The organism is Klebsiella sp. M041 (assembly GCF_059759695.1).
The window spans coordinates 169,007-226,677 of the sequence record NZ_JCAXWU010000003.1; the positions used below are offsets into that span (position 1 = coordinate 169,007).

Consider the following 57,671-nt stretch of genomic DNA (forward strand, 5'->3'; position numbering starts at 1 on the left):
GCGTACACGCCTCGCTGGCGCTGCGCGAAGACGGTTACGAGACCATCATGGTCAACTGTAACCCGGAAACCGTCTCTACTGACTACGACACTTCCGACCGTCTGTACTTCGAGCCGGTCACCCTGGAAGACGTGCTGGAAATCGTGCGTATCGAGAAGCCAAAAGGCGTTATCGTGCAGTACGGCGGCCAGACGCCGCTGAAGCTGGCGCGCGCTCTGGAAGCCGCAGGCGTACCGGTTATCGGTACCAGCCCGGACGCTATCGACCGTGCGGAAGACCGTGAGCGCTTCCAGCACGCGGTTGACCGTCTGAAGCTGAAGCAGCCGGCGAACGCCACCGTCACCGCCATTGAACAGGCGGTAGAGAAAGCGAAAGAGATTGGCTACCCGCTGGTGGTGCGTCCGTCTTACGTGCTGGGCGGTCGGGCGATGGAGATCGTCTATGACGAGCAGGATCTGCGCCGCTACTTCCAGACTGCGGTCAGCGTCTCCAACGACGCGCCGGTGCTGCTGGACCGCTTCCTCGACGACGCGATTGAAGTGGATGTCGATGCTATCTGCGATGGTGAAATGGTGCTGATTGGCGGCATCATGGAGCATATCGAGCAGGCAGGCGTTCACTCTGGCGACTCCGCCTGTTCCCTGCCAGCCTACACCCTGAGCAAAGAGATTCAGGATGTGATGCGCGAGCAGGTGCAGAAGCTGGCCTTCGAGCTGCAGGTTCGCGGTCTGATGAACGTCCAGTTCGCGGTGAAAGATAACGAAGTCTATCTGATTGAAGTCAACCCGCGTGCGGCGCGTACCGTGCCGTTCGTCTCCAAAGCCACCGGCGTACCGCTGGCGAAAGTGGCGGCGCGCGTGATGGCCGGTAAGACGCTGGCGCAGCAGGGCGTGACCAAAGAGATCATCCCGCCGTACTACTCGGTGAAAGAGGTGGTTCTGCCGTTCAACAAATTCCCGGGCGTTGACCCGCTGTTAGGGCCAGAAATGCGCTCCACCGGGGAAGTTATGGGCGTCGGCCGCACCTTTGCCGAAGCGTTCGCCAAGGCGCAGCTGGGCAGCAACTCGACCATGAAGAAACAGGGGCGCGCGCTGCTCTCCGTCCGCGAAGGCGACAAAGAGCGCGTGGTCGACCTGGCGGCGAAGCTGCTGAAGTTTGGTTTCGAGCTGGATGCAACCCACGGTACCGCGATTGTGCTGGGCGAAGCGGGCATCAACCCGCGTCTGGTGAACAAGGTGCATGAAGGTCGTCCGCACATTCAGGACCGTATCAAGAATGGCGAATACACCTACATCATCAACACCACCGCAGGTCGTCAGGCGATTGAAGACTCCAAGCTGATTCGCCGCAGCGCCCTGCAGTACAAAGTGCACTATGACACCACCCTGAACGGCGGCTTTGCCACCGCGATGGCGCTGAACGCTGACGCCACCGACAAGGTGATTTCGGTTCAGGAAATGCACGCGCAAATCACCAAATAAGCGCTCCGGCCTGGCCGGATAGCAACAAACCTGGGCTGACGACATCGTCAGCCCATTTTTTTGGGCTGCGGCCATCTTCAGAGAGTTCTGCTTTTAACCCCCTGTCGGGTCAGGCTAACTATAGTTAGCACCATAACGATACCTATTGATGAAAAGACAGGAGGATACAATGCGGAACAATATTCTGGTGGCATCCGCGCTGGCAGCGACGGCAATCATGTTCGTGGCCGGTTGCTCATCGAATCAGTCGATCAAAACCACCGACGGCAAGACCATTGTCACCAGCGGTAAACCGCAGGTGGATGATGATACCGGTCTGGTCTCCTACAAAAATGCCGAAACCGGACGCGTGGAGCAGATTAACCGCGATCAGGTGAAATCCATGGATGAGCTGGATAATTAAGGCCTGACGTTTTCCATTCAGGCGCGCGTTACGTACACCACCGCGACATAAATCACAGTTATCATTGTAAGCGGTTCGCTTAACTGTCTACACTCTTGCTGATTACGACAAGAGCTAACGCAGGCCAATCAATGATTCTGATAATTTATGCGCATCCTTATCCGCAGCATTCTCATGCGAATAAGCGAATGCTTGAACAAGCAGGGACGCTTGAAGGCGTAGAGATACGCTCCCTTTATCAACTCTATCCCGACTTTAATATCGATGTCGCCGCCGAGCAGGCGGCGCTCGCCCGTGCCGATCTGGTTATCTGGCAGCACCCGATGCAGTGGTATAGCGTGCCGCCGCTGCTGAAGCTGTGGATGGACAAAGTGCTGTCGCACGGCTGGGCCTATGGCCATAACGGTATTGCGCTGCGCGGTAAATCGCTGATGTGGGCGGTGACCACCGGCGGCGGTGAAAGCCACTTTGATATCGGTTCGTTTCCCGGTTTTCCGGTGCTGGCGCAGCCGCTGCAGGCCACCGCGCTTTACTGCGGGATGAAATGGCTGCCGCCGTTCGCCATGCACTGCACCTTTATCTGCGATGACGAAACGCTGCAGGCGCAGGCCCGCCACTATCGTCAACGCTTAATCGACTGGCAGGAGGCACATCAGAATGGATAGCCATACGCTGATACAGGCGCTGATTTACCTTGGCGCCGCGGCGCTGATTGTGCCCATCGCCGTCCGCCTTGGGCTTGGGTCGGTGCTGGGCTATCTCATCGCCGGCTGTATTATCGGGCCGTGGGGGCTGCGGCTGGTGACCGACGCCGAGGCGATTCTGCACTTTGCCGAGATTGGCGTGGTGCTGATGCTGTTCGTCATTGGTCTGGAGCTGGATCCGCAGCGTCTGTGGAAGCTGCGCGCTTCGGTGTTTGGCGGCGGCGCGCTGCAGATGGTGGCCTGTGGGGTATTGATCGGCCTCTTTTGCATGCTGCTGGGCCTGCGCTGGCAGGTGGCCGAGCTGATCGGTATGACCCTGGCGCTCTCCTCAACCGCTATCGCCATGCAGGCGATGAATGAGCGCAATTTGACGATGTCGCAGATGGGGCGCAGCGCCTTCGCGGTGCTGCTGTTCCAGGATATCGCGGCGATCCCGCTGGTGGCGATGATCCCGCTGCTGGCGGCCAGCGGCGGCGCCACTTCGCTGATGGCTTTTGCCCTCTCCGCGCTGAAGGTGGCCGCGGCGCTGGCGCTGGTGGTGGTTCTGGGGCGCTATCTGACCCGCCCGCTGCTGCGCTTTGTCGCCCGTTCCGGTCTGCGCGAAGTGTTCAGCGCCGTGGCCCTGTTCCTGGTCTTCGGCTTTGGGCTGTTGCTGGAAGAGGTGGGGCTGTCGATGGCGATGGGGGCGTTTCTCGCCGGGGTGCTGCTGGCCAGCTCCGAGTATCGCCATGCGCTGGAGAGCGATATTGAGCCGTTTAAGGGCCTGCTGCTGGGGCTGTTCTTTATCGGCGTCGGGATGTCGATTGATTTCGGCACCCTGGTTACCCATCCGCTGCGTATTGTGATTTTGCTGGTGGGTTTCCTGGCGATAAAAATGCTGATGCTGTGGCTTATCGCCAGACCGCTTGGCGTGCCTCGCGCCCAGCGCCGCTGGTTTGCGGTGCTGCTGGGGCAGGGGAGTGAGTTCGCGTTTGTGGTCTTTGGCGCCGCGCGGATGGCGGAGGTGCTGGACGGCGAATGGGCAAAGGCGCTGACCCTGGCGGTGGCGCTGTCGATGGCGGCAACCCCCATCCTGCTGGTGCTGCTGACCCGTCTGGAGAAATCGTCCAGCGGCCAGGCGCGGGATGCGGACGAGATTGATGAAGAGCAGCCGCGGGTGATTGTCGCCGGCTTTGGCCGCTTCGGGCAGATCGCCGGGCGACTGCTGCTCTCCAGCGGGGTGAAGATGGTGATCCTCGATCACGACCCGGACCATGTCGATACCCTGCGCAAATTTGATATGAAGGTCTTCTACGGCGATGCCACCCGGGTCGATCTGCTGGAGTCGGCTGGCGCCGAAAAGGCGGAGGTGTTGATCAATGCCATTGACGATCCGCACGTCAGCCTGGAGCTGGTGGCGAGGGTAAAAGAGCATTTTCCGCATCTGCAGATTATCTCCCGCGCCCGCGATGTCGATCACTATATCCAGCTGCGTCAGGCTGGCGTCGAAGCCCCGGAGCGTGAAACCTTCGAGGCGGCGCTGAAATCCGGCCGGATGACGCTGGAGGCGCTGGGGCTCGGCGCGTATGAAGCGCGCGAGCGGGCCGATCTGTTCCGTCGCTTCAACCTGCAGATGGTCGAAGAGATGGTGGCGATGGCGGAAAACGATGCGGCGTCGCGGGTGGCGGTCTTCAAGCGGACCAGCGATATGCTGACCGGCATCATCAACGAAGATCGTCATCATCTGTCGCTGGTGCAGCGTCACGGCTGGCAGGGGACGGAAGAGGGCAGGCACACCGGCGATATCGCCGATGAGCCGGAAAATAAGCCCTCCGCCTGACGTTAATCAGTAACATTTTGTTTTCGTTTGGATCCTTTTCTGGCGGCCCACGGCACGAACGTGGGCTTGCCAGCAAATCAGAAAATTTTCTTATTCTTTACCCTCCGGCCAGTCGACGAAGTTGTACGCTTTCCGTATAGTGGCGACAATTTTTTGTACTCAGGAATGAATGAATGATCAGTCTGATTGCGGCGTTAGCGGTAGATCGCGTCATTGGTATGGAAAACGCCATGCCATGGAACCTGCCTGCCGATCTCGCCTGGTTCAAACGCAACACATTAAATAAGCCAGTAGTGATGGGGCGTCTGACCTGGGAATCCATTGGGCGCCCGTTGCCGGGGCGTAAAAATATCGTGATCAGCAGCAAGCCAGGCAGCGACGATCGCGTGCAGTGGGTCTCCTCCGTTGACGAAGCGATTGCCGCCTGCGGCGATGTGGAAGAGATCATGGTGATCGGCGGCGGTCGGGTTTATGAGCAGTTCCTGCCGAAGGCGCAGAAGCTCTATCTGACCCATATCGATGCGGAAGTGGAAGGCGATACCCATTTCCCGGATTACGATCCGGACCAGTGGGAATCGGTGTTCAGCGAGTTTCATGACGCCGACGCGCAGAACTCCCACAGCTACTGCTTTGAGATCCTCGAACGCCGTTAAGCGGGAAGGATAGCAATGAAAAAACCCCGGTCGCGTCTGGCGTGACCGGGGTTTTCTTTGGCGTGAATTCAGCGCGGATGCCGCTGCCACTATTTTTTCTACGCCAGGTTTCCCGTCGCGGGGTGCGTTTTTCCGGAGCGCTGCCCGGGGTGACAAATGGCACGTAAACGTAGGTCGGGTAAGGCGTTAGCCGCCACCCGACACAAACGAGGCTCCGCGCCCGCAGTTCTTGCCCGGCGGCGCTGCGCTTGCGCGGGCCTGGGGGACGGCGCCTGTTTCTTCAGGACGCGACGGCTTCGCCTTCGTCGAGGCTTTTCTGCCGGTTCGACGGCTGGGTAAAGTACTGCTTATCCTCCCAGCGCAGGCAGGTGAGTTCCCCCCCCCAGCAGCAGCCGGTATCCAGCGCGTAAATGCCCTCCGGCGTACCGCGTCCCTCCAGCGATGCCCAGTGACCAAAGGCAATGCTGTAGGCACTGCTGACCGGTCCCGGAATGGCAAACCACGGCTTCAGCGGCGCCGGGGCGTCCTCGGGCGCTTCTTTCGAGTACATATCCAGCTGGCCGTTCGGGAAGCAGTAGCGCATGCGGGTGAAGGCGTTAGAGATAAAGCGCAGGCGCGCCAGGCCGCTCAGCTCGTTGCTCCAGTGATTCGGCATGTCGCCGTACATGGCATCGAGGAAGAAAGGATAGGAGTCGCTGGAGAGCACCGCTTCTACATCGCGCGCGCACTGCTGGGCAGTCTCCAGATCCCACTGCGGGGTGATGCCGGCGTGGGCCATCACCAGCTTTTTCTCTTCGTCCACCTGGAGCAGCGGCTGACGACGCAGCCAGTTGAGGAGCTCATCGGCATCCGGCGCTTCCAGCAGTGATTTCAGACGATCCTTCGGCTTGTTGCGGCTGATGCCGGCGAAGACCGCCAGCAGGTGTAAATCATGATTGCCCAGCACCAGTCGCACGCTGTCGCCCAGAGATTTGACATAGCGCAGAACCTCCAGCGACCCCGGGCCACGGGCCACCAGATCGCCGGTCAGCCACAGCGTATCGATCGCCGGGTCGAATTCAACCTGCGCTAATAATGCGATCAGTTCATCGTAGCAACCATGAACGTCGCCAATAAGGTATGTTGACATTGTTTTAATGAATGAGCGTTGGAACTGCGAGACGGAAAACAGGGATCTCGATACGGAACGGCGCGCCGTCGATATCGATCATCTCATAATGACCCTGCATGGTTCCCAGCGGCGTTTCAATGACCGCGCCGCTGGTATATTGATATTCACCGCCGGCGGGAATATGCGGTTGCTCGCCGACCACCCCTTCACCCTGAACTTCAGTCTCACGACCGTGGCCGTTAGTGATGAGCCAGTAGCGGCCAAGCAGCTGAACCTGACTCCGCCCCAGATTGCGAATGGTGACGGTATAAGCGAAGACGTAGCGCTCTTCTTCCGGAGAAGACTGCGATTCGATATAGACGCTTTGCACCTGAACGCAAACACGAGGCGAATTGATCATGGTTAGCTCTCCTTCGATGGCAGATTGTCAGACAGCCAGTTGGCCATCTGGCAGTACTGCGCCACGGAAATATTTTCTGCACGCATGGCCGGGTCGATGCCCAGCTCGGTCAGCACGTCCACGCTGAACAGATTGCCGAGACTGTTGCGGATGGTCTTGCGGCGCTGGTTGAACGCTTCGGTGGTGATGCGGCTCAGCACCCGGATCTCTTTGACCGGATATGGCATCGTGCTGTGCGGCACCAGGCGGACCACCGCGGAATCGACCTTAGGCGGCGGGGTAAACGCGCTCGGCGGCACTTCGAGTACCGGGATCACCTGGCAATAATATTGCGCCATCACGCTTAACCGACCATACGCCTTGCTGTTCGGTCCGGCAACCAGACGATTCACCACTTCCTTCTGCAGCATAAAGTGCATATCGGCAATGGCATCAGTATAGCTGAACAGATGGAACATCAGCGGGGTCGAAATATTGTACGGCAGGTTGCCGAAGACGCGCAGCGGCTGACCCATTTTCTCCGCCAGTTCGCCGAAGTTCATGGTCATCGCATCCTGCTGATAGATGGTCAGCTTCGGCCCGAGGAACGGATGCGTCTGCAGGCGGGCCGCCAGATCGCGGTCCAGCTCGATAACGGTCAGCTGGTCAAGGCGTTCACCGACCGGCTCGGTCAGCGCGGCGAGACCGGGGCCGATTTCAACCATCGCCTGGCCTTTCTGCGGATTAATCGCCGAGACGATGCTGTCGATCACAAACTGATCGTTGAGGAAGTTCTGCCCGAAGCGTTTACGGGCTAAATGGCCCTGATGGACTCGATTATTCATTGGGTATTAACAATCATTTTGATGGCGAGATTAAGCGCCGTGATAAAACTGCCGACGTCCGCTGTTCCCTGGCCCGCTAATTCCAGCGCGGTGCCGTGGTCGACGGAGGTACGAATAAAAGGTAAACCGAGCGTAATATTCACGCCGCGGCCAAAGCCCTGGTATTTTAGCACGGGCAGGCCCTGATCGTGGTACATCGCGAGTACCGCATCGGCATGGTCAAGGTATTTGGGCTGAAAAAGGGTGTCAGCTGGCAGCGGACCGCTGAGGTGCATCCCCTTCGCGCGCATCTCTTCCAGCACCGGAATGATGGTGTCTATCTCTTCCGTTCCCATATGACCGCCTTCGCCAGCGTGCGGGTTAAGCCCGCAAACCAGCACATGCGGCTGGGCAATGCCAAATTTCGTGCGCAGGTCGTGATCGAGAATCGTGATGATCTCGCGCAGCAGGTCGGGCGTTATCGCCTCGCTGATGGCTTTCAACGGCAGATGGGTCGTCACCAGCGCCACCCGCAGCTCCTCGGTCGCCAGCATCATCACCACTTTGCTGGCCTGCGCGCGCTCTTCGAAGAACTCGGTATGACCGGTGAAGGCGATGCCGGCGTCGTTGATGTTGCCTTTGTGCACCGGGCCGGTCACTAACGCCGCAAATTCGCCGCTCAGGCAGCCGTCGCAGGCGCGCGCCAGCGTCTCGACTACGTAGGCGCCGTTTTGTACGTTCAGCACGCCGGGCTCCGCCGGGACGCTCAGCGGTACGTTAAGCAGCGTCAGCGTACCGGCACGCTGCGGAACGGGCGGTTGCGCAGCATCGTATGGCAGGAGAGATAAAGGAAGACCGAGCCTCTGGGCTCGGTCAGTTAACAGGGCGCCATCGGCGCAGATCACCAGCTCAACTGGCCAGTCGCGCTGGGCAAGCTGCACGACCAGGTCAGGGCCAATCCCGGCGGGTTCGCCGGGCGTGATAACAACTTTACGGGTTTCAGGCATCGATATTAGTTGCTCAGAATTTTAACATACGCACTGGCGCGCTGTTCCTGCATCCAGGTTGCCGCTTCTTCAGAGAATTTGCGGTTCATCAGCATACGGTAAGCTCGATCTTTCTGCGCGGCGTCGGTTCTGTCGACCTGACGGCTATCCAGCAGTTCGATCAGATGCCAGCCGAAGGAGGAGTGCACCGGTCCGCTGGTCTGCCCTTTGTTCAGACGCATCAGCGCATCGCGGAACGCCGGGTCGAAGATATCCGGCGTGGCCCAGCCTAAATCACCGCCCTGGTTCGCCGAGCCTGGATCTTCAGAATACGCTTTCGCCGCTTTAGCGAAGGTGGTTTTCCCGCTCTTAATGTCGGCGGCAATCTGCTCCAGCTTAGCCTGAGCCTGCGCATCGTTCATGATTGGCGATGGCTTCAGCAGAATATGACGGGCATGCACTTCGGTGACGGAGATGTTCTGGGTCCCGCCGCGCAGGTCATTCACTTTCAGAATGTGGAAGCCGACGCCGGAACGGATCGGACCGACGATATCCCCTTTCTTCGCGGTGCTTAACGCCTGGGCGAAAATGCCCGGCAGCTCCTGGATACGACCCCAACCCATCTGGCCGCCCTTCAGCGCCTGTTGGTCGGCGGAGTAGGTGATCGCCAGTTTACCGAAGTTGGCGCCGTTGCGCGCTTGCTCAACGATGGCATTCGCTTGCTCCTGAGCCGCGGCGACTTCATCAGAGGTCGGGTTCTCCGGCAGCGGGAGCAGGATGTGGCTCAGGTTAAGCTCGGTGCTGGCGTCGTTCTGGTCGCCGATCTGTTTGGCCAGCGCTTCCACTTCCTGCGGCAGCACGGTGATGCGACGACGCACTTCATTGTTACGCACTTCCGAAATCAGCATCTCTTTACGGATCTGGTTACGGTAGGTGTTGTAGTTGATGCCTTCATAGGCCAGACGGCTGCGCATCTGATCCATGGTCATATTGTTTTGTTTGGCGATGTTGGCGATGGCCTGATCGAGCTGGTCGTCAGAGACCTTCACGCCCATCTTCTGCCCCATCTGTAACACGATCTGGTCCATGATCAGTCTTTCGAGGATCTGATGGCGCAGGGTCGCGTCATCCGGTAGCTGTTGGCCAGCCTGACCAGCATTGAGCTTAACCGATTGCATCAAACCATCGACGTCGCTTTCCAGTACGACGCCATTATTGACGACGGCCGCTACTTTATCGACCACCTGGGGGGCAGCGAAACTGGTATTCGCGATCATGGCGATACCGAGAAGCAGCGTTTTCCAGTTCTTCATACTTTTTCCATTTCGATTAACCGCAAATGCGGATGATGTTGTAAACCAGCCGCATCACAGGGAGCTCTGGTACGGTAAAATGTTCGAACGCAGCATCTGCTGGGTGCCGAGGCCGTAATTAGAGCTCAGACCGCGCAATTCGATATTGATTCCGAAGGTGTTGTCGTATTTGCTCTCGCCGCCATTGTTGTTGCTATCCCAACCGTTGACTTTACGTTCGTAGCCAAGACGGATGGCGTAGCAGCAGGAGTTATACTGGACACCCAACATCTGGTTTGCTGCTTTCCGGGTATTGGTATCGTAGTAGTAGGCCCCGACCACGGACCAGCGATCGACGATCGGCCAGCTGGCGGTCATCCCCACCTGCGAGATACCCTCTTTATATTGCGCCGCAGTGGAATATGACGGCAGCGTGGCCTGAATATATTCCGGGCTGGCGTAACGATAGTTAAGCTGGACTAAGCGGTTTTCATCGCGACGGTATTCAATGGTGCCGTTGCCGGTTGCGACGTTATCCAGACGCGTATCGTACTGGATCCCGCCGCGCAGACCCCAGTTATCGGCAATGCGCCAGTAGGTGTCGCCGGCCCATACCAGTGAACCCGTGGTGTCGTTGTTCTCCCAGTTGATGTTGTCATCACCGGTGCGTGACTCGGTGAAATAGTAGATTTGACCAACGGAAATGTTAAAACGTTCCACCGCGGCGGCGTCATACACGCGCGAGGTGATACCGGTAGTGACCTGATTGGCCGACGCGATGCGGTCCAGACCGCTATAGGTACGGTCGCGGAACAGGCCGGTGTAGTCCGACTGCAACAGCGTGGAGTCGTAGCTGCCGATTTCACTCTGATCGCGGTACGGTACGTACAGATACTGCATGCGCGGTTCCAGCGTTTGGGTGAATCCCTCCTGCAGGTCGCGCTCAAAGACCATTTTGCCGTCGATTTTAAACTGCGGCATCACGCGGCTAACGGACTCTTTGTAGTCCGTACCGTTGGCGGCGTTGTACTTATCAAGATTGCTCTGCTGGTAGTGGGTCGCCAGCAGCTTGGCTTCGGTATTCAGACTCCCCCAGCCGTTGGACAGCGGCAGGTTGATCGTCGGTTCGAAGTGAACGCGGGTCGCTTCCGGCATGTTGTTATTCGAGTTAACAAAATGGGCGACCTGGCCGTACAGATGGGTATCGAACGGACCGACATCGTTCTGGTAGTAGTTGATGTCGAGCTGCGGCTCAGCCGAGTAGGAGTTGCTCGACTCCCGATCGAAGACCTGGAACTGCTTGGTTGAGACCGTGGCGTCAAAGTTCTGATTGACATACCCGGCGCTGAATTTCTGCGTCGCATAGCCGTCGGTACTGGAACCATACTTCGAGCTGAAATCGTTGAAGTAGTCAGGATCGCTGACCTTGGTGTAGTCAGCGTTCAGACGCCACACCTGATCGATAACCCCGGAGTGGTTCCAGTAGAACAGCCAGCGGCGGCTGTTGCTGTCGCTGGAGTGGTCGTCTTCGTAGACTTTATCCGACGGCAGGTAGTCAAACTCCGTTAAGCCGCTGCCGAGCTGGGTCAGATAGCGGAATTCGTTTTCCCACATCACGCCGCCGCGCTTGTTCATATAGTGCGGGGTGATAGTGGCATCGAAGTTTGGCGCGATGTTCCAGTAGTACGGCAGGGAGAATTCCACGCCGTTTTTGGTGCTGTATTTCGCGTTCGGGATCAGGAAGCCTGAACGACGCTTATCGCCCACCGGCAGCTGCAGGTAGGGGCTATAGAAAATCGGCACGGAGCCAAGCTTGAAGCGGGCGTTCCAGATCTCGGCAACTTGCTCTTCGCGATCGTGGATAACTTCGCTGCCCACGACGCTCCAGGTGTCGGAGCCCGGCAGACAGGAAGTAAAGCTGCCGTTTTCCAGAATGGTATAGCGGTTTTCGCCGCGCTGTTTCATCAGGTCAGCGGTGCCGCGTCCCTGGCGTCCGACCATTTGATAATCGCCCTGCCAGACGTTGGTATCTTTGGTATTCAGATTCGACCAGGCTTTTGGCCCTTTGAGGATCACCTGGTTATCGTCGTAGTGCACGTTGCCCAGCGCGTCCACCGTGCGCACCGGCTGCGCCTGGCCCGCGGCCTGCTGCTGATGCAGCTGAACTTCGTCGGCGCGGAGGCGGCTATTCCCCTGGTTAATATCGACGTTGCCGGTAAAGACGGCGTTGTCCGGGTAGTTGCCCTTCGCATGATCGGCGTTAATCGTCACCGGCAGATCGCCAGGCCGACCTTCCACGAGCGGACGATCATAGCTTGGCACGCCAAGCATACATTGCGTTGCGAGATCGGCAGCGAGGCCTTGTTGGCTATACAAGGCGCTGGCAATCATCGTAGCCAGGAGGCTGGGAATACGTTTTTTCATACGTTGTATTTATTGTTCCATCATCTTGTGGCAGCGGCTTGCAAACGGTCAGAGCCTAACTTACTCAACTTTATCACGCTAGTGTTAATCCTGCCCGTTTCGAGCCCGAGCGTTAGGCACCCTGTTGAATGACGAGTATGATAAAGCAAATTATAGGCTATGTCCCACAATTGACCGAGGCGCGAGTGCCGGGTAACGTGCGGTCATATTCGTGCTTAACGGCGACAAACAGTTGGGGAGTCTATGCAGTATTTGGGTAAAGTGATTGGCGTGGCAGTGGCTTTGCTGATGGGCGGTGGGTTCTGGGGCGTGGTGCTCGGCTTCCTGGTCGGCCATATGTTTGACCGGGCGCGCAGCCGCCGGTTGAATCTCTTCGCCAATCAGCAGGAGCGTCAGTCGCTCTTCTTTTCCACCACCTTTGAAGTGATGGGGCATCTGACCAAGTCCAAGGGCCGCGTTACCGAAGCGGATATTCACGTCGCCAATGTGCTGATGGATCGCATGAATCTGCACGGCGCTTCGCGCACCGCGGCGCAGCAGGCGTTTCGCGACGGCAAGGCCGACAATTATCCGCTGCGCGAGAAGATGCGCCAGCTGCGCAGCGTCTGCTTTGGCCGCTTCGATCTGATTCGGATGTTTCTGGAAATTCAGCTGCAGGCGGCGTTCGCTGACGGCGAACTGCACCCTAACGAACGTGAAGTGCTGTTCGTCATCGCCGATGAGCTTGGCATCTCCCGCGCCCAGTTCGATCAATTCCTGCGAATGATGCAGGGCGGCGCCCAGTTCGGCGGCGGTTCGCAGCAGCAATCTTATGGTCAGCACGGCGGCAACGCCGGCTGGCAGCAGGCGCAGCGCGGTCCAACGCTGGAGGACGCCTGCAACGTGCTGGGGGTGAAACCGACTGACGACGCGGCGACGGTGAAGCGCGCCTATCGTAAGCTGATGAACGAGCACCATCCGGACAAGCTGGTGGCGAAAGGGCTGCCGCCGGAGATGATGGAGATGGCCAAACAGAAAGCCCAGGAGATCCAGAAGGCCTGGGAGCTGATTAAAGAGCAGCGCGGCTTCTGAGTCTTCCAGCCCCTCCCGCCCGGCGAGGGGGTTAGCGTTTGGCCTGTGCGCGGCGATACAGCCGCCGCGGATGGCCGATTTTTCCGTACAGCATCTCCACCTCCAGAAAACCGGTCTCAACGCCGTGTTCAAGATAGCGGCGGGCGGTGGTTTTGCTGAGCCCGGCGGCGCTGACCACCTCATCAACGGAAAAGCAGTGCGCTTCCCGGCCGCTAAACAGACCCTGCACCAGCGCCAGCGTTTTCTCTTCAATCCCTTTGCTGCCACTATCCATACGATAGTTCTTCGCCTGCAGTTGATAGAGGGAATCGACGTTCTGCTGATCGACGATTTTCCACTCCCGCTGCTGATCGTAGAACTGGATAAAACGCTCCAGCGACTGGCTCAGCCGCTTCCATGATACCGGCTTAAGAATATAGTCGAAGGCGCCGTTGCGGATGGCCTGGCTGCAGGTTTCCATATCGCTGGCGGCGGTGATAAAGATCACCGAGCATTGGCTGGTCGCCAGCGCCGGGTCGGTCATCAGCGTCACCCCTTTGCCGTCCGGCAAATAGTTATCCAGCAGCACCAGCTGCGGCGGCGTGGCGTGGAGCAACTGACGGGCCTGAGCGAGGGAGGCCGCCATGCCCGCCAGCCGCAGGCGCGGGTGTTTCTGCACAAGCTCGGCGTGCAGGCGCGCCAGCTCGCTCTCATCTTCAATGATTAGCACATCGACCAGGCCATGATGCATCGTGGGCCTCCGGTTGCGGACAGGCGGGCGCGTCGGCCGGGATAAACAGGGTGAAGATCGTTCCCCGCGGCGCGTTATCGGCGACTTCGATGGTGCCGCCCGCCTGAGTGACATAATGTTCAATAAGATACAGACCAATGCCGTGATCGCCACGGGTTTTGGTGGTGATGCCGCGTTCAAAAATGCGCTCGCGGATATCGGGGCGGATGCCGACGCCGCGGTCGGCCACTTCGATAATCAGCTCCCGGGCGTTGAGCTGGATCAGGACTTCCACCGGCTCATGCGGAAGCTCGGCGCGCTGCGTGGCTTCGATGGCGTTATCCAGCAGGTTGCCGATGATGGAGATCAGTTCGGATTCCATCAGCGACGGCAGCGGACGGTCAATGCGGCAGGCCGGGTCGAAGCTCAGCGCCACGCCTTTTTCGCGGGCGCGAGTGGCTTTGCCGAGCAGCAGACCGCACAGCGTCGGCGAGTGGAAGTGCGAGGAGATAAAGTCCAGTAACTCCTGAGCATGCTCCGACTGGGCCTGAATATAGCGGATCGCTTCGTCATAATGGCCCATATGCAGCAGGCCGGAGAGGGTGGTCATCCGGTTGAGCTGCTCGTGGCGCATGATGCGAAGATTGTCGACATAGCGCTTCACCTGGCTCAGCTGGGCGGTGAGGGCATTGATTTCATTGCGGTCACGGAAGGTAATCACCCAGCCCTGCAGGGTGTTCTCCAGCATAATGCGCACCCGACTGGCGAGCACGGTCAACTGGTTGAAGCGGCACAGCTCATCATGGGTGTCGCGCTCAAGCATGTCGCCGCTGGCGAAAAAGGGCTGCGGGGAAATCACGCTGTCGATGGACTGGCCGCGCAGCTGACGGGCGGGCTGGCTGAGTCCCAGCAGGCTGCGGGCGGCATGGTTAATCACCTCAATGCGCCGCTGGCGATCGATGACGATCACCCCCTCAAAGATCGACTCCATCATCGCCTTTTGCTGGCGCACCAGCAGGCCTATCTCCCGCGGCTCGAGCGAAAAAATCTGTTTCTTGATGCTGCGGGTAAAGTACCAGGAGAAGATAAACAGGGCGGTGAGCAGCAGGACGGCGGCGATAAAAATATTGATCACTTTGCTCAGGGTAATGCTATCGAGATAGCTGGTGAGGTAGCCGACGGAGACAATGCCGATCACCCGCCCCGCGTCATCGACGATGGGCGTTTTACTGCGCAGCGAGACGCCCAGGCCGCCTTTGCGAATGGTGGTAATGGACTTTCCCTCCAGTACCGCCTGGTTGTCGCCGCCGACCAGCCGCGTGCCGACCCACTCCGGATGGACGGAATGAAACAGATGCATCCCCTGGCGGTCACCGATGACGATAAAGCTGGCGTCGCTATGGGCGGCGATTTGCTGCATAAACGCCTGAATCGCCTGCGGGTCATGCCGGCTGACCTGCTGACGTAAATTTGGCATCAGGGCTATCTCTTCGGCCTGAATTTTGGCCCGGGCGCTCATTTCCTGATAAAGCTGGCGGCTGGCGTCAAAGTAATAATAAATACCCAGCGCGATAAACAGGACTGAGAAAAAAGCGACCAGCGAAATAAACAGCTTATATTGAAAAGATAATTTCATAGGTCCCGGACGACGTATTCACCATACCGGCACTCTATCATTTTTCTGTCACGTGACGTAAATGTTAAGGGAAAGTTGTGATCAGCGGCGCAGGCGCCGGCTGTCGCCAGTGGTCGCGGCGAAAATAACGCGTGGCGGGAAATAAAAACCATAAAAACCACGATAATAAATCAGAGATATATCACCCCTGCGCGGATCAGCGAATAGAAACCATAAAAACCATAATGACCATTAAAACTTCTTTTTTAATTCGGGGAGCTTCACATTAACGACGCCGCTGTCCCTTTACGCTGAAAATGAATAATAACGACAGGGCTGAATTTATGAGCACCACAGACAACGCATTCTCTGCAACCCTTGAACCGATCAATACGCCGAAAACCACGCTCAGGCAGCGCTGGTGGCACATCATGGATAACTGGAAGGTAGGGATCGTCCCGCTGCCGCTGTTTCTGCTGGCCGGGGGGCTGATCGCTCTCGACTGCCTTGGCGGTAAACTGCCGAGCGATATCGTGGTGATGGTGGCTACGCTGGCTTTCTTTGGCTTCGCCTGCGGCGAGTTTGGCAAACGTCTGCCGGTGCTGGGAAAACTCGGCGCGGCGGCGATCTGCGCCACTTTTATTCCTTCCGCGCTGGTCCATTACGGTCTGCTGCCGGACGTGGTCGTTGAATCCACCACCAAATTCTATAAATCCACCAACATCCTCTATCTCTATATCTGCTGCATTATCGTCGGCAGCATCATGAGTATGAACCGCACCACCCTGATTCAGGGCTTCCTGAAGATCTTCTTCCCAATGCTGTGCGGCGAGGTGGTCGGCATGCTGGTGGGCATCGGCGTCGGCACGCTCTTGGGCATGGAGCCGTTCCAGGTGTTCTTCTTTATCGTGCTGCCGATCATGGCCGGCGGCGTAGGCGAAGGGGCGATCCCCCTATCGATGGGTTACGCCGCGCTAATGCATATGGAGCAGGGAGTGGCCCTGGGCCGGGTGTTGCCGATGGTGATGCTCGGCAGCCTGACGGCGATCGTCATCTCCGGCTGCCTCAACCAGCTCGGCAAGCGCTTCCCGCATCTGACCGGCGAAGGGCAACTGATGCCGAACCGCAGCCATGAAACCCGCAGCCTCGGCGAGAGCGAAGGCGTGAGCGGTAAAACCGACGTCGGGACGCTGGCCTCCGGCGCGCTGCTGGCGGTGCTGCTGTATATGATGGGGATGCTCGGCCACAAACTGATTGGTCTGCCGGCGCCGGTGGGCATGCTGTTTCTCGCGGTGCTGTTAAAGCTGGCTAATGTGGTTTCTCCGCGCCTGCAGGAGGGATCGCAGATGGTGTATAAATTCTTCCGCACCGCGGTCACCTACCCGATCCTCTTTGCCGTCGGCGTGGCGATCACCCCGTGGCAGGAGCTGGTGAACGCCTTCACCTTCACCAACCTGCTGGTGATCGTCAGCACCGTCTCCGCGCTGGTGGCGACCGGTTTCCTGGTCGGTAAAAAGATAGGGATGCACCCGATCGATGTGGCGATTGTCTCCTGTTGCCAGAGCGGGCAGGGCGGCACCGGCGATGTGGCGATCCTGACCGCTGGCAACCGCATGAGCCTGATGCCGTTCGCGCAGATCGCTACCCGGATTGGCGGGGCGATAAATGTCTCGCTGGGGTTGCTGTTCCTCAGCCACTATCTGGCGTGATATAACGCTACGCTCAGCGATAAACCTGCTATTTTCCGCTACAGAACGCCGAAAATATCTGCGTTCTGTATCCTAAATGCTCCGCATTTAGCGTTACAATCAGCGCGCGATCGGCTATCGCAACCATCATCATGACAGTCCAGGCGCTGTCGCATTTATCATATGTAGGAGAGGAATTAATGTCAGTGGATACTCCCGCCCAGGCGGGCGTCAGCATCGACGCATTGCTGGCGGCGAAAGAGCAGCGTGCAGCCCGCCAGGCCGACTGGTTGGCCCATTATCAGCAGCCTGTTATTTCCCTGACCCTGGTGACCCCCGGGGCGGTGAAGGACAGCATTCGCTATCGCAACATGATGGGCGTAGCCCTCCAGGCCTGCGATCAACTGCTGTGGAAGCACCGCTGGCAAACGCTGGATCGTCAGGTGCTGTGGCTGCCGACCGGGCCTGAAGCGCTGTGGTGCGTGGCGCACCCGGCCAGCGAAATCAAAGCGATGTGCAGTACGCTGGAGCAGAGCCATCCGCTGGGACGCTTGTGGGATATCGATGTGATCTGTCCGCAGAGCGGGCAGGTGGGACGCCAGTCGCTGGGCGAGTCGCAGCGCCGCTGCCTGCTGTGCGATGAGCCGGCGCACGCCTGCGCGCGCAGCCGTCGTCACGACACCGATCTCGTCGTTGCCCGCGTTGAGCAGATGATTGACGCGTGGTTTGCCCGCGATTAGCGGGTCAGTATTCCCCGGCGGCAAAGCGCTGCCGGGTAGGTCCTAAAAGTCGATCGGCGCGCGGAAGGTCATCGCGTTGCCGTAGGCGGGGTGGGTAATGGTGAGCGTCTCGGCGTGCAGCAGCAGGCGCGGGGCCATCGCCAGCGCCTCAGGCGTGGCGTAAAAGCGGTCGCCAAGGATCGGATGCCCCAGCGCCAGCATATGCACGCGCAGCTGGTGCGACCGTCCGGTAATCGGCTTCAGGCGCACGCGGGCGGTGTTATCTTCCGCGTACTCCAGCACCTCATACTCGGTCTGCGCCGCTTTGCCGGTTTCATAACACACCTTCTGCTTTGGCCGGTTCGGCCAGTCGCAAATCAGCGGTAAATCCACCAGGCCCTCCGCCGGCTGCGGATGGCCCCAGACGCGGGCGATGTACTGCTTCTTCGGCTCGCGCTCGCGGAACTGACGCTTCAGTTCGCGTTCCGCCGCCTTATTCAGCGCCACCACAATCACGCCGCTGGTGGCCATATCAAGGCGATGCACCGATTCGGCCTGCGGGAAGTCGCGCTGAATGCGCGTCATCACGCTGTCTTTATGTTCATCAAGACGACCCGGCACGGACAACAAGCCGCTCGGCTTGTTGACCACCATGATGTGCTCATCCTGATACAGGATCACCAGCCAGGGATCCTGCGGCGGATTGTAGTTTTCCATCGCCATTTTGCGTTCCGTTACTGGTGAGTGACGACGATCAGACGCAGCGCGTCCAGACGCCATCCGGCCTGTCCCAGCGCCTCCAGCACCTGCTGGCGGTTACTTTCAATCGCCGCCAGTTCGTCGTCACGGATGTTCGGGTTGACCGCCTTCAGCGCTTCCAGACGGGAGAGTTCCGCCGTCAGCTTATCGTCGGCTTCGCTACGCGCCGCGTCGATCAGCCCCTGCGCCGCCTTGGCGATCTGCGCTTCGCCCTGCTGCAGAATGGCGTGAACGTCCTGTTGAACCGCGTTGACCAGCTTGCTGCCGGTGTGGCGATTGACCGCGCTCAGCTGGCGGTTGAAGCTTTCAAACTCCACCTGGCCGGCGAGGTTGTTGCCGTTTTTATCCAGCAGCATGCGAACCGGGGTCGCCGGCAGGAAGCGGTTGAGCTGCAGCTGCTTCGGCGCCTGCGCTTCGACCACGTAGATCAGCTCCAGCAGCAGAGTGCCGACCGGCAGCGCCTTGTTCTTCAGCAGGGAAATGGTGCTGCTGCCGGTATCGCCGGAGAGGATCAGGTCGAGGCCGTTGCGGATCAGCGGGTGCTCCCAGGTGATGAACTGCGCGTCTTCACGCGACAGCGCCACGTCACGCTCAAAGGTGATAGTGCAGCCGTCCTCCGGCAGACCCGGGAAGTCCGGGACCAGCATATGGTCGGAAGGGGTGAGGACGATCAGGTTTTCGCCGCGGTCGTCCTGGTTGATGCCGACGATATCGAACAGGTTCATCGAGAAGGCGATCAGGCTGGTGTCGTCATCCTGCTCTTCGATGCTCTCCGCCAGGGCCTGGGCTTTCTCGCCGCCGTTGGAGTGGATCTCCAGCAGACGGTCGCGGCCCTGCTCCAGCTGCGCTTTCAGGGCGTCATGCTGCTGGCGGCAGGACTTGATCAGATCGTCAAAGCCGTCGGTGGATTCCGGCGCCGCAAGGTAGTTGATCAGCTCGTCATGGACGCTGTCGTAGACGGTCCGTCCGGTCGGGCAGGTATGTTCGAAGGCGTCGAGACCTTCGTGGTACCAGCGCACCAGCACCGACTGCGCGGTCTTTTCCAGGTACGGGACGTGGATCTGGATATCGTGCGCCTGGCCGATACGGTCGAGACGGCCGATACGCTGCTCCAGCAGATCCGGGTTAAACGGCAGATCGAACATCACCAGATTGCTGGCGAACTGGAAGTTACGTCCTTCGGAACCGATCTCAGAGCACAGCAGCACCTGGGCGCCGGTGTCTTCTTCGGCAAACCACGCCGCGGCGCGGTCGCGTTCGATAATCGACATTCCTTCATGAAACACGGCGGCGCGGATACCTTCGCGCTCGCGCAGCACCTGCTCCAGCTGCAGCGCGGTGGCGGCCTTGGCGCAGATCACCAGCACCTTCTGCGAACGGTGGCTGGTCAGGTAGCCCATCAGCCACTCAACGCGCGGGTCGAAGTTCCACCAGGTGCCGGTATCGCCTTCAAATTCCTGATAGATCTGCTCCGGATAGAGCATGTCGCGCGCGCGCTCTTCCGCGGTTTTGCGGGCGCCCATGATGCCGGACACTTTGATGGCCGTCTGGTACTGGGTCGGCAGCGGCAGGCGAATGGTGTGCAGCTCGCGTTTCGGGAAACCTTTGACGCCGTTACGGGTGTTACGGAACAGCACGCGGCTGGTGCCGTGGCGGTCCATCAGCATCGAGACCAGCTCCTGGCGCGCGGCCTGGGCGTCTTCGCGATCGCTGTTGGCGGCCTGCAGCAGCGGCTCGATATCCTGCTCGCCGATCAGATCGCCGAGGGTATTGAGTTCGCTATCGCTCAGCTTGTTGCCCGCCAGCAGCAGGGCGACGGCGTCGGCCACCGGACGGTAGTTCTGCTGTTCTTCGACAAACTGCGCGAAATCGTGGAAGCGGTTCGGATCCAGCAGGCGCAGGCGCGCAAAGTGGCTCTCCATCCCCAGCTGTTCCGGCGTCGCGGTCAGCAGCAGAATGCCCGGCACGCGCTCGGCCAGCTGTTCAATGGCTTGATATTCGCGGCTCGGCGCCTCTTCGCTCCACACCAGGTGGTGCGCTTCATCGACCACCATCAGATCCCACTCGGCGTCGCACAGGTGCTCCAGACGCTGCTTGCTGCGGCGCACGAAGTCTAAAGAGCAGATCACCAGCTGTTCGGTTTCAAACGGGTTATAGGCGTCATGCTGCGCTTCGGCGTAGCGCTCGTCGTCAAACAGCGAGAAGCGCAGGTTGAAGCGGCGCAGCATCTCCACCAGCCACTGGTGCTGAAGGGTTTCCGGGACCACAATCAGTACGCGCTCGGCGGCGCCGGAGAGCAGCTGCTGGTGCAGGATCATCCCGGCTTCGATGGTTTTACCTAAGCCCACTTCATCGGCCAGCAGGACGCGCGGAGCGTGACGACGACCCACGTCGTGGGCGATGTTCAGCTGATGCGGGATCAGGCTGGTGCGCTGGCCGCGCAGGCCGCTCCATGGCATGCGGTACTGCTCGCTCTGGAACTTGCGCGCGCGGTAGCGCAGGGCAAAGCGGTCCATGCGGTCGATTTGGCCGGCGAACAGGCGGTCCTGCGGCTTGCTGAACACCAGTTTGCTGTCGAGCAGCACTTCACGCAGGGTGACGTTCGCTTCCTGGGTATCGAGGCGGGTGCCGGTGTAGGACAGCAGCCCGTTCTCTTCATGCACTTTGTCAACGTGGAGCTGCCAGCCTTCGTGGCTGGTAATGGTGTCGCCCGGGTTAAACATCACGCGAGTGATCGGGGAATCGTTGCGTGAGTACAGACGGTTTTCGCCGATGGCGGGGAAGAGGAGAGTGACCATGCGCGCATCCAGCGCTACCACCGTCCCTAATCCTAGTTCGCTCTCTGTGTCGCTAATCCAGCGTTGACCAAGTGTAAAAGGCATATATGTTCGGCTCTTTAGTTCTTTAATTGCAGGCAATAGTTGATCATCCCCATGTACAACCGGAGATGCGTCAAAATAGGGGCCAGGAATGGAAAGGGCGCTATATTACTGGATGGCAGAACGTTCGTCACGTCCTCCTCACGGTTCATTTTCAGGCTTCTGCGCCCGCAGAATGGGTGTGAAAAAATCAAAATAGCCCCAGCTGTCCTGTCACTATTGTAGCAAAGTCGTCGTTGACGAAGGGCAGGATCCCTTCCGCTACCGGCTGCAGCTGCTTTGACAAATAGTGGTCGTAATCGAGCGGCGATTGTTGATAATCCACCGGTTCCGGGCCGCCGGTGGTCCAGACGTATTTGATGGTGCCGCGCTGCTGATACTGCTGCGCCCGACCCCGCTTCAGGTTGTGCTCATCGGCAAGCCTCGCGGCGCGCACGTGAGGCGGCACGTTGCGCTGATACTCCGCCAGCGGCCGGCGCAGGCGTTTGCGATAAACCAGCTGCTCATCGAGCTCGCCGTTCATCAGCCTGGCGATAGTCTCCCGCACATAATCCTGATACGGCTGGTTGCGGAAGATGCGCAGGTACAGCTCCTGCTGAAACTGCTGGGCCAGCGGCGTCCAGTCGGTGCGCACCGTTTCCAGCCCTTTGAAAACCATGCGCTGGCCGTCGCCCTCCTGAATCATGCCGGCGTAACGCTTCTTGCTGCCGGTATCGGCGCCGCGGATCGTCGGCATCAGAAAACGGCAGAAGTGGGTTTCGTATTCCAGCTCCAGGGCGCTGGTAAGCTGGCTTTTGCCAAGCTCCTGCGCCCACCAGGCGTTGACATCGTTCACCAGCGTCCGGCCAATCTCCGCCGCCTGCGCTTCGCTGTGCGGGCGCTTAAGCCAGACGAAAGTGGAGTCGGTATCGCCGTAGATAACGTCATAGCCTTTGGCTTCAATTAACGCTTTGGTCTGACGCATGATCGCGTGGCCGCGCATGGTGATCGACGAGGCGAGACGCGGGTCGAAGAAGCGGCAGGCGCTGGTGCCCAGTACGCCGTAAAAGGCGTTCATGATGATCTTCAGCGCCTGGGAGAGCGGCTTATTGTGCCGGCGCTTGGCTTCATCGCGGCCATGCCAGATCTGGCTGACAATCCCCGGCAGGCAGTGCTTGTCTCGCGAGAAGCGGGCGCCGAGGAAGCCCTCAATGCTGTGCTGGTCATCGGGCTGCGCCAGGCCCTCCACCAGGCCGACCGGATCGATTAAAAAGGTGCGAATGATCGACGGATACAGGCTCTTGTAGTCCAGGACCAGCACCGAGTCATACAGGCCGGGGCGGGAGTCCATCACATAGCCGCCGGGGCTCGCCTGCGGCGGCACGTCGCCGAGGTTCGGCGCCACGTAGCCCAGGCGGTGCATGCGCGGAAAATAGAGGTGGCTGAAGGCGGCGACCGAGCCGCCGTGGCGATCGGCGGGCAGGCCGTTGACCGTCGCTCGTTCGAGCAGAAACGGCATGATCTCCGTTTTGTGGAAGATCCGCGTCACCAGCTCGCAGTCCTGCAGGTTATAGATGGCCAGCGCCGGTTTATCGTCATGGAAGCGGCGATCGATCTCGTCCATCCGATCCCACGGGTTGTCGATGGCTTTGCCTTCGCCCAACAGCTCGCGCGCCACCGCCTCCAGCGAAAAGGAGGAGAAATTCCAGAACGCCGATTTCAGCGCCTCGATACCGTCGATAATCAGCCGGCCGTTGGCCTGGGCGAAGAAGACGCCGTTCTTAAAGCCGTGCTCGCGCCACTCCAGCTCGCTGTTGCCGCGGCCGAGCCGCAGCGGGATACGATAGCGTTCGGCATGCTTTTGCAGGACGCGCAGATCGAACTGCACCACGTTCCAGCCGATCAGCACGTCGGGGTCGTGATCGGCAAACCAGGCGTTGAGCTTTTCCAGCAGCAGAGGGCGACTGGCGACGTAGACCAGATCGAAATCGACGTCTGGCGGCGTTTCCGGTTCGGGGCCCAGCATGTAGACCACCCGCTGACCGCAGCCTTCCAGGCCGATGCAGTACAGCTCGCCGTGACGGCTGGTTTCGATATCCAGCGACACCCATTTCAGCGGCGGGCGATAGTCAGGATGGGGTTTCATGCGCGCGTTGACCAGATGCGGGCCACGCGTTTCGCCTTCCACCCACACCGGGGCGGTAATAAAGCGCTCCATCAGGTAGCGCTCCGGCGGACGGATATCGCCCTCATAGAGGGTGACGCCGCTGTCGCGAAGCATCTTCTCCAGACGCATCAATTGACGATGGGCGCGGCAGTAGAGGCCGACCACCGGCTGGCGGTGGAAATCTTTCAGGGCCAGCGGGGCGAAGCGGAAGCCTTTCTCACCCTGCAGCAGTCGCTCAGCCTGCGCCCGCTGCGCGGCGGGGATAAAGGCGACGGACTCCTGCGGCGGCAGCGTGACCTGCAGCGGGCCGTCGTCGGTGGCCAGCCAGAAGGACAGCTCGGTGCCTTGCGGAGTGTCCCGCCAGTGACGGGTGAGTAAAAAACCTGCTCGTGGCTGGGTCACGGGTGCTCTCAACGATAAAAAACCAGGCCTGATTATAGCCTGGTTTCTCAGGAGGTGCTGGGGTTTTATACAGGTACTCGGCGCTAAGGTGGCGCTGGATTTCGGCTTGCGCGCTTATCCGGGCTACCCGACGCGGCAGAGCCGTAGCCCTGCCAGGCGCAGCGCGAGCAGGGTGATTATTGGCCGTAGTAGGCTTTAGCCCCGTGCTTACGCAGATAGTGCTTATCCAGCAGGGTCTGCTGCATATCCGGCAGCTGCGGCGCCAGCTGGCGGCAGAAGATGCCCATATACGCGATCTCTTCCAGCACGATGGCGTTATGCACCGCGTCTTCGGCGTTTTTACCCCATGCGAACGGGCCGTGGGAATGAACCAGCACGCCGGGCATCTGCGCCGGGTCGATCTCGCGCTGGCGGAAGGTTTCAACAATTACCTTGCCGGTTTCCCATTCGTATTCGCCATTGATCTCCGCATCGGTCATCAGCCGGGTGCAGGGCACCGGACCATAGAAATAGTCGGCGTGGGTGGTGCCGGTCGCCGGAATAGCTTGCCCGGCCTGCGCCCAGATGGTGGCGTGGCGCGAATGGGTATGCACAATGCCGCCCAGCGTCGGGAAAGCCTGATACAGCAGGCGATGGGTCGGGGTATCCGACGAGGGCTTCTTCTTACCCTCCACCACTTCGCCGCTCTCCAGACTGACCACCACCATATCGTCGGCGGTCATTACGCGATAATCCACGCCGGAGGGTTTGATAACCAGAACGCCCTGGTCGCGGTCGACGGCGCTGACGTTGCCCCAGGTTAAGGTCACCAGATTATGCTGCGGCAGCGCTAAGTTGGCTTCCAGAACCTGGCGTTTAAGATCTTCTAACATAGTGTGCTCCGAATAGCAGGCGAGTCGGGTATCCCTCACCCCGGCCCTCTCCCGGCGGGAGAGGGAGGAAGGCGGCATCGCGCCCGGCCGGTACCCTCTCCCCGGCGGGGAAAGGGGTAGGGTGAGGGGACGACCTTTTAGCGTTTTGAACCGTAATAGACTTCATTCCAGCGCAGCGCGTCTTTGAAGGCCGGCAGACGGGTATCGTTGTCGATGACGGTCAGCTCGATATCATTCAGCTCGGCGAACTGGCGCATATCGTCGAGGTTCAGCGCATGGCTGAAGACGGTATGGTGCGCGCCGCCGGCGATGATCCAGGCTTCCGAAGCGGTACGCAGATCCGGCTGCGCTTTCCACAGGGCGTTGGCCACCGGCAGCTTCGGCAGATCGTGCGGCGTCGGGACGGTTTCAATGGTGTTGACCAGCAGACGGAAGCGGTCTCCCAGGTCGATCAGGCTGGCGACAATCGCCGGGCCGGTCTGGGTATTGAAGATCAGGCGCGCCGGATCCGCTTTGCCGCCGATGCCCAGCGGCTGGACGTCGAGGATCGGTTTCTCAGCGGTGGCGATCGTCGGGCACACTTCCAGCATGTGCGAGCCGAGCACCAGATCGTTGCCATTGTCGAAGTGGTAGGTGTAATCCTCCATAAAGGAGGTGCCGCCCTGCAGACCAGTTGACATCACCTTCATGATGCGAAGCAGAGCGGCGGTTTTCCAGTCGCCCTCGCCGGCAAAGCCGTAGCCCTGCTGCATCAGGCGCTGTACGGCGAGACCCGGGAGCTGTTTCAGGCCGTGGAGATCTTCAAAGGTGGTGGTAAAGGCATGGAAACCGCCCTGTTCGAGGAAGCGTTTCATCCCCAGCTCAATGCGCGCGGCGTCCAGCACGTTCTGGCGCTTGTCGCCGTGAACCTGCGCCGCCGGGGTCAGACGGTAGCTGCTCTCGTATTCATCGACCAGCGCGCTGATATCGCCGTCGCTGACGCTGTTGACCACCTGCACCAGATCGCCGACCGCCCAGGTGTTCACTGAGAAGCCAAACTTGATCTGCGCCGCGACTTTATCGCCGTCGGTCACCGCCACTTCACGCATGTTATCGCCGAAACGGCACACTTTCAGATGACGGGTATCCTGTCTGGAGACCGCCTGGCGCATCCAGCCGCCGATGCGCTGGTGGGCCTCTTTATCCTGCCAGTGGCCGGTCACCACGCTGTGCTGCTGGCGCATACGGGCGCCGATGAAGCCGAACTCGCGGCCGCCGTGCGCGGTCTGGTTCAGGTTCATAAAGTCCATATCGATGCTGTCCCACGGCAGCGCGGCATTGTACTGCGTATGGAACTGCAGCAGCGGCTTGTTGAGGATGGTCAGGCCGTTGATCCACATTTTTGCCGGCGAGAAGGTATGCAGCCAGACCACTAACCCGGCGCATTTGTCATCGTAGTTGGCGTCGCGGCAGATATGGGTGATCTCGTCCGGGGTAGTGCCCAGCGGCTTGAGGACCAGTTTACACGGCAGTTTGGCTTCCGCATTCAGGCTGTTCACCACATGTTCGGCATGCTTCGTCACCTGGCGCAGGGCTTCCGGGCCGTAGAGATGTTGGCTGCCAATAACGAACCATACTTCATAGTTATCAAAAATCGTCATTTTCGTATCCTTAATGGGTGAGCGCTGCCTGAGATTGCGGGGCTTTTTCCGCCTTTGCAGCCGAAGGGAGATAGTGTTGTTCGGCGCTGACCGACCACTGCTGGTAGCGCTGATAGAGTTGTTCGAAACGCTGTGCCTGCGCCGGGCGCGGCTGCAGGGTGGTTTCCACCTGGCTTGCCATCCGCTGCTGGGCGGCTGGAATATCCTCATAGACGCCGGCGGCGACGGCGGCGAAGATAGCCGCCCCCAGCGCGCAGCACTGATCGGAGGCGACAATCTGCAGCGGACGGTTCAGCACGTCGCAGCAGGCCTGCATGATGACCTGGTTTTTCCGCGCGATACCGCCGAGCGCCATGACGTTGTTAACCGGGATCCCCTGCTCGGTGAAGCACTCCATAATGGCGCGGGCGCCGAAGGCGGTGGCGGCGATCAGTCCGCCGAATAGCGCCGGCGCGTCGGTGGCCAGGTTAAGGTCGGTGATCACCCCTTTCAGGCGCTGGTTGGCATTCGGCGTGCGGCGGCCGTTGAACCAGTCCAGCACTACCGGCAGATGATCGAGCGATGGGTTACTGGCCCAGGCTTCGGTGAGCGCCGGCAGTAACTGTTTTTGGCTGGCTTTGATTTGTTCGCGCAATTCCGGATGCTGCTGGGCCAGCTGTTCCAGCGGCCAGCCGAGGATGCGCCCAAACCAGGCGTAAATATCGCCGAAGGCGGACTGGCCAGCCTCCATACCGATAAAGTGCGGGACCACGCTGCCGTCGACCTGGCCGCAGATGCCTTTGACCGTGCGGTCGCCGACGCTCTCTTTATCGGCAATCAGAATGTCGCAGGTGGAGGTGCCGATGACTTTCACCAGCGCGTTAGGCTGCGCGCCGGCGCCAACGGCGCCCATATGGCAGTCGAAGGCGCCGCCGGAGATGGCCACGGTCTGCGACAGGCCCAGGCGCTGGGCCCACTCTGCGCTTAGCGTGCCGACCGGCACATCGGCCGTCCAGGTATCGGTGAACAGCGGCCAGGCCAGATGCTGGTTAATGATGGGATCAAGCTCATCGAAGAAGCTGGCCGGCGGCAGACCGCCCCAGCTCTCATGCCACAGCGATTTATGCCCGGCGCTGCAGCGGCCGCGGCGCAGATCCTGCGGACGCGTAGTGCCGGAGAGCAGGGCGGGCACCCAGTCGCAAAGCTCCACCCACGAGGCGGCTGCCTGGGCGACGGCGCTATCTTCCCGGGTGACATGGAGGATTTTGGCCCAGAACCATTCGCTGGAGTAGATCCCGCCGATATAGCGCGAGTAATCCTCTTTGCCCGGCTGGTGGCACAGGCGGGTGATCGCCTCGGCTTCCTCGACCGCGGTATGATCCTTCCACAGGACAAACATGGCGTTAGGGTTGTCAGCGAATTCTTCGCGCAGCGCCAGCACGTTGCCTTCGGCATCAACGGGAGCCGGGGTTGAGCCGGTGCTGTCGACGCCAATGCCCACGACGTCGGCGCGCTGTTCGGCGCTCAGGGAGGCAAGTACGCTTTTCAGCGCCGCTTCCATGGACTCGATGTAATCTCGCGGGTGGTGGCGGAAGCGGTTGTTCGCGCCATCGCAATACTGTCCTTCCCGCCAGCGCGGATACCACTCCACGCTTGCCGCCAGTTCTGCGCCGGACGCGCATTCCACCGCCAGGGCGCGGACTGAGTCACTACCAAAGTCGAGGCCAATCGCAATTGCCATCTTGTTACTCCATGCAGAAATCATTCATGCAGCAACAGTAGATATCCCCGGCAAAATCCGTCAGGCCGGATTCGCTAATCTTATGGATTATTTTGCTGTCACCTCGCAAAGTGTGACGCCGTGCAAATATTCGATGTGGACTTTTCTGCCGTATTTATAGACACTTTTGTTACCCGGCATATCCCGGTGGAATGCACGCCGCTGGCGCTTTTTTCGCTTGCTGTGCGGCTTTTTAGCGAAATTTCCACCGCCGTCGCAGTCGTGACAGGGCCGAGAGCGATAAAATGATGAATATGGACAATTGGTGTCACTAATACCTTCGGGAGAACCACGCGTATGGCCGAAACGCAAAACGATCCGCTGCTGCCGGGCTACTCTTTTAACGCTCATCTGGTCACCGGCCTGACGCCGATTGAGGCGCAGGGATACCTGGATTTCTTTATCGACCGCCCGCTGGGTATGAAAGGCTATATCCTCAACCTGACGATCCGCGGCGAGGGGGTAATCAACAACCACGGCGAGCAGTTTGTCTGCCGGCCGGGCGATATGCTGCTGTTCCCGCCGGGGGAGATCCATCATTACGGCCGCCATCCCGACGCCAGCGAGTGGTATCACCAGTGGGTCTACTTCCGCCCGCGCGCCTACTGGCACGAGTGGCTCAACTGGCCGACGATCTTCGCCCAGACTGGCTTTTTCCGTCCGGACGAGCAGTGGCAGGCGCGCTTTGGCGAGCTGTTCGGCCAGATCGTCGATGCCGGGCAAGGGGCGGGGCGCTATTCCGAACTGCTGGCGATTAATCTGCTGGAACAGCTCCTGCTGCGGCGGATGGAGGCGATCAACGAATCGCTGCATCCGCCGCTGGATAACCGGGTGCGCGACGCCTGCCAGTACATCAGCGACCATCTGGCGGACAGCCATTTTGATATCGCCAGCGTCGCCCAGCACGTCTGCCTGTCGCCCTCGCGCCTGTCGCACCTGTTTCGCCAGCAGCTGGGGATCAGCGTCCTCGGCTGGCGGGAGGACCAGCGTATCAGCCAGGCCAAACTGTTGCTGAGCACCACGCGGATGCCGATCGCCACCGTCGGGCGCAACGTCGGCTTTGAAGATCAGCTCTATTTTTCCCGCGTGTTCAAAAAATGCACCGGCGCCAGCCCGAGCGAATTCCGCGCGGGATGTGAATAAAAAGTAAAGAAAGTGAAATGATGACCCGCTTAAATGTCACAGCCAGTAAACTATTAAGACAATTGGTGGCTTGACGACGGCGCGATGGCTTCGGAGAATCCGGGCTTCGTTTTTTAACCGGGTACATTATGCAAGCATTGCTCGAACACTTTATTACCCAATCCACGGTCTACTCGCTGTTAGCCGTGATGCTGGTGGCCTTTCTCGAGTCGCTGGCGCTGGTGGGGCTTATCTTACCCGGAACGGTGATGATGGCCGGCCTTGGGGCGCTGATTGGCGGCGGTGAGGTTAACTTCTGGCAGGCGTGGCTGGCGGGGATCGTGGGCTGTCTGCTGGGCGACTGGATCTCATTCTGGCTCGGATGGCGCTTTAAAAAGCCGCTGCACCGCTGGTCGTTCATGAAGAAAAACCGCGCCCTGCTGGAGAAAACCGAGCATGCGCTGCACCAGCACAGCATGATCACCATCCTGATTGGCCGCTTTGTCGGGCCGACGCGTCCGCTGGTGCCGATGGTCGCCGGGATGCTCGACCTGCCGGTGGCCAAATTCGTGCTACCAAATATTATCGGCTGCCTGCTCTGGCCGCCGCTCTATTTCCTGCCTGGCATTCTCGCCGGGGCGGCGATTGATATTCCGGCCGATGAAAACAGCGCCAGCTTTAAATGGCTGCTGCTGGGGGCGGCGCTGCTCGCCTGGCTGGCAGGGTGGCTGTGCTGGCGGCTGTGGCGGAGCGCGAAAACGTCTGGCGATCGGCTGACCCGCTGGCTGCCGCGCGGGCGTCTGCTGTGGCTGGCGCCGCTTATGGTCGCGCTGGCGGCAACGGCGTTAACGTTTGTCTTCCGCCATCCGCTGATGCCGGTCTATCTGGCGATCCTGCACAAGGTTATTGCGCGCTGATCCCCATCAGATGCGAGGCGCTGCTGTGGCCGCTTAACAGCTCGGCGGTAGCGCCATCCCAGACAATGCGCCCTTCGGCGACCACAATCGAGCGCGGCGCAATGCGTGCGGCATCTTCCACGCTGTGCGAGACCATCAGCAGGGTGAGCTGCTGCTGCTCGCAGACATCAGCCACCAGCGCCAGCATCTCCTGGCGCAGCGCCGGGTCGAGCGCTGAGAAGGGTTCATCCAGCAGCAGCACTGGCTGCTGGCGCACCAGACAGCGGGCCAGCGCCGCGCGCTGCCGTTGACCGCCGGAGAGCTCTCCCGGCAGGCGTTCAAGCAGGTCATCAATTCCCATCTGGGCGGCAATCGCCGCGACTTTCTGCTGCTGTTCGCGGCTCAGTTTCAGGCCAGGGTGGATCCCGAGGCTGATATTCTGCCGAATGGTCAGATGGTTAAACAGGTTATTCTCCTGGAACAGCATCGAAACCGGACGCTGCGCCGGCGGCGTCGCGTGATGCGTCTCGCCGTTAATCTGCAGGCTGCCGCTGGCGGGCGGCAGAAAACCGGCGATCAGATTCAGCAGGGTGCTCTTTCCGGCGCCGCTGGGGCCGAGCACCGCGATGCGCTCGCCGCGCGCGACGTCGAGAGTAAAGCGCATCGGCAGATGCTGGTACAGCCAGGTCACATCATTGAGTTTTAGCATCACGCCCCGGAAGTTTTTCAATCAGCGTAAATAATAAGAAACAGAGCAGCAGCAGAAGCAGGGCGGTGACGGCGCCGTCCTGGCTGCGGTAGGCGCCTATCTGCTGGTACAGATAGAAAGGCAGGGTGCGGAACGCCTCGTTGCCGAACAGCGCCACCACGCCGAAGTCGCCAATCGACAGCACGCAGGCGAAGGCTAACGCCTGGGCCAGCGGGCGCCGGAGCGCGCGAAGTTCGATGACCCGCAGCCGCGCCAGGCCTTCGATCCCCAGCGACTGGCAGAGCATGCTGTAGCGGACGGCAATGTCGCGCATCGGGTTTTCCAGCACTTTAAGCGCGTAGGGGATCGCCATCAGAGCATTGGTAAAGATGACGATGCCGTCGGCGGACTCCGGCAGGCCGATGCTGTTGTTGAGCAGCAGGAAGAAGCCGGTAGCCAGCACGATGCCCGGCATGGCAAGGATCAGCATGCCGCTCAGCTCCATCGCCTGCCCGGCCAGCGGCCGCTGACGGGCGCGCAGCTCGCGACTGCTCCATAGCAGCATCATCGTCAGGGTCACGCTCAACAGCCCGGCGGCAATGGCGATGCGCAGAGAAGTCGTCAATGCCTGCCAGAGGGCGGGCTGCGCCAGCACGTCCAGCATGTTGCGGTTGATCCCGTCGACGATGACCGCCAGCAACGGCGGCAGCAGAAGCAGCAGGGCGGCGCCGATCAGCAACCCATCGCTCAGCCGGCTATGCAGGCGATCGTCAGGGTCGCGCCAGCCGCGGACATGGCTGACGCCGATAGCCACTGCTTTACTGAGACGCTGGCTGAGCAGCACCAGCCCGAGGCAGCAGAGCATCTGGATCAACGCCAGCATCGCCGCTCGCGCCGGATCGTAGTCAAAGCTCAGCGCCTGGTAGATAGCCAGCTCAATGGTGGTGGCCTTCGGGCCGCCGCCCAGCGACAGCACGGTGGCGAAGCTGGCGAAGCAGAGCATAAAAATCAGCGCGGCGACGGCGGGAATGTGCCGGCGCATCCATGGCCATTCGACGAGGCGGAAGAAGGCATAGCCGCGCATGCCAAGCTGGGCGGCAATTTGCCGCTGCTCGCCGGGAATGTTCTCCAGCGCCTGCAGCAGCAGGCGGGTGGCCATCGGCATATTGAAAAAGACGTGCGCCAGCAGGATGCCCTGCAGGCCGTAAGGCGAGAAATCCCACTGCCAGCCGAAAGTGTGAAACAGCGAGGCCAGCCAGCCCTGGCGGCCATAGACGCTGAGGATGCCGAACACCGCCACCAGCACCGGCAGGATCAGGGTCATCGCGCACAGGCGCAGCAGCAGGGTGCGGCCGGGAAAGCGACGCCGATAAAGCGCGCGGGCGAGAAAGACGGCCGGGCCCACCGAAAGCAGCGCTGAGAGCGACGCCTGCCAGAAGGAGAAGCGCACCACGTGCCAGAGGTAGCTATCGCTGAAAACCGTCTGCCAGCCCGTGCCGGGCGCGCTGAACCACAGCGCCAGAAACGCCGCCAGCGCGACGGCGCAGAGCAGCGTGGCGGCGAACAGGCCCGGCAGCAGCCCGCTAAGGTTTAGCGGCTGACGGCGCGTTGCCATGCGCTAATCCAGGTCTGACGCTCGCTGGCGACCTGCTGCGGGGTAAACGTCAGCGTGGTCTGGGGCTTCACCAGGGTTGCAAAACCGGCCGGCAGCGCGACCTGGGTCACCGGATACATCCAGTTGCCGGTGGGGATGGCGTTCTGGAAGCCAGGAGATACCATGAATTTGAGGAATTTTTCCGCGAGTTCCGGCTGCTTGCTGGCGGCGGTGCGGGCGGCAACTTCGACCTGCAGATAGTGGCCTTCGGCGAAATTCGCCGCCGCATAGTGGTCTTTTTTCTCTTCAATAATGTGGTAGGCCGGCGAGGTGGTGTAGCTCAACACCAGGTCGCTTTCGCCTTTCAGGAACAGACCGTAGGCTTCGCTCCAGCCCTTGGTGACGGTAACGGTCTTCGCCGCCAGTTTCTGCCAGGCCTCGGGCGCTTTATCGCCATAGACTTTTTGCATCCATAGCAGCAGCCCCAGCCCCGGGGTGCTGGTGCGCGGATCTTCATAGATGACGCGCCACTTCTGCGGGCTCTCGACCAACTCTTTCAGGCTTTTCGGCGGATTGGCCAGTTTGTTTTTATCATAGACGAAGGCGAAATAGCCGTAATCGTAGGGGACAAAGGTGTCGTTATCCCAGCCGCCCGGCACGCTGACCGCGCTGGCGGGAACGTGGCTTTTAGCGAACAGCTGACTCTGCGCCGCGGCTTCCAGCAGGTTGTTATCCAGGCCCAGCACGACGTCAGCCTTGCTGTTCTTGCCTTCCATGCGCAGACGATTCAGTAGCGAAACGCCATCTTCCAGCGCGACGAACTTCAGCTCGCAGCCGCAGTCCGCTTCAAACGTTTTTTTGACCGCCGGGCCGGGGCCCCAGTCGGCAGAGAAGGAGTCATAGGTATAGACGGTGAGGACAGGCTTAGCCAGAGCGGGCATGGCGACCAGCGCCAGCAGCGGGAGTAATTTTTTCAACACTTTGCACCTCAGAAAAAAGGGGTGGCAAAGGATTTTGAGTGAGCCTCAAATCCCTTCGCCGGCGTTATCCGGATCAGGTTCGACGGGTATTTTCTCAGCCCATACGCTTCATCCTTCAAGCCGCATCTGCGTTAGCTTCGCGCGTTCACCCCAGTCACATAGCTATCTATGCTCCAGGGGATTCACCCGCTTGCTGCCTTGATGCAACTTGAATGATATTGCGTATGTTTATTAGCACCCCGTTGAGAACGGCCTTAGTGTAATGATTTTGTCAGATGACGGAAAGCGCTTACGGCTCAGGCGGCGCAAACCATGCGGATTTAAAATCGAACCAGCCGAGGGTGTTCATCCGCACGCCGCGCATACTGCGCTGGCCCTGAATCATCAGCCAGTGATGGATCAGCGGCACGATATGCTGGCTGGCCAGCAGACGCTGACTCCAGGTAGCCGGATTAAACTCTCCCGCGCGCCAGCGGCTGGCGTCTTCCTGCCAGTCGATGGGGATGCAGCGCTGAATCAGCGGGACTTCGTACAGATAGGCGAATAGCGAGAATTCGATCGGCAAGGTGAAGTTAACGCTGTTGAGCCAGATATCGCTGACCACCTCGCCGCGATGCCAGGCATCGTACTCCAGCTCCTGGATCTCCAGCTTTACCTGATGCGCCGCCAGCAGGTCGCGCATGATCCCGCCGATCACCCGATGTTCGACGTGATCGCGGTAGTAGGTGAGGGTAACCGTCTCCAGGCCCGCCGGCTTGTCGCAGGCGTGGTTGCTGGCGTGATGCCAGCGCGGCAGCAGGCCGTAAGCGGGAAACCAGTTGCCCTGGTAAAGCTCGCCCGCGTGGTAGAGCAGGTTCGCGGGCTGGAACAGATAGCTTAACCAGCGGCGCACCGCCTCGTTGGCGCCCAGCGGGCTTCGCGAGTCGAACAGCAGGTAGTAGCACCCCTCTTCCAGACGACTCTCCACCGCCTTTTCGCTTTCGGTATTGCCCTGCAGCGTCAGGCCGCCGTTGGGCTCTTCGCTAATTTCCGGTAGCACCCAGACGTTCACCTCATCGATCAGCGCCCGGTAGCCAAAATAGTCCTCAAAGGCGTGGATCTTGAGCTGGTTCTGATTGTTGCGCACCACGGCATACGGGCCGGTGCCGACCGGCATCGAAGAAAAGTGGTTCATGGTCCGCCACTCCTGCGGCAGCACCATCGCCGGCACCTGGCCCAGCAGCCAGGGCAGCCAGCGGTCGGGCTGGCGCAGATGAATATCCAGGGTCCAGGCGGTGGGCGATTCAATGCGTTCGATATGCGAATAGAGCGGCAGGGCATTGCTGCGCTGCAGAGAAGCGATCACATCGGTCATCTCCAGCTCACGGCCATGGTGAAAATGGATGCCTGGCCGGAGGAAAAAGCGCCAGTGGGTGGGCGTCAACTGCTGCCAGTGGTGGGCAATATCGGCTTCCAGTTCCCCATTTTCCTCATTTACCCGCGTCAGAGCGCTGAATATTTGCCGGGCGATATGGGTTTCCGAACGTCGCAGCGCGCTGCCGGGCAGTAAATTCTTCATTGGCCGGTAGTAGAGCACGCGCAGGATGTGCCGCCCTTGGCGGAAGCTGCGCCCGAGATGCGAGACCAGCATCTGACGGACGGCGGCTTTATCGCCGACCAGCTGCACCAGCTGATCGATGCGATCCTGTTCAAGCAGATCTTCGGCACGCTGCTGCTGCAGGGCGAGGCCGGTATAGAGAAAGCTCAGCCGCGAGCGTTTTCCGCGGCCAGCCTCCGCCTCCCAGGTCAGCCAGCCGCGGGACTCCATCATATTGAGCAAGGTGCGCATGTGGCGGCGCGAGCAGCTCAGCATTTCCGCCAGCTCGTTGAGGGTGGTCTCCTGCGATTTGCCGTCGCAGCACTGCCATAGACGGATGAACTGTTGTTGCAGACGGCCGGAAGACATAAAAGAGGAACTCCTGCGCAAAACTCAGCAATTTATTACTCCCCATATTAAGCCAATAATGAATCCCGATGAAGCGAGGAGGTGAATATGATGAGGTCTACCGCAAAATCGTTCTACCAGCGCTACTTTTCTGCGACGCAGGAAGCGTCCTGGCTGGCCCGCCTGATGGCAGGACGACAGCAGGAAATTCTGGGAGAACTGATGCAGTGGGGAGTGACGTCAAAGACCTCTGATCATTGACTTGCAGACATCATGTGTGACTGAGTATTGGTGTTATACTCGTCGTTTTTCAAGCTGCAGGTGCGCGCGCTCGCCCGGGTTTATCGCTGTCGATGCTCCCAGAGCCCTATGTTCTGGCCGCGTGAATCGCCCCTACGGGACTCACCCTTTCGGAGCCAGCGCAAAAACGGTTAACCGTTTGTCCTGCAACGTGAATTCCAAAGAGTATAGAATCACCCGCCAGCAGAAAGCCTCTGCTGGCTTTTTTCGTTTACTTCGCGTGTGTTAAGGACATTTCATGCTGTGGTTGATGACGATGGGACGACGGCTAAACGGCGTCTATGCCGCCTTTATGCTGGTTGCTTTTATGATGGGCGTGGCGGGCGCATTGCAGGCGCCGACGTTGAGTTTGTTTCTCAGCCGCGAAGTGGGGGCGCAGCCGTTCTGGGTGGGCCTGTTCTACACCGTGAATGCGATAGCCGGGATCCTGGTGAGTCTGGCGCTGGCCAAGCGCTCCGATAGCCGCGGCGACCGGCGGCGGTTAATTATGTTCTGCTGCCTGATGGCGGTAGGCAATGCGCTGCTGTTTGCCTTCAACCGCCACTATCTGACGCTGATCACCTGCGGGGTGATGCTGGCATCCATCGCTAACGCCGCCATGCCGCAGCTCTTTGCCCTGGCGCGGGAATATGCCGACAGCTCGGCGCGGGAAGTGGTGATGTTCAGCTCGGTCATGCGTGCCCAGCTGTCCCTGGCGTGGGTGATTGGCCCGCCGCTGGCCTTTATGCTGGCGCTCAACTATGGCTTTACCACCATGTTCTCCATTGCGGCGGGCATCTTTGTGATCAGCCTGGCGCTGATTGCCGTCAAACTACCCTCGGTTCCGCGCGTGGAGCAGCCCTCGGAAGAGGCGGAGGCGCTGGTGCAGGCCGGCGGCTGGCAGGACAAGAACGTACGCATGCTGTTTATCGCCTCCACCCTGATGTGGACCTGCAACACCATGTATATCATTGATATGCCGCTGTGGATCAGCAGCGATCTCGGGCTTCCCGACAGCCTGGCCGGGATCCTGATGGGCACCGCCGCCGGGCTGGAGATTCCAGCGATGATCCTCGCCGGCTACTACGTGAAGCGCTTTGGTAAACGTAAAATGATGGTGGCGGCGGTGGCGGCCGGTGTGCTGTTTTATCTGGGGCTGATCCTGTTTCATGGCCGTACGGCGCTGCTGGCCCTGCAGCTGTTCAACGCCATCTTTATCGGCATTATCGCCGGGATCGGCATGCTGTGGTTCCAGGATTTAATGCCGGGGCGCGCGGGGGCGGCGACCACCCTGTTTACCAACAGTATTTCCACTGGCGTGATCCTGGCCGGCGTGATGCAGGGGGCGCTGTCGCAGAGCTATGGCCACGCCAGCGTCTACTGGACGATCGCCGCGATTTCGCTGGTGACGCTGTTTTTAACCAGCAAGGTAAAGGATATCTGACCGTCCTCTTCGCCCCGGCGTGCAATTCGCCGGGGCCGCCGGGTTTACTTCAGTTCGATTCGCTTGATGTCGCCGATGATAAAGATGTAGGCAATCACGCCGATCAGCGCCGTCAGGCCGACGTAGATCAGTGCGTAAAAGAAGTTACCCGTAGCGGAGATAATCACGCCAATTATCAGTGGGGCTATAATCGACGCCATATTAGCGCAGAAATTAAATATACCGCCGGTCAGGCCTGCCATATTTTCCGGGGCAATATCAGAAATTAACGTCCAGCCCAGGCCAACCATTCCCTGGCCAAAAAACGCCACCGACATGATAATAATAACGGTGCTGTTGGCGCTCACCCAGTTCGCCGCAATAATACAGCTGGAGAGTAATAATCCAGAAATTATTGGTAACTTCCGACTGATGTTGACGGAGCCGGTTCGCTTCAGCAGTCGGTCCGAGATCCAGCCGCCGAAGAGGATGCCGATGGCGGCGGCGAGGAACGGCCAGGTGGCGAAGAAGCCAACGTGCAGCCAGGGAAGATGGCGCTCGTTGGCCAGATAGCTGGGAAACCACGTCAGGAAAAACACCAGCGTGGTGTTGCCGGCAAACTGACCCAGACTGGCGCCGAGGATCTGGCGACAGCCCAGCAGGCGCCTGGCGTCACGCCAGTTAAATGGAACGTTCTGGATTTTATTGCCAATGCCGTTTGCGCCGATATAATCCAGCTCCGCTTGATTAGCCGTGCGCGATTCATGGGGTTCGTGATAAAAACGCCACCACACCAAAGTAAATAAAATACCTAATCCGCCGGTGAGGAAAAAAAGCGTTCTCCAGCCGTGATGTTCGAGGATTAAAAATAACAGCGGCGAGAAGGCCGCCAGTCCTATATATTCACCAACCGTATATGTTGCCGTCGCCCGCGCGCGCTCATGCTGCGGGAACCAGGTGCTGACGATGCGGCTGTTAGCCGGGAAGCAGGGCGCTTCGCTGACGCCGAGTCCCAGGCGCAGAAGCAGCAGAGATTTAAGCCCGAGGGTGAAACTTTGCAGCAGGGTAAACAGCGACCAGAAGAAAATTGACAGGGCATAGGTCAGTTTGTTGCCGAAGCGGTCTAAAAACATGCCGCCGGGGATCTGCGCCAGGGCATAGGTCCAGGCAAAGGCGGAGAAAATGATGCCCATCATCGCCGGATCGATATGAATTTCCTGGGTTAACTGTGGGGCAACGATACCGAGGATGGTGCGGTCGAGATAATTGATCATCGTTCCGACGGACAACAGCAGTAAAATAACTATCCGAACGCGGCTTCTTTTTTTCGTCCCCGATGAGGAAGTGAGGACTTCCTGAGAGTTTGACATACTCATAGCGAGTTCCTTTAAAGTTTAAAATATTTTTGCATATATATGTATATGCAAAAATATCTCCGGGAACTATAGGTAGTATCTATGAATGGCAACGCTTTGTGGCACATTCATCCGCTTCAGAAAATAATATTTGATGCACCGCCAATATTTTCCCGCACGTGCGCATTATTGGTGGCTTGCATGGTATATTAGCATCAGTGGATTTATTCTTATATTATACGGGCAAAAATAATGAACCTAAAGCAACTTTATTATTTTAAACGTCTGTCTGAAACTGAACATTATACCGAAGCGGCCTCCAGTCTGTGCATCACCCAGCCTTCGCTAAGCCATGCGATATCAGAGCTGGAGAAGGAGTTAGGGGTCGCGCTGTTCGCCAGACAGGGACGGAACGTTAAAATTACGCAAAACGGCAAGCGTTTTCTGCCGTATGTCGAAGATGCGCTGGCCTCACTGGAAAATGGCCGCACAGTTTTGCAAAAAAACGGCGCTGAAAATAAAGAAAACATTCGTATCGCCTTTATTTACACGATGGGCGAATATGTTGTTCCGCAGTTAATTAATAAATATTCTCTTTCACCTGAATTTCACAACGTGACTTTTTCTTTTACTCAAGGGACCTCGCTGACGCTGTTGCAGGAGCTGAAAGCGGGAAAAGTCGATCTGGCGATCTGCTCTTATATTGCCGATGAACCCGATATCGATTTTATTCCGGTTATTCAGCAGGAGCTGGTGGTGGTGACCGCCAGGGATCATCCGCTGGCCCGGCTGTATGAACATGAAGTCGACCTCGTGGAGACGATTCATTATCCCTATATCTATTTTTCAGAAAATAGCGGCTTACGTCCGTTTATCGATAATGTTTTTATGCAGCAAAAGCTGGTGCCGGAGATTGCCTGCTACGTGGAAGAGGATACCGCGATGGCCGGGCTGGTCAGCATTGACTACGGGATCGCTATCATGCCGCGGATCTCGGCGCTCTCCCATTACAACGTCCATATCCTGAAGATTAAAAACACCCTCCCTCCGCGCTATATCTATCTGGCGACCATGAAAGACCGCGGACTTTCCCCTGCGCTGCAGTCGTTTAAAAATGTGGTCATCCACGACAGCCAGAAGATCTGTTAGCGAATAGCCCGGAGAGGTCCTCCGGGCTGAGGGGTTATCAGGAGAGAATATCCATCACTTCACGCAGCTTGTCGATGGCGATCTGTCCCGGCGCGGAAGCCTGACCCACGGTACCGAAGGTCATGGCTGAGCCAAAAAGACGCCCGGTGACCCGGCTGACGCCGCCCGATTTTCCCATCGACATGGTGATCAGCGGGCGGGTGGCATACTTCTCTTTCATGGTCAGCGTGGCGGCGAGCAGGGTCAGAACGTCCTGCGGCGATTGCGGCATCACCGCGATCTTCGGCAGATCGGCGCCCAGATCCTGCATGCGGCGCAGGCGATAGATGATATCTTCCTGGGCGGGGGTCTTATGAAAATCATGGTTACTCATGATCACTTTGACGCCCGCGGCATGCGCATCGTCAACCAGCGCGCGGATCTGCGCTTCATCATTGAACAGCTCGATATCGATGACATCAACCAGGCCACTGCGCGCCGCTTCGCGGTTGAGCGCGAAGTAGGCGTCGTCGCTGAGCTCGGTCTCGCCGCCTTCTTTCTTGCTGCGGAAGGTGAACAGCAGCGGCAGCGCTTTCAGCGCGCCACGGATTTCCGCCAGCGCGGCCATCACCTGAGCCATCTCTCTCACCTGAGTAAAGTGGTCAACGCGCCATTCGATGATATCGGCTCCGGCGTCGACCAGGCCGTGGGCGTTACCCAGTATTTCATCCAGCGTTTTGCCGATCAGCGGTACACAAATTAAGGTTTCCCCTTCCTGGAAGGTGATGTTCTTTACGGTAACTGCATTTGTCATGTAGGCATCCATTATTATTCGCGTTGAACCTCAGGCGGTGACTGCGGTGGGTGATACTTTTTGCGCCGCCCGAGCCTGCAGTTGACGATAGCCGATGTACAGGGCGATCACAAAGCCGATCACGGCGATCGCAAAATCAAACCACATAATGCTGGCAATACTGATCTGCGAAAGTTTGGCGGTGATCAGCGGGATCGTGAAGCTGGCGATACTGCCGGCGGTGTAGAAGATGCCGGTTGCCTTGCCTTTCCCGTTCGGGAAGCTCATCGCCATGATCGTCGCTCCCAGCTGTAGCACTCCGCCCGCGGCGGCAAAGCCGATGACAAAGGCGAAGCCGGTAACCATCATCGGCGTCGGGAACAGGCATACCAGCAGCAGCGAGACCATCGACAGGCCAGTATAGATGATCATAGCGACGGCGGAGCTGAACACCTCTTTGACGAAGGCGGCGGTCACGAAAACGCAGACCAGCGACCCGACGGTATAGATGCTGAGCAGCTTAATCGCCGAGGCATAGGGCAGACCGACCACGAACTGACCGTACTGCGCCAGCCACTGGCTGACCAGATAGAAGGTCGCCATGCCGATATAGCCGTACAGGGTGAAGATCACCATATCCAGTTTGTTGGCCTGCGGACGGGCGGAGGTTTCCGCCTGTGGCCCTGGGGTGGCCTCTTTTTTCGCCGCCTGGCTATCCGGGAACGGCATTTTGAGCAAATAGAGGCCGCTCACAACAAACAGCGCTGCCGCAATCACGAACGACCAGCCGAACCACAGATTCGCCCAGATCAGGAAGCTGATAATGAACGGCAGCAGGAACTGTCCGGCGGAGACGAAGGCTTTGATCAGCACGTTGGCCCGGCTGGCGGAATGCGGGAAAGATTCCATCAGCGCCGGATAGGTGCCGGAGTCGAGGAAGCTGTTCGCCAGGCCCGCCATAATGCCGAAGACATAGGCCAGATAGATATTTTTGGTCAGCAGAATGCCGATAAAAAAGATCAGATAGCTGAGGATCCCCAGATAGATAAAGGGCTTACGACCAAAGCGATCCGACAGAAAGCCGGTCACGATGGTCGCCAGTTTGCCGATCCCTAACGAGGAGATCACCACTGATACGCCGGCAGCGTCTGTTCCCCACTGCTCCTGGAGATGGGCCATGTTGAGGGTGATCAGCAGCACCCCCATGCCATGAATCAGGTAGTTGAGGTACAGCCCTGCCGCGGTAGGGACGTATTTATTTTTCATCGCTTGCCCCTTAGAACAGGATGCTTTTGATGTAATCAACCGGCATCTGTTTACCCGTCCAGATTTCGAACGCGCGCGCGCCTTGCCACAGCATCATCCCGAGGCCGTTTAGCGTACGGCAGCCTTTTTTCTCAGCCACTTCCAGCAGGTGGGTTTTGCGCGGGTTGTACACGACGTCGGAGACGATCAGGTCCGGACGCAGGAAGCTGTCGTCCGGGAGCAGCATCTGGCCTTCGAACGGCTTCATGCCGACCCCGGTGGCATTGGTCAGGATCACGCTGCTGTCGATTTCAGCACGCAGTTTGTCATGATCGTCGAGATCGAACAGATGGATCTCGCAGCGCGTGTTGTTGCGGATCTTGGCTACCGTTTCTTCGGCGTTGGCGAAGAATTTATCGCGACGGTTGAAGATCGAGATCGCTTTCACGCCATCCAGTGCCGCCTGGACGCAGAGCGCAGTCGCCGCGCCGCCGGCGCCGAGCACGGTCATCTTCTTGCCAATAATATCGATACCCGCTTCGCTAAGGGCGCGCATATAGCCGGTGCCGTCGGTAATATGCCCGGTCAGTACGCCGTCGTCATTGACCACGGTATTCACTGCCCCGACCAGCTGCGCCGCCGGCGAGAGCTTATCGAGATACTGGCAAATCTCGGTTTTGTTCGGCATAGAGACGTTAAAGCCGCGCAGCTTCAAAGCCCGGAAGCCCTGCACAACGTTTTTCAGCTCCTGATTACCGACTTCAAAAGCCAGGTAGACGTAGTCCAGCCCGAGATGGGCGAAAGCCTCGTTGTGCATGGTGGGCGACATGCTGTGGCGAATCGGGGTGGCGATCAGACCAATCAGCTCAGTGTGTCCAGTAATACGTTCTGCCATGACAAAAATCCTCAATAAGTTAGAAAGGGAATTCGTTGTGCTTCGCGGCTGCCCAGCGCGCCCATGTCTTCGAGGGTGTCCAGCACGTTGCGGCCTTCGCGGATGCCGTCGATAATGCGTCGCGCCATCACGCTGTCGCCGATATTCATGATTTTGACGTTATTGGCATTGGCCCAGCGCTCGATCTCGTCGAGACCCGTCCGGTTGGCGCGCATCCCCAGGCAGACAAAGCCGTAGTCGAAGGGGATATCGAAGGTATGCTGTGTATTTTTCACCTGGAAATGGTCGGCAGCCACCGCCATCAGTTGCGTATTCATGTGCTGTTCGACCTGGTGCTCGTCGAGCATGGTCAACATGGCATTCCTGGTAATAATGTCGAGATCGCGACCGGCGGCGTCCTGCATTTCGATTAATACCGCTTGCGCGCCGCGAGCGGTAAAGTATTCGATGACGTCAAGGCCAACGGCGCCCGCGCCGACAACGGCGATGCGTTTGCCCTCGACATGGGTAAATTTCGCCAGATTGTCGATCATGCCGGTAATGGAAAAGACCTTGCCTTCCGCGGCGTCAATATTCTCCCGCAGTCCTGCAATAGGCGGCAGCAGGGGGGTCGAGCCGGTGGCATTGACGATCAGATGCGGACGCAGGGCGGAAACCGAGGCTACGTCTGCCCGTTTGCCGACCTGCAGCATCAGGTTGTCCAGCGTGGCGATGCGGTTTTTCATAAACTGCGGGAAATCCGCGATGCGTTTTTTCTCCGGCAGACGGGCGATATCGCTGGCGAGACCGCCGACGTGATTTTTCGCCTCCAGCAGCCAGGTGTGGCAGCCGACTTCCGCCGCGGTGCAGGCGGCCTCCATCCCGGCAGTGCCAGCGCCGATGACGACCACGTTCGTTTCGCGATTAACGCGCCGCGTTTTGTAGGTATCGCCGTGAATGATGTCCGGGTTAATTGAACAGCGCAGCGGGCGCGAGCGGGCGATGCGATGGTCGGCGCAGCCGATGTTGCAGGAGATGCATTTGCGCATCAGGCGTTCTTTACCGCTTTGCACCTTCTGCACCCACTCCGGCTCGGCAATCAGACCGCGACCAATGGCAATGAGATCGGCATCGCCGCTGGCGAGGATATCCTCGGCCACCTGCGGGGTACGGATATTGCCGGCGATGACCGTGGGCTTATGGAATTTATCGCGCACCGCGCGGGAGAGATAACGCTTCCAGCCATCCTCCAGCGACATCTGGTCGATTTGCAGATTCAGGTTGTCGTTCTGCGCCGCCGAGACGTTGATGATATCGACCTTCTCCTGGCAGAGCTCAAGGATGCGCAGAGAATCTTCGAGGGTATTGCCGCCCTTGAGGAAGTCGTCGGCGCTAATGCGCAGGCTGACCGGAAAACGCGGCCCGACGCAGGCGCGAACTTTATCGACAATCAGACTTAATATCCGGGTGCGGTTTTCGACGCTGCCGCCAAATTCATCGGTGCGCTTGTTAAATAGCGGCGATAAAAACTGGCTAATTAAATAGGAGTGGCCGGCATGAATTTCGACGCAGTCAAAACCCGCGCGACGAACGCGCTCTGCGGCGTCACCGAATTTTTCCACCGCGTGATAAATTTCCTCATGGGTCATTGGCCGCGGAATATTACCGTGCTTTTTCGAGGGTGTCGTCGAGGAGGAGAGCGGTGTCTGACCTTCGAGGCGGTAGGCATAAGCCGAAGCGCCTGCGTGATTTAACTGAATGGATACGCAGGCGCCATGTTTATGCAGGGTCTCGGTTAATTTAAACAGCCGTGGGATATATTGATCGTTATCGATCCGCAGCTGGGTGGTGCCGTTGGAGGCGAAAGGAAAATCAATACAGATGTTTTCGATGGTGATAAGCCCGGTGCCGCCTTTGGCCCGCAGTTCGTAGTATTCCAGCTGTTCCTGCGAGACCTCGCCATTGAGCGTGGCCATATTGGTGCCCATCGGGGGCATAATAATGCGGTTTTTTAGCGTCATGCCGTTGATGGTCAACGGACTGAAAAGGTGCGGATAGTGGCTCATCTCTTCTCTCCACAGGAGGCCGGGAAGCCGCTATGCGGGGGCCCGGGCGTGTCCTTAGTTAATATTTCTCTGTGGGAAAAGATAGCGAGGCGAAAAATCGAAAAATAATGCTTTTTTTTGCTGTGAGCTATAGGGGTTCTCTATGAGATTAACGCTTTTTTCACATTGTTATATTTTTATATTAAACACTCGTACCTTATTTTTACTTGCAGTGAAGGGATAATACATAAACCACGCAGGTCAGGGGGAGGAAAGCGGAATCATTCGTCTTTATCGCGTGGGGCAGGCCAACGTCATGGGCTGACGATCGGCGAAGCAATATTGTTTTTTGTGCGTAAGATCTCAATTTTCTGCCGCAATAAACTAAAAAGCCCGGTCAAATGACCGGGCGCGAAGATTAATTCATAAACGCCGGCAGCTTGTGCTCATAGTCGGAAATAGCCGCTTCATGTTGCAGCGTCAGGCCGATGCTATCCAGGCCATTGAGCATGCAGTGGCGACGGAAATCGTCGATCTTAAAGCTGTAGGTTTTATCCCCCGCTTTAACCACCTGCGCTTCCAGGTCCACTTCAAACGTAATGCCCGGTTTGGCCTGCACCAGTTTGAACAGCTCGTCGACCTGCTCATCGCTCAACGTCACCGGCAGCAGCTGGTTGTTGAAGCTGTTGCCGTAGAAAATATCGGCAAAGCTTGGGGCGATAACGACTTTAAAACCGTAATCGGTCAGCGCCCACGGCGCATGCTCGCGCGAGGAGCCACAGCCGAAGTTTTCCCGCGCCAGCAGGATAGATGCGCCTTTGTACTCAGGAAAGTTCAGCACGAACTCCGGGTTCGGCTGTTGACCTTTATCGTCGAGGAAGCGCCAGTCGTTGAACAGGTGCGCGCCAAAGCCGGTGCGGGTCACTTTCTGCAGAAACTGCTTGGGAATGATCGCGTCGGTATCGACGTTTGCAGCATCCAGCGGAACCACCAGGCCGGTATGTTGGGTAAATTTCTCTGCCATGATGGTCTCCTTACTTCAGATTACGGATATCGGCGAAATGGCCGGTCACAGCTGCCGCCGCGGCCATTGCCGGGCTCACCAGGTGCGTGCGTCCGCCGCGGCCCTGGCGGCCTTCAAAATTACGGTTGCTGGTGGAGGCGCAGCGCTCGCCCGGGTTCAGGCGGTCGTTGTTCATCGCCAGACACATAGAGCAGCCCGGTAAGCGCCACTCAAAGCCGGCTTCGATAAAGATCTTATCCAGGCCTTCCGCTTCCGCTTGCGCTTTCACCGGACCGGAACCCGGCACCACCAGCGCCTGGACGCCCGGCGCCACTTTACGCCCTTTGGCGATTTCCGCCGCCGCGCGCAAATCTTCGATACGCGAGTTGGTACAGGAGCCGATGAATACTTTATCGATAGCCACTTCCGTCAGCGGAATGCCGGATTTCAGCCCCATATAGGCCAGCGCTTTCTCGGCGCTGGCGCGTTCCACCGGGTCGCTGAACGACGCAGGATCGGGGATATTATCGCTGACCGAAATCACCTGGCCCGGGTTGGTGCCCCAGGTCACCTGCGGGGCAATCTCAGCCGCCTGCAGCGTCACTACGGTGTCAAATGTGGCGCCGTCGTCGGTTTTCAGGGTTTTCCAGTACGCCACCGCATCGTCAAAATCTTTGCCTTTCGGCGCGTGCAGACGGCCGCGTACGTAATTGAAGGTGGTTTCATCCGGCGCGACCAGGCCCGCTTTCGCGCCCATCTCGATCGCCATGTTGCACAGGGTCATGCGGCCTTCCATGCTCAGATCGCGGATCGCTTCGCCGCAGAACTCCACCACGTGGCCGGTGCCGCCGGCGCTGCCGGTTTTACCAATGATCGCCAACACGATATCTTTGGCGGTGATGCCCGGCGCCGCTTTGCCTTGCACTTCGATTTTCATGGTTTTCGCACGACCCTGTTTCAGGGTCTGGGTCGCCAGCACATGCTCTACTTCGGAGGTGCCGATGCCGAAGGCCAGCGCGCCGAAGGCGCCGTGGGTGGCGGTATGGGAGTCGCCGCACACAATGGTCATCCCCGGCAGGGTAACCCCTTGTTCCGGGCCCATCACGTGAACGATGCCCTGGTACGGGTGGTTCAGATCGTACAGCTCAACGCCGAACTCTTTACAGTTCTTAATCAGCTCCTGCATCTGAATGCGGGCCATCTCGCCGGACGCGTTAATATCTTTGGTCTGCGTCGAGACGTTGTGATCCATGGTGGCGAAGGTTTTACCCGGCTGGCGCACCTGGCGGCCGTGGGCGCGCAGGCCGTCAAAGGCCTGCGGGGAGGTGACTTCATGCACCAGATGGCGGTCGATATACAACAGCGGAGTTTCGTTTTGCGCCTCATACACCACGTGCGCATCAAACAATTTTTCGTATAACGTCTTCGCCATGATTACACCCCTTCTGCGACATAGCGGGCAATGATATCGCCCATTTCATCAGTGCTGACCGCCGCCGTGCCGCGCGCTAAATCGCCGGTACGAACGCCTTCCTCCAGAGCGCGGTTAATCGCGCTTTCAATCGCGCTCGCCGCCTCGTCAGCGTCGAGGCTATAGCGCAGCAGCAGCGCCAGGGAGAGGATCTGCGCGATCGGGTTAGCGATATTTTTGCCGGCGATATCCGGCGCCGAGCCGCCCGCTGGCTCGTACAGGCCGAAACCTTGTTCGTTGAGGCTGGCGGAGGGCAGCATACCCATCGAGCCGGTGATCATTGCGCACTCGTCGGAGAGGATGTCGCCGAACAGGTTGGAGCACAGCAGCACGTCGAACTGGGACGGATCTTTAATCAGCTGCATGGTGGCGTTATCGATATACATATGCGCCAGCTCAACGTCCGGATACTCCTTGCCGATCTCGGTGACGATTTCGCGCCACAGAATGGACGACTGCAGGACGTTGGCTTTATCGATGGAGGTCACTTTGTGACGACGTTTACGGGCGGATTCAAACGCGATGCGCGCGATACGTTCGATTTCAAAGCGGTGATACACCTCGGTATCAAAAGCTTTCTCATGCTGACCGCTGCCTTCGCGACCTTTCGGCTGACCGAAGTAGATGCCGCCGGTCAGTTCGCGAACGCAGAGAATGTCGAAGCCGTTGGCGGCGATGTCGGCGCGCAGCGGGCAGAACTCTTCCAGCCCCTGATACAGTTTGGCCGGGCGCAGGTTGCTGAACAGTTTAAAGTGTTTACGCAGCGGCAGCAGGGCGCCGCGCTCTGGCTGTTCTGCGGGCGGCAGGTGTTCCCACTTCGGGCCGCCGACAGAGCCGAACAGGATCGCGTCCGCCTGCTCGCATCCGGCGACGGTCGCCTGCGGCAGGGGCGTTCCCTGACGGTCGATGGCCGCGCCGCCGACGTCGTACTGGCTGGTGGTAATGTGCATGGCAAAACGTTGGCGCACGGCTTCCAGTACTTTCATCGCCTGGTTCATCACTTCCGGGCCAATGCCATCACCCGGCAAAACGGCAATATGGTAATTCTTCGACATTACACGGTTTCCTTATTGTTCTCTTTATTCTGAGCTTTGCGTTGCAATTCTTTTTCGACTTCGGCGGCGCGCCAGATGTTGTTCAGCACGTGAACCATCGCTTTGGCTGACGACTCTACGATATCCGTTGCCAGACCAACCCCGTGGAAACGGCGACCGTTGTAGTCAACGACGATATCCACCTGGCCCAGGGCGTCTTTGCCGTGGCCTTTCGCGCTTAAGCCATATTTCACTAATTCAATGTTGTAATCGGTGACGCGGTTAATCGCCTGGTAGATAGCATCAACCGGACCGTTGCCGTTGGCGGCTTCGGTTTTGATCTCATCCCCGCAGACCAGCTTGATCGAGGCGGTGGCGATATCGCTGGAGCCGGACTGAACGTTGAAGTAATCCAGGCGGAAATGCTCTGGCTCTTCCTGCTGCTTGTTGATAAACGCCAGCGCTTCCAGATCGTAATCGAAGACCTGGCCTTTTTTGTCCGCCAGCTTCAGGAACGCGTCGTACAGGTGATCCAGGTTGTAATCGCTCTCCTGGTAACCCATCTCTTCCATCCGGTGTTTCACCGCCGCGCGGCCGGAGCGGGAAGTCAGATTCAGCTGCACCTGGTTCAGGCCGATGGATTCCGGGGTCATGATTTCGTAGTTTTCGCGGTTCTTCAGCACGCCGTCCTGGTGGATACCGGAGGAGTGGGCGAAGGCGCCGGTGCCGACGATGGCTTTGTTCGCCGGGATCGGCATGTTGCAGATCTGGCTGACGGTCTGGCTGGTGCGCCAGATTTCATGGTGGTTGATATTGGTGTGCACGTTCATGATGTCTTTGCGCACTTTAATCGCCATGATGACCTCTTCCAGCGCGCAGTTGCCGGCGCGCTCGCCGATACCGTTCATCGCGCCTTCTACCTGGCGGGCTCCGGCGTGGACCGCGGCGAGGGCGTTGCCGACGGCAATACCCAGGTCATCATGGGTATGGACGGAGATAATGGCTTTGTCGATATTCGGTACGCGCTCATACAGGCCGCTGATAATGTTGGCGTACTCGAACGGCATGGTGTAGCCGACGGTATCCGGAATATTAATGGTGGTGGCGCCAGCGTTAATCGCGGCTTCCACGACGCGAGCCAGGTCAGCAATCGGCGTACGGCCGGCGTCTTCACAGGAGAACTCGACATCGTTAGTGTAGTTGCGCGCCCGCTTCACCATATAAACCGCGCGTTCAATGACCTCATCCAGGGTGCTGCGCAGTTTGGTGGCGATATGCATCGGCGAGGTGGCGATGAAGGTGTGGATACGGAACGCTTCTGCCACTTTTAAGGATTCCGCCGCCACGTCGATGTCTTTCTCGACGCAGCGCGCCAGGGCGCACACGCGGCTGTTTTTGATGGTGCGCGCGATGGTCTGCACGGATTCAAAATCGCCCGGAGAAGAAACCGGGAAACCGACTTCCATCACGTCAACACCCATGCGCTCGAGGGCCAGAGCAATCTGCAGCTTCTCTTTGACACTCAGGCTTGCCTGTAACGCTTGTTCGCCATCACGTAAGGTCGTATCGAAAATAATGACTTGCTGGCTCATGGTTTGGATCCTTAGTCTGTGTCCTGGCGCCTTGTTGACGAGCATAAAAAAACCCGCGCCAAGGCGCGGGTTTTATAGTCTTGCTGGAAGATGACTTAACGCTGAACGTCGCCCAACAGCCTACCGCGCAAATGGCATGCGTTTAGTAGTAGTAGGCTGGTGATGCGAGTGGTGCGAATCATTGCGTCAAACTCCAGATGAAATCGTTATGCTTTTAGAGTTACTGGATAGCCGTTTCAAAGTCAACCCCTGGCATGGAAAAAGCGTTTTTGGTCCGCGGCGTGAATTAGCTAATTGTGCTGATGTTAGCCCTTTTTTGCCGAAGATCCTATTTTGGACCTGCGGGGGCACACAGGGATATGTTTCATTTGAAAATGCACTTTGCATTAAAGGCCTCGCTCACGATGCGCCGCGAGCGAAGCGGTCAAAAATCGCTATCTGAATGAAATAATTATATTTATTTTTCGTGTGAATATGTCTACCCCTTAGCGGATCTTTTTTCAATGATAAATAGTTGTTAATTTTATGGGGTGGAAAATAAAATACTTTATTATTGCTTAAGTTACAGTTAACCATTGGTGTTGTTTTTATTTTCCTGGATTATGGTTAGACTCATCTTCATTAAGTAACTCATATTGTTTGAGCAGTTTATTTATTCCGGTGGTACCGGTTTGACACTGCCACTCATAGCCTTGATATATTCCTAAAATACACCTTTGCTATTTTGCAAATGTCATTGGCATGATAAATGATATTTTCGGCGCTAATTATAGCGGTTTAGTAAAGGGAATTCATCGTGACGGCGGAACTAGATATGTTAATTGAAAGTCCAGAATATAAATCAGCCCCCGGACAGGAAGTCGTAAAACCTCAACTACGGATGGTTGATCTCAATCTGCTTACCGTTTTTGATGCGGTTATGCAGGAACAGAATATTACCCGTGCCGCCCATACGCTCGGCATGTCTCAACCGGCGGTGAGCAACGCGGTTTCACGTCTGAAAGTGATGTTTAATGATGAGCTGTTTGTGCGCTATGGCCGCGGTATTCAGCCGACGGCGCGGGCCTATCAGCTGTTTGGCTCAGTGCGTCAGGCGCTGCAGCTGGTACAAAACGAATTGCCAGGCTCCGGTTTTGAACCCTTGAGCAGTGAGCGTGTTTTCAATCTGTGCGTCTGTAGCCCGCTGGATAACATCCTGACGTCGGTGATTTTTAATAAAGTCGCCGAAATCGCGCCCAATATTCATTTAGTCTTTAAATCAGCGCTTAATCAAAATACGGAACATCAGTTACGTTATCAGGAAACGGAATTTGTGATCGGTTATGAAGAATTTCGTCGTCCTGAGTTTGCCTGTGTACCGCTATTCAAAGATGAAATGGTTCTGGTGGCTAGCCGCAACCATCCGCGTATCTCCGGACCGGTGATGGAGGCTGATATTTATCGCGAGGAGCATGCCGCGGTGGCTCTCGATCGGTATGCCTCATTCAGTCTGCCGTGGTATGACACCGCCGATAAACAAGCGCGCATCGCGTATCAAGGTAATGCGATGGTCAGCGTATTAAACGTGGTGTCGCAAACGCAGATGGTGGCCATTGCGCCGCGCTGGCTGGCAAATGAGTTTGCCGATAAGTTAGCGCTGCAAATATTACCTCTGCCGCTGAAGGTGAATAGCCGGACCTGCTATCTCTCCTGGCACGAAGCGGCGGGTCGCGATAAAGGTCATCAGTGGATGGAAGAGCTGCTGGTGGATATTTGTCAGCGCTGAGCCGATGGCAATAAGCATGAAAGGGGCTTCGGCTCCTTTTTTTATATGATTTAATTACAATAATGCAGAATTTTATGCTGTTTACCCTTTCGGTTGCTCTCCGCCCGTTAACAAAAAATGGATCAATTCCTGCTATCGCGCCTTTTCTCCGAGTATTTACTATTCTCTTTTCTTATATCTGAAGCATTCCACCATATTTTCCTCTCTCCGCTTGTTTTTCTTCTTATTCTACTTAGAAAGCATCTCCGGTGGCGAATTGCCTGCCTGCTGGCGAGCAGTTATGGTAGTGGCATGCAGTCCATTCACCTCAGTGCGGAGGGGTACTCCTTCGCATCGTGCGAGCGCGCGGAAATTGAGTTCCGCTGTCGTAAAACAATAAGCCTGGAGGCAAACCATGGAGATGTTGTCAGGAGCCGAGATGGTCGTCCAATCGCTTGTCGATCAGGGCGTCAAGCAAGTATTCGGCTATCCCGGAGGCGCAGTCCTCGATATCTATGATGCGTTACATACCCTTGGCGGTATCGATCATGTGCTGGTTCGCCACGAGCAGGCGGCGGTGCATATGGCGGATGGCCTGGCGCGAGCGACCGGGGAGGTCGGTGTGGTGCTGGTGACCTCAGGGCCTGGGGCGACGAACGCCATCACCGGTATCGCGACGGCCTATATGGACTCTATCCCGCTGGTGATCCTCTCCGGGCAAGTGGCGACATCGCTTATCGGCTACGATGCCTTCCAGGAGTGCGACATGGTGGGGATTTCCCGCCCGGTGGTGAAGCACAGTTTCCTGGTGAAGCAGACCGAAGATATTCCCGGCGTGCTGAAGAAAGCCTTCTGGCTGGCGGCCAGCGGTCGCCCCGGGCCGGTGGTGGTCGATCTGCCGAAGGATATACTCAATCCGGCGAAGAAACTGCCGTACGTCTGGCCAGACGCGGTCAGCATGCGCTCGTATAACCCGACGACCAGCGGTCATAAAGGCCAGATCAAACGCGCCCTGCAGACCCTGGTGGCGGCGAGCAAGCCGGTCGTCTACGTCGGCGGCGGGGCGATCAATGCGCATTGCGAACCTCAGCTGCGCGAGCTGGTGGAAAAGCTGAAGCTGCCGGTGGCCTCCTCCCTGATGGGGCTGGGCGCTTTCCCGGCGACGCACTCGCAGGCGCTGGGGATGCTGGGCATGCACGGCACTTATGAAGCCAACATGACCATGCACCATTCAGACGTGATTTTTGCCGTCGGCGTTCGCTTTGACGATCGGACCACCAATAACCTGGCCAAATACTGTCCGAACGCAACTGTGCTGCATATCGATATCGATCCGACCTCAATCTCGAAAACCGTGCCAGCAGATGTGCCGATCGTCGGCGATGCCCGGCTGGTGCTGGAGCAGATGCTGGAGCTGCTGGAGCAGGAAGAGGCGCAGCAGCCGCTGGACGACATTCGCGACTGGTGGCAGCAGATTGAGCAGTGGCGCGCCCGCCATTGCCTGCGCTACGACGACCAGAGCGACAAGATCAAACCGCAGGCGGTGATAGAAACGATCTGGCGCCTGACTCAGGGCGATGCCTATGTCACTTCCGATGTGGGTCAGCACCAGATGTTCGCCGCCCTCTATTACCCCTTCGACAAGCCGCGGCGCTGGATTAACTCCGGTGGCCTCGGCACCATGGGCTTTGGCCTACCGGCTGCGCTGGGGGTCAAAATGGCTCTGCCGGACGAAATGGTCGTCTGCGTGACCGGTGACGGCAGTATTCAGATGAACATTCAGGAACTCTCTACTGCGCTGCAGTATGAGCTGCCGGTCCTGGTGCTTAACCTCAACAACCGCTATCTGGGGATGGTGAAGCAGTGGCAGGATATGCTCTATTCCGGGCGCCACTCGCAGTCCTATATGGAGTCGCTGCCGGACTTCGTTCGTCTGGCGGAAGCCTATGGCCACGTTGGGATCCGCATCAGCGAGCCGCAGGAGCTGGAGACGAAGCTTGCAGAAGCCCTGGAGCAGGTGCGACAGCGCCGGCTGGTGTTTGTCGATGTCACCGTCGACGGCAGTGAGCATGTGTACCCCATGCAGATCCGCGGCGGCGGCATGGATGAAATGTGGTTGAGCAAAACGGAGAGGACCTGATTATGCGCCGGATATTATCGGTATTACTGGAAAACGAATCGGGCGCATTGTCCCGCGTTATCGGCCTCTTTTCCCAGCGCGGCTATAATATAGAAAGCCTGACTGTCGCCCCGACGGACGATCCGACCCTCTCCAGGATGACCATCCAGACCGTGGGCGATGAAAAAGCGATCGAGCAGATTGAAAAGCAGCTGCACAAGCTGGTGGATGTCCTGCGGGTCAGCGAGCTGGGGCAGGGGGCTCATGTCGAACGCGAAATCATGCTGGTGAAGGTCCAGGCCAGCGGTTACGGCCGTGAAGAAGTGAAGCGCAACACCGAAATCTTTCGTGGACAGATTATCGACGTGACGCCTTCTATCTATACCGTTCAACTCGCCGGCACCAGCGATAAGCTCGACGCTTTCCTGGCCTCTCTGCGCGATGTCGCTCGGATCGTGGAAGTGGCTCGCTCCGGCGTGGTCGGCCTGTCTCGCGGTGATAAAATCATGCGCTGAGGATCGGGAACTGATGCAAAAATAGCCCGGCAGCGACTGTCGGGCTTTTTTTTTGCGAAATCAGTAGGAACTGTAAGCGAAAGCGGTTGCTGCGCTAACTATTCTGCGCTTAGATGTTATAAAAAGGGTTCCATACCTGAATAATGGTTATGTTTGGCACTTCTTACCCAAGGGGCAATTGTGAAACTGGATGAAATCGCCCGGCTGGCCGGTGTTTCAAGAACCACCGCGAGCTATGTGATTAATGGCAAAGCGAAGCAGTACCGCGTAAGCGACAAAACGGTCGAAAAAGTGATGGCTGTCGTGCGAGAGCACAACTATCACCCGAATGCGGTCGCTGCTGGCCTGCGTGCAGGACGCACACGCTCTATCGGTCTGGTGATCCCGGATCTGGAGAACACCAGCTATACCCGCATTGCAAATTATCTGGAGCGGCAGGCGCGCCAGCGCGGCTATCAGTTGCTGATTGCCTGCTCGGAGGATCAGCCCGATAACGAAATGCGCTGTATCGAGCATCTGCTACAGCGCCAGGTGGACGCCATCATTGTTTCCACCTCGCTGCCGCCGGAGCACCCTTTTTATCAGCGCTGGGCTAACGATCCGTTTCCGATTGTCGCCCTCGACCGCGCCCTTGACCGCGAGCACTTCACCAGCGTCGTCGGCGCTGACCAGGACGATGCCGAGATGCTCGCCGCCGAGTTGCGGACCTTTCCCGGCGAAACGGTGCTTTATCTGGGCGCGCTGCCGGAACTGTCGGTGAGCTTCCTGCGCGAGCAAGGCTTCCGTAAAGCCTGGCAGGACGATCCGCGTGAGGTGCATTATCTCTATGCCAACAGCTACGAGCGAGAAGCGGCGGCCCAGCTGTTTGAGAAATGGCTTGAAACCCATCCGATGCCGCAGGCGCTGTTCACCACCTCTTTCCCGTTGCTGCAGGGCGTCATGGATGTGACGCTGCGCCGTGAGGGTAAACTGCCTTCCGAGCTGGCGATCGCCACCTTCGGCGATAATGAGCTGCTCGATTTCCTGCAGTGTCCGGTACTGGCCGTGGCCCAGCGCCATCGCGATGTCGCTGAGCGGGTGCTCGAGATCGTCCTCGCCAGCCTCGATGAACCGCGCAAGCCGAAGCCGGGCCTCAGCCGTATTCGTCGTAATCTTTATCGCCGCGGCAGCCTGAATCGCCGTTAAGGGCGCAATATCGTCAGCACCCAGGATTAATCCTGGCAGGCCTGCCAGAGAGCAGGCCGTTGGCGATAAATCAGGCAACTGACGTCCAGAATGCAAAACTGAATATATTTCAGACAAATCCCTAAACTTCTTTACGCGTTATTTTGTTTTATTCGCTGGCAATCGTTTTGTGACTCAAAACGGGACACAAAAAATGATTGTGCCGGCTTTAATTGTATTATTTTGTTACATTCACCAGGTTAATTGCTGAATTAACACCCATTTTGTTAGCCCCAACCTTTCTCTCCTGCCTTATCCCGCGCCTGGTCAGCCCTTCAGCCAGCAACAGGTACTGTTAACGGCCGGCATAATGGCCTAAAATGCCGCTCGCGTCGCAAACTGACACTTTATATTTTCCCGCCGAAGATATTTTGATGTTTATAACTGTTACGAGTTTGTTGGTTATTTTCTTACACGTATTCATAACGTTAATTTGCCTCGCCTGTTGATGATTTTTTCATCAGGGCTAATGTCGGCTGTAAATAATGGGTTTTTGAGCTCCGTTGGCATTCGTGCTGGCTTGACAAGCTTTTCCTCCGCTCCGTAAACTCCTTGTGGTGGGAATTTGTGGGATAAAGTGGCGAAAAGGGGTGAGGCTGGCATGTTCCGTGGAGCAACGTTAGTCAATCTCGACAGCAAAGGCCGCCTGGCCGTGCCAACGCGCTATCGCGATGGGCTGATCGAGGACGCTGCCGGTCAATTGGTATGCACCATTGACATTCATCACCCGTGCCTGCTGCTTTATCCATTGCCTGAATGGGAAGTCATCGAGCAGAAATTGTCGCGTTTATCGAGCATGAATCCCGTTGAGCGGCGCGTACAGCGTTTGCTTCTGGGTCATGCCAGCGAATGTCAGATGGATAATGCCGGTCGCTTGCTGATAGCGCCGGTGTTACGGCAGCATGCCGGGCTGACAAAAGAAGTGATGCTGGTCGGGCAGTTTAATAAATTTGAACTGTGGGACGAAACGACCTGGTATCAACGGGTCAAGGAAGATATCGACGCTGAGCAGTCCGCGACCGGTGAACTGTCGGAGCGCCTGCAGGATTTGTCTTTATAAAAATGATGGAAAATTTTAAACACACTACGGTACTTCTGGATGAAGCCGTCAACGGCCTCAATATTCGTCCAGACGGTATCTATATTGATGGTACCTTTGGTCGCGGCGGTCACTCGCGCCTGATCCTCTCCCAACTGGGAGCGGAAGGACGCTTGCTGGCAATCGATCGCGATCCTCAGGCGATTGCCGTCGCGCAAACCATCGATGATCCCCGCTTTTCCATCGTACATGGTCCATTTTCACAGCTTGCTGAGTACGTCGGCGAGCGCAATCTTACCGGTAAGATCGACGGCATTCTGCTCGATCTTGGCGTCTCTTCCCCGCAGCTTGACGATGCGGAACGCGGCTTTTCCTTTATGCGCGACGGGCCGCTGGATATGCGCATGGATCCGACGCGCGGTCAGTCCGCGGCCGAATGGCTGCAGACCGCTGAAGAAGCGGATATCGCCTGGGTGATTAAAACCTTCGGCGAAGAGCGTTTCGGTAAACGGATCGCCCGCGCGATCGTCGAACGTAATCGCATTGCACCGATGACCCGCACCAAAGAGCTGGCGGAGGTCATCGCCGCGGCGATGCCGGTAAAAGATAAGCACAAACATCCCGCGACCCGTACCTTCCAGGCGGTGCGCATTTGGGTAAACAGTGAACTGGAGGAGATAGAGCAGGCGCTAAAAAGCTCGCTCAGCGTGCTGGCCCCGGGCGGGCGGCTGTCGATCATTAGTTTTCATTCGCTGGAAGATCGCATTGTAAAGCGCTTTATGCGTGAGCAAAGCCGCGGTCCGCAGGTTCCGGCGGGAATACCGATGACCGAATCGCAGCTCAAAAAACTGGGCGGCCGTGAGTTACGAGCACTAGGCAAGTTGATGCCGGGCGAAGAAGAGGTGGCAGAGAATCCACGTGCCCGTAGTTCAGTGCTGCGTATCGCAGAGAGGACGAACGCATGATCGGCAGAGTGACAGAGGCCTTAAGCAAAGTTAAAGGGTCGATTGGAAGCAACGAGCGCCATGCTTTGCCTGGCGTGATCGGGGACGACCTTCTGCGGTTTGGGAAACTGCCACTCTGCCTGTTCATTTGCATCATTATTACGGCGATTACCGTGGTCACCACCGCGCACCACACGCGCCTGTTGACCGCGCAGCGTGAACAACTGGTTCTGGAACGCGACGCCCTGGACATTGAGTGGCGCAACCTGATCCTCGAAGAGAACGCGCTCGGCGATCACAGTCGG

48 protein-coding genes (2 of these 48 running past the window's edge) are annotated in these 57,671 nt (G+C 58.3%); 20 read left to right on the forward strand and 28 right to left on the reverse strand.

Annotated features, from left to right (window positions below):
• From carB to folA, 5 genes are all read left to right on the forward strand, one after another.
• On the forward strand, positions 1 to 1,481 hold the end of the coding sequence (gene carB, locus AC6CWS_RS04700) for a carbamoyl-phosphate synthase large subunit (protein ID WP_065882775.1). Its footprint begins 1,744 nt before the window's first position; the window shows 1,481 of its 3,225 coding nt (coding positions 1,745–3,225); its start codon lies off the left edge, out of view; the stop codon is at positions 1,479 to 1,481.
• A gap of 169 nt (positions 1,482 to 1,650) precedes the next feature.
• On the forward strand, positions 1,651 to 1,884 hold the full coding sequence (locus AC6CWS_RS04705; protein WP_002888059.1) for a YgdI/YgdR family lipoprotein: 234 nt from the start codon (positions 1,651 to 1,653) through the stop codon (positions 1,882 to 1,884).
• A gap of 131 nt (positions 1,885 to 2,015) precedes the next feature.
• Positions 2,016 to 2,549 (forward strand): glutathione-regulated potassium-efflux system oxidoreductase KefF, encoded by a 534-nt coding sequence (gene kefF / locus AC6CWS_RS04710; RefSeq protein WP_004204269.1) that lies wholly within the window; start codon positions 2,016 to 2,018, stop codon positions 2,547 to 2,549.
• Entirely contained in the window at positions 2,542 to 4,407 is a 1,866-nt protein-coding gene (gene kefC / locus AC6CWS_RS04715) for a glutathione-regulated potassium-efflux system protein KefC (RefSeq protein ID WP_023291948.1), read from the forward strand. The genes kefF and kefC overlap by 8 nt, the downstream gene beginning before the upstream one ends.
• Before the next feature lie 173 nt (positions 4,408 to 4,580).
• Complete coding sequence (gene folA / locus AC6CWS_RS04720) at positions 4,581 to 5,060, forward strand: type 3 dihydrofolate reductase (RefSeq protein WP_004204271.1); 480 nt, start codon at positions 4,581 to 4,583, stop codon at positions 5,058 to 5,060.
• A 280-nt stretch (positions 5,061 to 5,340) separates the two neighbouring features.
• Here folA and apaH read toward each other — a convergent pair whose 3' ends face one another.
• Genes apaH through lptD form a run of 6 tightly spaced genes read right to left on the reverse strand, consistent with a single transcriptional unit; the run spans position 5,341 to position 12,076 of the window.
• Positions 5,341 to 6,189 (reverse strand): bis(5'-nucleosyl)-tetraphosphatase (symmetrical) ApaH, encoded by an 849-nt coding sequence (gene apaH, locus AC6CWS_RS04725; protein WP_023291949.1) that lies wholly within the window; start codon positions 6,187 to 6,189, stop codon positions 5,341 to 5,343.
• Between the two features lie 4 nt (positions 6,190 to 6,193).
• On the reverse strand, positions 6,194 to 6,571 hold the full coding sequence (apaG, locus tag AC6CWS_RS04730; protein WP_004204274.1) for a Co2+/Mg2+ efflux facilitator ApaG/CorD: 378 nt from the start codon (positions 6,569 to 6,571) through the stop codon (positions 6,194 to 6,196).
• 2 nt (positions 6,572 to 6,573) lie between these two features.
• Positions 6,574 to 7,395, reverse strand: coding sequence for a 16S rRNA (adenine(1518)-N(6)/adenine(1519)-N(6))-dimethyltransferase RsmA (gene rsmA / locus AC6CWS_RS04735; RefSeq protein WP_023291950.1), 822 nt, complete (start codon positions 7,393 to 7,395; stop codon positions 6,574 to 6,576).
• On the reverse strand, positions 7,392 to 8,381 hold the full coding sequence (pdxA, locus tag AC6CWS_RS04740) for a 4-hydroxythreonine-4-phosphate dehydrogenase PdxA (RefSeq protein WP_023291951.1): 990 nt from the start codon (positions 8,379 to 8,381) through the stop codon (positions 7,392 to 7,394). Before pdxA ends, rsmA begins: the two co-directional genes overlap by 4 nt.
• A gap of 5 nt (positions 8,382 to 8,386) precedes the next feature.
• The gene (gene surA, locus AC6CWS_RS04745) at positions 8,387 to 9,673 is read right to left on the reverse strand and encodes a peptidylprolyl isomerase SurA (protein ID WP_023291952.1); all 1,287 of its coding nucleotides are present in this window, start codon (positions 9,671 to 9,673) and stop codon (positions 8,387 to 8,389) included.
• Between the two features lie 54 nt (positions 9,674 to 9,727).
• On the reverse strand, positions 9,728 to 12,076 hold the full coding sequence (gene lptD, locus AC6CWS_RS04750) for an LPS assembly protein LptD (protein ID WP_032429098.1): 2,349 nt from the start codon (positions 12,074 to 12,076) through the stop codon (positions 9,728 to 9,730).
• A gap of 243 nt (positions 12,077 to 12,319) precedes the next feature.
• Between lptD and djlA the strand changes: the two genes are divergently transcribed.
• The gene (djlA, locus tag AC6CWS_RS04755; protein WP_008807470.1) at positions 12,320 to 13,147 is read left to right on the forward strand and encodes a co-chaperone DjlA; all 828 of its coding nucleotides are present in this window, start codon (positions 12,320 to 12,322) and stop codon (positions 13,145 to 13,147) included.
• A 31-nt stretch (positions 13,148 to 13,178) separates the two neighbouring features.
• On the opposite strand, the gene AC6CWS_RS04760 is transcribed toward djlA, so the two are convergent.
• Together AC6CWS_RS04760 and AC6CWS_RS04765 are read right to left on the reverse strand one after the other, a co-directional pair.
• On the reverse strand, positions 13,179 to 13,877 hold the full coding sequence (locus AC6CWS_RS04760; RefSeq protein ID WP_065882774.1) for a response regulator: 699 nt from the start codon (positions 13,875 to 13,877) through the stop codon (positions 13,179 to 13,181).
• Positions 13,843 to 15,492, reverse strand: coding sequence for an ATP-binding protein (locus AC6CWS_RS04765; RefSeq protein WP_065882773.1), 1,650 nt, complete (start codon positions 15,490 to 15,492; stop codon positions 13,843 to 13,845). Before AC6CWS_RS04765 ends, AC6CWS_RS04760 begins: the two co-directional genes overlap by 35 nt.
• A gap of 323 nt (positions 15,493 to 15,815) precedes the next feature.
• Between AC6CWS_RS04765 and AC6CWS_RS04770 the strand changes: the two genes are divergently transcribed.
• Both AC6CWS_RS04770 and citX read left to right on the forward strand, forming a co-directional pair.
• A complete protein-coding gene (locus AC6CWS_RS04770) occupies positions 15,816 to 17,180 on the forward strand; it encodes a 2-hydroxycarboxylate transporter family protein (RefSeq protein ID WP_023291956.1) in 1,365 nt (454 codons plus the stop codon).
• A 179-nt stretch (positions 17,181 to 17,359) separates the two neighbouring features.
• On the forward strand, positions 17,360 to 17,899 hold the full coding sequence (gene citX / locus AC6CWS_RS04775; protein ID WP_004204286.1) for a citrate lyase holo-[acyl-carrier protein] synthase: 540 nt from the start codon (positions 17,360 to 17,362) through the stop codon (positions 17,897 to 17,899).
• 42 nt (positions 17,900 to 17,941) lie between these two features.
• On the opposite strand, the gene rluA is transcribed toward citX, so the two are convergent.
• The 6 genes from rluA to araB form a co-directional block, all read right to left on the reverse strand.
• Positions 17,942 to 18,601 carry a bifunctional tRNA pseudouridine(32) synthase/23S rRNA pseudouridine(746) synthase RluA gene (rluA, locus tag AC6CWS_RS04780; protein ID WP_023291957.1) on the reverse strand — a complete coding sequence of 220 codons (660 nt, stop codon included), beginning with the start codon at positions 18,599 to 18,601 and terminating at the stop codon, positions 17,942 to 17,944.
• Positions 18,602 to 18,612: 11 nt separating this feature from the next.
• Complete coding sequence (rapA, locus tag AC6CWS_RS04785) at positions 18,613 to 21,519, reverse strand: RNA polymerase-associated protein RapA (RefSeq protein WP_017901204.1); 2,907 nt, start codon at positions 21,517 to 21,519, stop codon at positions 18,613 to 18,615.
• Between the two features lie 187 nt (positions 21,520 to 21,706).
• On the reverse strand, positions 21,707 to 24,064 hold the full coding sequence (polB, locus tag AC6CWS_RS04790; protein WP_023291958.1) for a DNA polymerase II: 2,358 nt from the start codon (positions 24,062 to 24,064) through the stop codon (positions 21,707 to 21,709).
• Positions 24,065 to 24,240: 176 nt separating this feature from the next.
• On the reverse strand, positions 24,241 to 24,936 hold the full coding sequence (gene araD / locus AC6CWS_RS04795; protein WP_017901201.1) for an L-ribulose-5-phosphate 4-epimerase: 696 nt from the start codon (positions 24,934 to 24,936) through the stop codon (positions 24,241 to 24,243).
• Positions 24,937 to 25,073: 137 nt separating this feature from the next.
• On the reverse strand, positions 25,074 to 26,576 hold the full coding sequence (gene araA, locus AC6CWS_RS04800; protein ID WP_023291959.1) for an L-arabinose isomerase: 1,503 nt from the start codon (positions 26,574 to 26,576) through the stop codon (positions 25,074 to 25,076).
• Positions 26,577 to 26,586: 10 nt separating this feature from the next.
• Positions 26,587 to 28,296 carry a ribulokinase gene (araB, locus tag AC6CWS_RS04805; protein WP_023291960.1) on the reverse strand — a complete coding sequence of 570 codons (1,710 nt, stop codon included), beginning with the start codon at positions 28,294 to 28,296 and terminating at the stop codon, positions 26,587 to 26,589.
• Between the two features lie 336 nt (positions 28,297 to 28,632).
• On the opposite strand from araB, the gene araC reads away from it, so the two are divergent.
• Both araC and AC6CWS_RS04815 read left to right on the forward strand, forming a co-directional pair.
• Entirely contained in the window at positions 28,633 to 29,478 is an 846-nt protein-coding gene (gene araC / locus AC6CWS_RS04810; protein WP_004204301.1) for an arabinose operon transcriptional regulator AraC, read from the forward strand.
• A 128-nt stretch (positions 29,479 to 29,606) separates the two neighbouring features.
• The gene (locus AC6CWS_RS04815) at positions 29,607 to 30,374 is read left to right on the forward strand and encodes a DedA family protein (RefSeq protein ID WP_044521009.1); all 768 of its coding nucleotides are present in this window, start codon (positions 29,607 to 29,609) and stop codon (positions 30,372 to 30,374) included.
• Here the strand turns inward: AC6CWS_RS04815 and thiQ are convergent.
• The 4 genes from thiQ to sgrR form a co-directional block, all read right to left on the reverse strand.
• On the reverse strand, positions 30,361 to 31,062 hold the full coding sequence (gene thiQ / locus AC6CWS_RS04820; protein WP_065882771.1) for a thiamine ABC transporter ATP-binding protein ThiQ: 702 nt from the start codon (positions 31,060 to 31,062) through the stop codon (positions 30,361 to 30,363). The genes AC6CWS_RS04815 and thiQ overlap by 14 nt on opposite strands.
• Positions 31,046 to 32,656: a thiamine/thiamine pyrophosphate ABC transporter permease ThiP gene (gene thiP, locus AC6CWS_RS04825; protein ID WP_065882770.1), complete on the reverse strand. Its 1,611-nt coding sequence runs from the start codon at positions 32,654 to 32,656 to the stop codon at positions 31,046 to 31,048. Before thiP ends, thiQ begins: the two co-directional genes overlap by 17 nt.
• Complete coding sequence (gene thiB / locus AC6CWS_RS04830) at positions 32,632 to 33,615, reverse strand: thiamine ABC transporter substrate binding subunit (RefSeq protein ID WP_065882769.1); 984 nt, start codon at positions 33,613 to 33,615, stop codon at positions 32,632 to 32,634. Before thiB ends, thiP begins: the two co-directional genes overlap by 25 nt.
• Positions 33,616 to 33,904: 289 nt before the next feature.
• Complete coding sequence (sgrR, locus tag AC6CWS_RS04835) at positions 33,905 to 35,560, reverse strand: HTH-type transcriptional regulator SgrR (protein WP_065882768.1); 1,656 nt, start codon at positions 35,558 to 35,560, stop codon at positions 33,905 to 33,907.
• An 87-nt stretch (positions 35,561 to 35,647) separates the two neighbouring features.
• On the opposite strand from sgrR, the gene sgrT reads away from it, so the two are divergent.
• Positions 35,648 to 35,800, forward strand: coding sequence for a glucose uptake inhibitor SgrT (sgrT, locus tag AC6CWS_RS04840; RefSeq protein WP_004204309.1), 153 nt, complete (start codon positions 35,648 to 35,650; stop codon positions 35,798 to 35,800).
• 277 nt (positions 35,801 to 36,077) lie between these two features.
• Complete coding sequence (locus tag AC6CWS_RS04845; RefSeq protein ID WP_065882767.1) at positions 36,078 to 37,262, forward strand: sugar efflux transporter; 1,185 nt, start codon at positions 36,078 to 36,080, stop codon at positions 37,260 to 37,262.
• Between the two features lie 44 nt (positions 37,263 to 37,306).
• Here AC6CWS_RS04845 and AC6CWS_RS04850 read toward each other — a convergent pair whose 3' ends face one another.
• On the reverse strand, positions 37,307 to 38,617 hold the full coding sequence (locus tag AC6CWS_RS04850; RefSeq protein WP_065882766.1) for an MFS transporter: 1,311 nt from the start codon (positions 38,615 to 38,617) through the stop codon (positions 37,307 to 37,309).
• A gap of 231 nt (positions 38,618 to 38,848) precedes the next feature.
• Between AC6CWS_RS04850 and AC6CWS_RS04855 the strand changes: the two genes are divergently transcribed.
• On the forward strand, positions 38,849 to 39,745 hold the full coding sequence (locus AC6CWS_RS04855; protein WP_004204315.1) for a LysR family transcriptional regulator: 897 nt from the start codon (positions 38,849 to 38,851) through the stop codon (positions 39,743 to 39,745).
• Positions 39,746 to 39,782: 37 nt separating this feature from the next.
• Here AC6CWS_RS04855 and aroD read toward each other — a convergent pair whose 3' ends face one another.
• The 9 genes from aroD to leuL form a co-directional block, all read right to left on the reverse strand.
• Positions 39,783 to 40,538, reverse strand: coding sequence for a type I 3-dehydroquinate dehydratase (gene aroD / locus AC6CWS_RS04860; RefSeq protein ID WP_065882765.1), 756 nt, complete (start codon positions 40,536 to 40,538; stop codon positions 39,783 to 39,785).
• Between the two features lie 30 nt (positions 40,539 to 40,568).
• Positions 40,569 to 41,783, reverse strand: coding sequence for an MFS transporter (locus AC6CWS_RS04865; RefSeq protein ID WP_032453837.1), 1,215 nt, complete (start codon positions 41,781 to 41,783; stop codon positions 40,569 to 40,571).
• A 10-nt stretch (positions 41,784 to 41,793) separates the two neighbouring features.
• Positions 41,794 to 42,657, reverse strand: a complete 864-nt coding sequence (locus tag AC6CWS_RS04870; protein ID WP_065882764.1) for a shikimate dehydrogenase — start codon at positions 42,655 to 42,657, stop codon at positions 41,794 to 41,796.
• Positions 42,658 to 42,668: 11 nt separating this feature from the next.
• On the reverse strand, positions 42,669 to 44,702 hold the full coding sequence (locus tag AC6CWS_RS04875) for an oxidoreductase (RefSeq protein ID WP_065882763.1): 2,034 nt from the start codon (positions 44,700 to 44,702) through the stop codon (positions 42,669 to 42,671).
• A 397-nt stretch (positions 44,703 to 45,099) separates the two neighbouring features.
• Complete coding sequence (leuD, locus tag AC6CWS_RS04880) at positions 45,100 to 45,705, reverse strand: 3-isopropylmalate dehydratase small subunit (RefSeq protein ID WP_048336394.1); 606 nt, start codon at positions 45,703 to 45,705, stop codon at positions 45,100 to 45,102.
• Positions 45,706 to 45,715: 10 nt separating this feature from the next.
• Positions 45,716 to 47,116: a 3-isopropylmalate dehydratase large subunit gene (gene leuC, locus AC6CWS_RS04885; RefSeq protein WP_023291973.1), complete on the reverse strand. Its 1,401-nt coding sequence runs from the start codon at positions 47,114 to 47,116 to the stop codon at positions 45,716 to 45,718.
• A gap of 2 nt (positions 47,117 to 47,118) precedes the next feature.
• On the reverse strand, positions 47,119 to 48,210 hold the full coding sequence (leuB, locus tag AC6CWS_RS04890; protein WP_023291974.1) for a 3-isopropylmalate dehydrogenase: 1,092 nt from the start codon (positions 48,208 to 48,210) through the stop codon (positions 47,119 to 47,121).
• Positions 48,210 to 49,781: a 2-isopropylmalate synthase gene (leuA, locus tag AC6CWS_RS04895; RefSeq protein WP_023291975.1), complete on the reverse strand. Its 1,572-nt coding sequence runs from the start codon at positions 49,779 to 49,781 to the stop codon at positions 48,210 to 48,212. Before leuA ends, leuB begins: the two co-directional genes overlap by 1 nt.
• A 95-nt stretch (positions 49,782 to 49,876) precedes the next feature.
• On the reverse strand, positions 49,877 to 49,963 hold the full coding sequence (leuL, locus tag AC6CWS_RS04900; protein ID WP_017901192.1) for a leu operon leader peptide: 87 nt from the start codon (positions 49,961 to 49,963) through the stop codon (positions 49,877 to 49,879).
• Positions 49,964 to 50,577: 614 nt separating this feature from the next.
• On the opposite strand from leuL, the gene leuO reads away from it, so the two are divergent.
• From leuO to ftsL, 7 genes are all read left to right on the forward strand, one after another.
• Positions 50,578 to 51,546, forward strand: coding sequence for a transcriptional regulator LeuO (gene leuO / locus AC6CWS_RS04905; RefSeq protein WP_072140386.1), 969 nt, complete (start codon positions 50,578 to 50,580; stop codon positions 51,544 to 51,546).
• A gap of 394 nt (positions 51,547 to 51,940) precedes the next feature.
• Positions 51,941 to 53,665 carry an acetolactate synthase 3 large subunit gene (ilvI, locus tag AC6CWS_RS04910; RefSeq protein WP_002888534.1) on the forward strand — a complete coding sequence of 575 codons (1,725 nt, stop codon included), beginning with the start codon at positions 51,941 to 51,943 and terminating at the stop codon, positions 53,663 to 53,665.
• A 2-nt stretch (positions 53,666 to 53,667) separates the two neighbouring features.
• A complete protein-coding gene (ilvN, locus tag AC6CWS_RS04915) occupies positions 53,668 to 54,159 on the forward strand; it encodes an acetolactate synthase small subunit (RefSeq protein WP_002888536.1) in 492 nt (163 codons plus the stop codon).
• A gap of 180 nt (positions 54,160 to 54,339) precedes the next feature.
• On the forward strand, positions 54,340 to 55,344 hold the full coding sequence (gene cra, locus AC6CWS_RS04920) for a catabolite repressor/activator (RefSeq protein WP_004145952.1): 1,005 nt from the start codon (positions 54,340 to 54,342) through the stop codon (positions 55,342 to 55,344).
• A gap of 640 nt (positions 55,345 to 55,984) precedes the next feature.
• Positions 55,985 to 56,443, forward strand: coding sequence for a division/cell wall cluster transcriptional repressor MraZ (mraZ, locus tag AC6CWS_RS04925; protein WP_004204327.1), 459 nt, complete (start codon positions 55,985 to 55,987; stop codon positions 56,441 to 56,443).
• A 2-nt stretch (positions 56,444 to 56,445) separates the two neighbouring features.
• Positions 56,446 to 57,387 (forward strand): 16S rRNA (cytosine(1402)-N(4))-methyltransferase RsmH, encoded by a 942-nt coding sequence (gene rsmH, locus AC6CWS_RS04930; RefSeq protein WP_004204328.1) that lies wholly within the window; start codon positions 56,446 to 56,448, stop codon positions 57,385 to 57,387.
• Positions 57,384 to 57,671 carry the 5' portion of a cell division protein FtsL gene (gene ftsL / locus AC6CWS_RS04935; RefSeq protein WP_002888550.1) on the forward strand. The gene runs 78 nt beyond the window's last position, so only the first 288 of its 366 coding nucleotides appear in the window; the start codon lies at positions 57,384 to 57,386; its stop codon lies beyond the right edge, outside the window. The genes rsmH and ftsL overlap by 4 nt, the downstream gene beginning before the upstream one ends.

Excerpts from the sequence above, each read along its gene's own strand:
- AC6CWS_RS04705 (WP_002888059.1), top strand. The coding sequence starts at position 1,651 with ATGCGGAACAATATTCTGGTGGCATCCGCGCTGGCAGCGACGGCAATC.
- kefF (WP_004204269.1), top strand. The coding sequence starts at position 2,016 with ATGATTCTGATAATTTATGCGCATCCTTATCCGCAGCATTCTCATGCG.
- kefC (WP_023291948.1), top strand. The coding sequence starts at position 2,542 with ATGGATAGCCATACGCTGATACAGGCGCTGATTTACCTTGGCGCCGCG.
- folA (WP_004204271.1), top strand. The coding sequence starts at position 4,581 with ATGATCAGTCTGATTGCGGCGTTAGCGGTAGATCGCGTCATTGGTATG.
- apaH (WP_023291949.1), bottom strand. The coding sequence starts at position 6,189 with ATGTCAACATACCTTATTGGCGACGTTCATGGTTGCTACGATGAACTG.
- apaG (WP_004204274.1), bottom strand. The coding sequence starts at position 6,571 with ATGATCAATTCGCCTCGTGTTTGCGTTCAGGTGCAAAGCGTCTATATC.
- rsmA (WP_023291950.1), bottom strand. The coding sequence starts at position 7,395 with ATGAATAATCGAGTCCATCAGGGCCATTTAGCCCGTAAACGCTTCGGG.
- pdxA (WP_023291951.1), bottom strand. The coding sequence starts at position 8,381 with ATGCCTGAAACCCGTAAAGTTGTTATCACGCCCGGCGAACCCGCCGGG.
- surA (WP_023291952.1), bottom strand. The coding sequence starts at position 9,673 with ATGAAGAACTGGAAAACGCTGCTTCTCGGTATCGCCATGATCGCGAAT.
- lptD (WP_032429098.1), bottom strand. The coding sequence starts at position 12,076 with ATGAAAAAACGTATTCCCAGCCTCCTGGCTACGATGATTGCCAGCGCC.
- djlA (WP_008807470.1), top strand. The coding sequence starts at position 12,320 with ATGCAGTATTTGGGTAAAGTGATTGGCGTGGCAGTGGCTTTGCTGATG.
- AC6CWS_RS04760 (WP_065882774.1), bottom strand. The coding sequence starts at position 13,877 with ATGCATCATGGCCTGGTCGATGTGCTAATCATTGAAGATGAGAGCGAG.
- AC6CWS_RS04765 (WP_065882773.1), bottom strand. The coding sequence starts at position 15,492 with ATGAAATTATCTTTTCAATATAAGCTGTTTATTTCGCTGGTCGCTTTT.
- AC6CWS_RS04770 (WP_023291956.1), top strand. The coding sequence starts at position 15,816 with ATGAGCACCACAGACAACGCATTCTCTGCAACCCTTGAACCGATCAAT.
- citX (WP_004204286.1), top strand. The coding sequence starts at position 17,360 with ATGTCAGTGGATACTCCCGCCCAGGCGGGCGTCAGCATCGACGCATTG.
- rluA (WP_023291957.1), bottom strand. The coding sequence starts at position 18,601 with ATGGCGATGGAAAACTACAATCCGCCGCAGGATCCCTGGCTGGTGATC.
- rapA (WP_017901204.1), bottom strand. The coding sequence starts at position 21,519 with ATGCCTTTTACACTTGGTCAACGCTGGATTAGCGACACAGAGAGCGAA.
- araD (WP_017901201.1), bottom strand. The coding sequence starts at position 24,936 with ATGTTAGAAGATCTTAAACGCCAGGTTCTGGAAGCCAACTTAGCGCTG.
- araA (WP_023291959.1), bottom strand. The coding sequence starts at position 26,576 with ATGACGATTTTTGATAACTATGAAGTATGGTTCGTTATTGGCAGCCAA.
- araB (WP_023291960.1), bottom strand. The coding sequence starts at position 28,296 with ATGGCAATTGCGATTGGCCTCGACTTTGGTAGTGACTCAGTCCGCGCC.
- araC (WP_004204301.1), top strand. The coding sequence starts at position 28,633 with ATGGCCGAAACGCAAAACGATCCGCTGCTGCCGGGCTACTCTTTTAAC.
- AC6CWS_RS04815 (WP_044521009.1), top strand. The coding sequence starts at position 29,607 with ATGCAAGCATTGCTCGAACACTTTATTACCCAATCCACGGTCTACTCG.
- thiQ (WP_065882771.1), bottom strand. The coding sequence starts at position 31,062 with ATGCTAAAACTCAATGATGTGACCTGGCTGTACCAGCATCTGCCGATG.
- thiP (WP_065882770.1), bottom strand. The coding sequence starts at position 32,656 with ATGGCAACGCGCCGTCAGCCGCTAAACCTTAGCGGGCTGCTGCCGGGC.
- sgrR (WP_065882768.1), bottom strand. The coding sequence starts at position 35,560 with ATGTCTTCCGGCCGTCTGCAACAACAGTTCATCCGTCTATGGCAGTGC.
- sgrT (WP_004204309.1), top strand. The coding sequence starts at position 35,648 with ATGATGAGGTCTACCGCAAAATCGTTCTACCAGCGCTACTTTTCTGCG.
- AC6CWS_RS04845 (WP_065882767.1), top strand. The coding sequence starts at position 36,078 with ATGCTGTGGTTGATGACGATGGGACGACGGCTAAACGGCGTCTATGCC.
- AC6CWS_RS04850 (WP_065882766.1), bottom strand. The coding sequence starts at position 38,617 with ATGAGTATGTCAAACTCTCAGGAAGTCCTCACTTCCTCATCGGGGACG.
- AC6CWS_RS04855 (WP_004204315.1), top strand. The coding sequence starts at position 38,849 with ATGAACCTAAAGCAACTTTATTATTTTAAACGTCTGTCTGAAACTGAA.
- aroD (WP_065882765.1), bottom strand. The coding sequence starts at position 40,538 with ATGACAAATGCAGTTACCGTAAAGAACATCACCTTCCAGGAAGGGGAA.
- AC6CWS_RS04865 (WP_032453837.1), bottom strand. The coding sequence starts at position 41,783 with ATGAAAAATAAATACGTCCCTACCGCGGCAGGGCTGTACCTCAACTAC.
- AC6CWS_RS04870 (WP_065882764.1), bottom strand. The coding sequence starts at position 42,657 with ATGGCAGAACGTATTACTGGACACACTGAGCTGATTGGTCTGATCGCC.
- AC6CWS_RS04875 (WP_065882763.1), bottom strand. The coding sequence starts at position 44,702 with ATGAGCCACTATCCGCACCTTTTCAGTCCGTTGACCATCAACGGCATG.
- leuD (WP_048336394.1), bottom strand. The coding sequence starts at position 45,705 with ATGGCAGAGAAATTTACCCAACATACCGGCCTGGTGGTTCCGCTGGAT.
- leuC (WP_023291973.1), bottom strand. The coding sequence starts at position 47,116 with ATGGCGAAGACGTTATACGAAAAATTGTTTGATGCGCACGTGGTGTAT.
- leuB (WP_023291974.1), bottom strand. The coding sequence starts at position 48,210 with ATGTCGAAGAATTACCATATTGCCGTTTTGCCGGGTGATGGCATTGGC.
- leuA (WP_023291975.1), bottom strand. The coding sequence starts at position 49,781 with ATGAGCCAGCAAGTCATTATTTTCGATACGACCTTACGTGATGGCGAA.
- leuL (WP_017901192.1), bottom strand. The coding sequence starts at position 49,963 with ATGATTCGCACCACTCGCATCACCAGCCTACTACTACTAAACGCATGC.
- ilvI (WP_002888534.1), top strand. The coding sequence starts at position 51,941 with ATGGAGATGTTGTCAGGAGCCGAGATGGTCGTCCAATCGCTTGTCGAT.
- ilvN (WP_002888536.1), top strand. The coding sequence starts at position 53,668 with ATGCGCCGGATATTATCGGTATTACTGGAAAACGAATCGGGCGCATTG.
- mraZ (WP_004204327.1), top strand. The coding sequence starts at position 55,985 with ATGTTCCGTGGAGCAACGTTAGTCAATCTCGACAGCAAAGGCCGCCTG.
- rsmH (WP_004204328.1), top strand. The coding sequence starts at position 56,446 with ATGATGGAAAATTTTAAACACACTACGGTACTTCTGGATGAAGCCGTC.